Raw genomic sequence first — 57,671 nt, 5'->3', positions numbered from 1 at the left:
TACGACCCGCGCCACGCGCGCCTGCGCAAGCTGACCGAGGCCGAGTACTTCGCGCACGATCACGTCATCGTCTCGTACAACGGGGACCTGCGCGGCTTCGTGGAGGACGCGTTCGGCAAGACGCGGAGGATCCGGTGCTCCGTCGCGAGCTTCTCCAACCTGGGCGCGCTGATCGACGGCACCGCGATGCTGGCGACCGTGCCCGAGATCGTCGCCGCCGACATCCGCGCCGTCAGGCCGCACCTCCGCACCAAGCCCCTGCCGTTCGAGATCCCGCCCGGGTACATGGAGCTGCTCTGGCCCGCCGCCACGGACGACGACGATGCGTGCAGGTTCGCGCGGGAGAAGATCGTTCATATCGCGCGGCCGCTGAGCAAGGGCTGACCGGCCTGCCGGCCCTCCAAACCCGGGTTGGAGCCATGACAACGGCTATGCGCGCGCGAAGTAGGCACCGTGCTCGAGGCCGGCGAGCAGGCCGGGCTGCTCGGGCTTCCAGCCGAGCCGCGCCTGCGTGAGCGCGCTCGTCGCGGGGGTGTCGAGCGCGAAGAACCCGCCGAGCCAGCCGAAGTTCTCCCTCGGGACCGACTCGACCGGCAGGCCGAGCTTGCGGCCGATCACGCCGGCGATGTCGCGGGTCGGGATCCCCTCCTCGCCGATCGCGTGGAGCCGCGCGCCGGCCGGCGCCTTCTCGAGCGCGAGGACGAACAGCCGCGCGGCGTCGAGCCGATGCACCGCGGGCCACCGGTTTTTGCCGTCACCGATGTACCCGGAGCGCCCGGTCTTGCGCGCGATCTCGATCAGCATCGGGACGAACCCGTGGTCGCCATCCCCGTGGACCGATGGCGGCAGCCGCAGCGAGGACACGCGCACGCCGCGGCTCGCGAACGAGAGGGCGAGCCGCTCGGAGGCGGCCCGCAGGCCGCCGGTCGACTCGTCGGGCGTCTCGTCCTCGGTGACGACGCGGCCCGGCGTGAGGCGCGCAATGCCGCTGGCGATGACGAGCGGGCGATCGGAGCCCGCGAGCGCGCCGCCGAGCGCCTCGATCGCGCCGCGGTCCTTCGCGCAGTTGTTGGCGTAATCGTTGAAGTCGTCGTGGGAGAACGCGCAGTGGATCACCCCGTCGCAGGCCGCGGCGCCGCGGCGCAGGCCATCGAGATCCGTGAGATCGCCGCGGTGCACGTCGACGCCGGCGGCGGCGAGCTTCGCGGCGGACGCGTCCGAGCGCGCGAGGCCGAGCACGCGGTGGCCGGCGCGGACGAGCTCGGGGATGATGGCAGAGCCGATGAAGCCGCTGGCTCCCGTGAGGAAGATACGCATACAGACCTCCTTGGTTCGCGATCCACCATGGCACCTGCGCGGCGCGCGCGAAATACACGGCCGTCTCCAGTTCTTGCCCGATCGTCTACGCGGGGCTAGGCTGCCCTTGTGATCCCCGCGCGCGAACAGCTGAAGGACCTCATCGCACGGTGGTGCCCCGACGACGGCGTGCACGCCTCGCCGGTGCCCGGAATTTCTTGCATCAAAGTCTCGCGCCCGCAGCAGCGCGCGAAGCGGCACTGGCGCGCGTCGATCTGCATCGTCCCGCAGGGCACGAAGGAGATCCTGCTCGAGGGGCAGGTCTATCGCGAGCGCGAGCCGCACTACGTCGTCAGTCCGATCGACCTGCCGGTGACGAGCCGGGTCGTGGGCGCGTCGCCGGCGCAGCCGCTCTTGTGCCTGAAGCTGGACTTCGATGCGGTCGCGCTGCGCGAGGTCGCGGCGCAGCTCGACCGCGCGCGGCCGGACGACGTCGAGCGCCCGGGGCGCGCGATCTTCATCGGCAAGGCGAGCGACCGTATCCTCGACGCCGCGATCCGGCTGGGCGCGCTGCTCGTGACGCCCGACGACGCGGCCGTGCTCGCGCCGCTCGTGACGAAGGAGCTGATGTTCCACCTGCTGAAGGGCCCCGACGGCCCGGCGATCCGCCAGCTCGTGCGCGCGGGCAGCCAGGCGCACCGCATCGCCGAGGCGGTCCATCGACTGCAGTCATCGCTCGACGAGGACGTCGATATCGACGCGCTCGCGCGCGCCGCGGGGATGAGCCGGGCGGCGTTCTTCAAGCGGTTCAAGGAGGCCACCGCGATGAGCCCGCTGCAGTACCAGAAGCGCCTGCGCCTGCTCGAGGCGCGCCGCCTGATGGTCGAAGAGGGCATGGGCGCCGAGGTCTCGGCGTACCGCGTCGGCTACACGAGCGCCTCGCAGTTCAGCCGCGAGTATTCGCGCATGTTCGGCAACGCGCCGCTGCGCGACAGCCGCGCGCTGAAGCGGTCGTCGGCGGTCGTCCAGGATATGTAGCTCGACCGCGTCGAGCTCCGCACGTCAGCAATCCCTGACGGGACTGCTCCGCGGTACCGAACCGTCGCAATCCGGCGACTCGGCGCCTCGCCTGGCATTAGGGCGTGGCCGCGATGCCGCGTCGCGCGCTTGTGATCGCCCGTCCTGGTCGGTATGTCGGTGGCGATGCGTCTCCGCGCTTGTCTGCTCGTCGCCGCGCTCGCTGGGTGCGGCGGGTCCGTGACCACTGTCCCGGAGGCTGGCAGCTCCGAGGGCTCCGGGGGCAGCGGTGGCTCGGGCAGCAGCTCGAGCGGCGCGGGCGCTGCCCAAGACGCAGGGCCCGGCGACGCAGGGCCCAGCCGGATGGTTCCACCCGGCCAGACCTTCTCGCAGACGAGCTGCGGAGGGGGCGGGCTGGTGCTCTTCGTCGAGATCTGGCCGGACGCCGTCTCGGCCTGCACGCCGTCACCCGGACTGAACCTGGAGGACGTCCTCGTCGTGGGGATCGGGGGATGGGACGGCCAACCGGGCACCTTCACCGTCGGCGTCGAGACGCCTCAGGGCACCGCGCGCGCGAAGATCGGGCTCGATGAGGTCGAGGGCACGATCACGGTCGAGCCATTCGTCGGCACCCCCTCGGGCCTCTCGTGGGATCTCTCCGTCGGCTCCGGCAGCACGGACCTCGCCGCGTGCGGGCACTTCGAGGTCACCTCGTGCGTTCCCGCCGGCTGAGGTCGGCCTCGCGGAACGAGAGCAGGCGGGGGAGGGGGGCGCGCGCCGGCGCGAGGAGCTCTTCGATAAGCCGCTGAACCAGCGTCACTTTTCGGGGAGGATGCGGATCGCGTAAGGTTCTCTTGGTCAACCAGCGCGTGCAGCGTGGCTATAGGCCGTATGCCCCTCGCGACGGGCCCGCGCGCCGAAGCCTCGCGTGAGCTCCGGCAGGCGTCCCTGGTCTCCCTGGCCACCGCCATGCACGGCGCAAGATCCCATCGTTGCTGGAGCGCTGCTCAGCTGGTTGCGCTTATTGAGCCGGTCGCGCCGATTCAACCGGTTGCACGGGGTGCGCTTCACCTGGTTGCACCGGTCTCTCGTTCACGACCAGCTCGACATACCAGCTGGGCACCTCGCCTGACGGTTCCTCGGAAGGCGGATCCTCGGCAGGAGGAGGGGCGCCGGGGGTGATGCCGATCCCGATCCGGGTCGCCCCGGGAGAAAGGAGAGCATACCTCGACGAAGGGTTCCGAAGCATCACGGCCACGTGCTCGGAGATGAACTCAGCGCTCCCCGTAGATTGCCAGGTTTTCTCTGGCAATACCCCGTTCGCCTTCAGCTGTGCAGCGAGGGTATCGTCTGGCGGCAACACCTCGTCCGCGCGCGCGGTCGACTCGCTCCGCCTCGCCGCGATCGCCCCCACCGCCGGGTCCAGAGCGAGCGGCGCGAGGCCGAACCGACGCCGCTCCGCGTTGTACGCGGCCACGATCGCATCCGCCCAGGTCGCGCGGTCCGGCGGATTGGGCGATGGGTTCAGGATGAAGCTGTCGGGCGCCGCCGGCTCGGCGACCCCGACATAGACGGGAAACAGCAAGACTGCCCGGTGCCAGAGCTCGTCGGGAGCCACGTCGGGTCTCGTGACCTGAACCGCGTTCAGCTCGACGAAGTAGCGTCCGGGCTTCATGGGCAGCTTGTGACGCAACGTGAGCTTCCCGTCCGGCCCGGGCTGGACGCTCTGTCTTATCACCTTGCCCCCTTCCGCGTCGATGTAGAACGCGGGATCGACCAGGCTGGGAGGGGCGCGCAGGTCGAGGGCCAGGGTGTCTCCGGGGGAGAAGCGCTTCGGCGTCGGGGCCAACACGACCCCGCCGCTGTCGAGCACGACGCCCTGGATTGCCCATTGCCCCCGGGTCCGCCGCGCGACACCGTAGGCGCTAGCCGCTGGATGCAGCGCCCATAACCGGCGCGCGAACGCGGCGAGTCGTCGATCGAGGCGCCCGCTCTTGTCGCGCCCGCGCGCTGCATCGACCCGCCATGTGAGCACGGCGGAGGCCACGCCGCACTTCCAGGCGAGCCACTGCCTCAGCGATTTGACCGGTCCTCGGTTCGCCTCGATATACACCTCGGCCGTGGCGCCAGCGAGGCAGTCGAGCGCCAGGTCATGCCGCAGTCTGGCGTGCGCCGCAGGGGGCACCGCGCCCTCGAGGATCTGGCCAAGCTCGTCGTCGCCCGAAAAACCTTGCATCTGCGCGGGCGACGGCTGGTAGGTGCCCGGCGCAGCGCGAAGGAGATCGGCTGCATTCTCCGGCAGTACGCGCCCTGGGATCACGGCTGCGCCGGCCCCGCAGCCGGCAACCCAGATGAGGCCGAGCAGGACGTGCCCCGCGGTTCCATGTACGGAGCGCGGCTGCATCGCTCGCGCAGCGCGCTCGAAGACCCCCAGGCTCTTCATTGGTGCTGAGTTTAATCGACCCTTCGTTCCTGGGTCAATCGTTCCGGTGCCCGTCTCCTCTCGCGCGGTTCGGGCGGATCCAGCGATGCCCCGCGCCGCGCGTGGCGCTTGCGCTGGCTCACGTCTCCGTCGAGGTAGTTCGCGGCGGCGAGGTCGGGCCTGCCGTCGCCGTTCACGTCCGCCGCCGCGACCGACTGGGAGTAGACGGCCGCAGGGTAGTTGAGTCGTCCACGAGGCCATCGGCCGGCTGCTCGATGTACCGTCGGCCACGAAGAAACGTGCAGGCTAGCGCTCGTACTCGAGCCTGCGCCATCACGACCGCCATTGCCTGATGGCGGCTCACCGCGCCCGCGGATGCCGCGGCGGTCGCGCTGGGCAGCGGCGCCGCCGCAGTCGGCGGGGCGGTGTCGACAGGCGAAGGGTCGGGCGCGTTGCGGCTTGGCTCCTCCTTCTTCTTTCCTTCTGGAGGCCGGCGAGGTGGTCCTCGCGCTCTGCGCGCAGCTCGGCGTCCTCCTGGGCATACGAGAGAAACACGCCCGCGGGGCTCTTTGCCGCGCAGTCATTCGGTGTACCCGTGCCGGGCTGGCCGCTCGTGGCGTCCTCGGAGCGCCGAGCAGCGCGCGGAGAGCTTTGGCGTCGGCGGGTCGCTCATCGCGCGCTTCCGCGGGGAATGCCGAGGCGGTCTTCGTAGGCGTTCAGGACTTTCACGAACGCGGGCCGCTCTTCGCAGCGACGGCGATAGTTTTCGACGTTCGGATACTTGGCGAGGATCTCCGTCTTACGAAGCTCGCGCAATACGCACGTGAGAATGATGTCGGCAACCGTGAAGTCAGCCCCCGTGATGAACGGCTGAGCCTGCAGCATTTGGTCGATCGTCGGCAAGAAGCGACCGAGTATCTCGACATGCCAAGGGCGCAACGCCTGTAAATGGGGATTTGAGTCGCCTTGAAGATCGGCAAATAGAATCGGCAGAGAAAAAGGCTCGATGTTGTTCAATGACGTGATTGTCCAGCGATAGACCTGCGCGCGCCCCTTCAGATCAGAAGGAATCAATTTTTCGGATTTCTCCGCAATATAAAGCAGAATCGCGCCCGACTCCGTCAAGATGTACCCGTCGTCGTCGATCGTCGGAACTTGTTTGAATGGCGAGACCGTTCCGAAATCGACCTCGTCCTGAAGACCGTTCGGCCCGCAATCGAGCCCGACTGCCTCGTAGGCGATCCCACACTCTTCCAGCGCCCACATCGCACGGATGTCGCGCGTGTAACCCCAAAGAAACGGCGGCAACGATTTGAAAACGTATACTTTCATGAAGCTGACCTCATCCCATCGTCGAGTGAATGCGCTGGTTCAGAAATAGCACGGGGTGAGATGAAGTTGAATCTCATCCAGCGCGTGCAGCGTGGCCGTACGGTGGGACCGGTGATGCCACGAACCCTTACCCGCGGGCGATACGGCGGCGCAGGGCGTCCCGTTGGGCCACACCGGAGCCACCCTCGGGGGCGAAGCAGGCGAGACTATCAAGATTGCTGCTGTTTCCGTCAACCGCTCGCCATCGACCGGTTTTTCTGGCGGGATTTCTGACACGCGGAGCTAGCCGGTGACGCCGGACCCCGCGGTCGGTTCCTCACACGCGCGCGAGCCACGCATCGAAGCGGAGGGCTCCGAGCCGCGGGGCCGGGCCGGGGGTGAGCGAGCGGTCGTCGAGCTGCGCCCCGAAATACCCGGCTGCGGCGTCCGTGACGACCTTGCGCGGGTCCTTCTTCGCCGCGAGCCACCGGCGGCCGAGCTCGTCGAGGCCGATCGCCTCGGGGCCGGCGATCTCGATCATGCCGTTCCTGGGCGTCTCCTCCGCGACGGCTGCGAGCGCAGCCGCCACGTCGTCGGCCGCGATCGGCTGGAGGAGGGCAGGCGTCAGCGTGGCCGTGTCGCCCTTCGTCGCGGCGTCGACGATCGCGTTGACGAACTCGAAGAACTGGGTCGCGCGCACGATCGTGTACGGCACCCCTGCCGCGCGGATCGCCGCCTCCTGCGCCACCTTCGCGCGCATGTAACCGCTCGTCGGCAGGCGGTCGGCCCCCACGACGGAGAGCGCGACGTGATGGCGGACGCCCGCGGCGGCCTCGGCGGGCAGGATCACGCCGGCCGCCCTCTGGAAGAAGCTCATCACCGCATCGGCCTCGAACGAGGGCGCGTTGACCACGTCCACGACGACCTCGGCGCCGCGGACCGCCTCGGCGACGCCGGCGCCGCTCACGATGTCGACGCCCGTGGAGGGCGATGCCGGTGTAACCTCGTGGCCCTTCGCGCGAAGGATCCCGACCAGCTTCTTCCCGATGAGCCCGCTACCCCCGAACACGACGACCTTCATGACGATTCTCCTGGTTCGCGCATCCCGACCGGATGCTCCGTTGCGGGGAGGACCGGACAGCCCGCCGCCTTGTGACAGGTCGGAGCAAGAAAAGTGACGGCGCCCCGCGTCCCCGAAGGCCCGCAGCCTGCCGCCGACCCGTTCTTCGCGCTGCGGCCCCGGCTCCTCGGCATCGCGTATCGGATCCTCGGCAGCCGGGCCGAGGCGGATGACGTCGTGCAGGACACCTGGGTCCGCTGGCAGGCGACCGACCGGGCGACCGTGCACGAGCCGACGGGGTTCCTGGTGACCGCCACCACGCGCCTGGCGATCAACGTGGCCCAGTCCGCGCGTGTCCGCCGCGAGGCGTACGTCGGGCCCTGGCTTCCCGAGCCGATCGACACGAGCCCCGGCGCGGAGCTCGGCGCCGAGACGCAGGAAGGCCTCGCCCTGGCCGTGCTCGTGCTCCTCGAGAAGCTCTCGCCCACGGAGCGCGCGGTGTACGTGCTCCGCGAGGTGTTCGACTACCCGTACGAGGAGATCGCCGGGATCCTCGATCTCGGCGAGGCGAACGTGCGCCAGCTGTTCGCCCGCGCGCGGAAGCACCTCGCTGGCGAGCGTCGCGCCCCGGTCGACGTCGAGCAGCAGCGGCGCCTCCTCGAGAGCTTCGTCGCCGCCGCGCAGAAGGGGGATCTCTCGGCGCTCGAGCGCCTCTTCGCGGCCGACGTCGCGTCGACCACGGACAGCAACGGGCGCGTGCGGATGGCGGCCCGCGTCCCGGTGCACGGCCGCGAGCGCGTCGCGAAGCTCATCGCTGGATTCGCGACCCGTTTCTGGCCGGGCACCACCGTCACGTGGCTGGAGACGAACGGCCAGCCGTCCGTCCTCATCCGTCGGGACGGCATCGCGCTGGCGCTCGCGTCCATCGACGCGTCCGCCGAGGGCATCGAGCGCATCTACTGGATGATGAGCCCCGAAAAGCTCGCGACCTTGGTGGCTTCGCGATGACTCCAGGGGTGATGGGGCGCGTACGCCGCCGGAGACTCGGCCTCGTAGCGGCGCCGAAGCCCGGCTTGTCGCTCTAGCGCCGCCTGCCGGCGCGCCGGCGCTCACCGCTGCTGCCCGGCGACGCCGCGGCGCCGCCTCGGCCGGCGGCAGGCGCTGGAGCGCCCTTGCGCGCCCGCGGCGCCGAGGCAGCCGCCTGCGGCGGAGACGAGGGCGTCCGGAGCCCCGCGAGGAAGGTCGCCAGGAGGCGCTGCGCGCGCGCCGGGCCCTCGGGCGGCTGCTGCGCGGCGAGCGCGATCGCCGTCACAAGGCTCACGATGTCGTCCAGGTCGATGTCGCGCCGTATCTCTCCTGCTGCCTGGGCGAGCGAGAGCAGGTGGGAAGCCGCCTCGGAAGCCGCGCAGCACGCCGGCGAGCCGCTGTGGAACGCGACGCCGAGCGAGGTCGCCAGGCCGCGGTAGGTGCTCGCGTGCGCGACGAACGCCGCGATGAACTCCGCCAGCGCGTCGCCCGGCGACGCCGACCCCGCGAGCGCCTGCGTCTTCCGCGCGAGCGCGTGCAGCTGATCCTCGACGGTCGCGGCGAGCAGCGCCTCGCGCGTGGGGAAATGCCGGTAGAGCGTGCCGATCCCGACGTTGGCGCGACGGGCGATGTCCTCCAGCGACGCGTCGGCGCCGCGCTCCGTGAACACCTCGTCGGCCGCGACGAGGAGCCGCTCGCGGTTGCGCCGCGCGTCCGCGCGGAGCGGGCGCTGCGGCTCGCTCGCGCCGGCAGAAGACGGCTCGCTCGCGCCGGCGGACGGGGGGGTCGAGGTCGATCGCGCGGAGGGCATTGCAAACCGGAGGATCCCTCCGTATCTTAACCGGAGCAACCCTCCGGTTATAGCGGAGCGGCCCTCCGGTTCGGCCGGAGCGGGCCATCGAGGAGAGACCATGAGCGGAATCCGAGGATCGAAGAAGATTCGCGTGGGCGTCGTCGGGGCGAGCCCGGACCGGGGCTGGGCGGTGGCGACGCACCTGCCGGCGCTCGCGGCGCTCGGCGACGCGTACGAGCTCGCGGCGGTGAGCACCACGAGGCAGGCGAGCGCCGACGAGGCCGCGCGCCGCTTCGGGGCGCGCCACGCGTTCGACCGCGCCGAGCCGCTGATCGAGCACCCCGACGTCGATCTCGTCGTCGTCTCGGTCCGCGCGCCCGAGCACGCGCGGCCCGTCCGCGCCGCCGTCGCCGCGAAGAAGGACATCTTGTGCGAGTGGCCGCTCGGCGTCTCGCTCGCCGAGGCCGCCGAGCTCGCCGGGGCCGCCGAGGCCGCCGGCGTCCGCACGGCGATCGGGCTCCAGCGGCGCCTCGCGCCGAGCGTGCGTCACCTGCGCGAGCTGATCGCCGAGGGCTACGTGGGCCGGCTGCGCTCGGTGACGATGCACGTCGCGCTGCCGATGGGCGGCGCGCGGCGGCCGCGCGCCGAGGCGTATGTGGCCGACGCGAAGAACGGCGTCCACGTGCTCACGATCGTCGCCGCGCACTTCCTCGACACGGTGCTCTCCGCGGTCGGCGAGCTCGAGAGCCTGTCCAGCCTCGTCGCCCGCCAGTTCGACGAGACCACGGTGATCGAGACGGGCGAGGTCGTGCCGGTGACGGCGCCGGACCAGACGCTCCTCTCAGGGACGCTCGTGGGCGGAGCGGTCGTCTCGGCCCACTTCGAGACCGCGAAGCGCAATGGTCCCATCCTCAACTGCACCTTCACGGGCACCGAGGGCGATCTCGTCCTGTCCCACGATCTGAGCCTCTCGGGCGCCCGCGGCGACGGGCAGCCGCTCCAGCCGATCCCGACGCCGGAGCGCCTGTCCTGGATCCCCCGGGCCGGGCTGTCCGACGACGCGTACCAGATCGCGCAGCTGTATGCGGCCTTCGCGAAGGATCTCGCGGAGGGCACCTCGGTCGCGCCGACGTTCCGCGACGCGCTGAAGCTCCACCGGCTGGTCGACACGATCGCCGAGGCCTCCGCCGCGGGGAAGCGCGTCGCCTGGAAGGGCTGAGCGCGCCTCGACGGAGCGGCGGTCGACGGGGGATCGCGGCCTCAACGGCGCCAGGTGTACGGCGGCGCGACCGTCACCTCGGTCACCGTCGATTCTCCTCGCCAGTCGTCGGGGACGAACCCGTAGAACGTGTCGCTCGACTTCGACGCGGCGACGAACTCGACATCTCCGAGCAGCCGCGCCGTCCCGGAGACGGACTGGCCGCTGACGAACCAGCCGAGCGGATAGAACGTGGTCTGGACCGTCGCCGAGCCGCTCACGTCGAACCCGCGCGCCTGGATGCCCGGGCCGCCTTGCCCGACAAGGCTGAGCGCGCCGACCCGGCCGCCGGAGATCTTGCCGCGCACGATGGTCGCATGATCCTCGACGCGGACGTCGCCGGTCACCTCGCCGCCGAGGATCGCGGCGTGAGGACCGACGTAGACGCTCGACGGCGTGCCCGCGGGCGCGCACCCGCCGCCGTTCGCGTGCCGCGCCGTGCCCTGCGGGCACGCCTCGAGCTGGCCGTCCTGGAACCCGGCCAGCCACGCCCCGTCGAGCTGCACCATGTACGGATAGCGATGGATCGACGGGTACGCGGGGCCGTCCGAGGGGTTCGTCCAGACGATCTTCTTGTATTCGGTCGGCGTCGCGACCACGATCAGATAGACGTTCTCGCCCGCGTCGACGCAGAAATCGAGCTCGCCGTCGCTCCCTCGCCGCAGCGGGCTGTAGCGCGGCGTGGAGAGCTCCGGGTCCGTCGCCACGAGGCCCCAGCGCCAGCCGGAGTCGGCGCCGGGCTGCGTCACGCCCCGGAACGCGACGCGCACGCTCGTCGCGCCGGGCTGCGGGTGCAGGCGCACGACGCGTTGTAGCCCCAGCGCTGCGGCGCCCAGTGGTACGGCGAGACGAAGCGGCGATGCTGCGCCCAGTCCGCGTCGAGCCCCTCGAGGCGCGTGAGCCGCAGCCGCCGATCGGTGCGGCCGCCGGCGGCGCCCGAGGTCGCCTCCGCGCCGCCGCCGGCGGACGACGCGGCCGGCGCGCGCTCCTCGGCCGCCTGGCCGCACGCCGCGAGGAGCGCGGCGACGGCGAGCGCCATCCCCTACGCGCGCCGCCGCCCGAGCGGCGCGCGCGCCGCGGGGCCGCCGCCCGCGCTCGCGCGGGGCGCGGACGGGGAGCGACGACGGTCGGCGCGGCCGCAGCTCGCCGGTGACCCTCAAGCCTGGTCGAGCATGCCGTATTCTCGTTCGGGCCGCGCTCGTCAGGCGACCCCCGGGACCGTCGTCGACGCGGCGCGCGACGACGCACGAAAACTCTGGCATTGAACGTGTGCCATGACCGCCGCTCGCGTCCCTGCGCGCATCCCCACGACGAACGCGCCGCTGCGCGCCGTCGCACGGCAAACCTTCAGTCGGGTCGCTGGCGCGCCGCTCATCGGCGGCAACAGGGTCGATCTGCTGATCGACGGGCGAGCGAACTTCGACGCATGGCTCGCCGCGATACGGGCCGCGCGCACCTCGATCCTGTTCGAGAACTACCTCTTCGACGACGACGCGCTGGCGCGCGAGTTCCGCGACGCGCTCGCCGAGCGCGCCGCGGCTGGCGTCCACGTCAGCGTGATCCGCGACTGGTTCGGGTGCCTGTGCGCGTCGACGGACCACTTCTGGAGCCCGCTGCGCGCGGCGTGCGGGGAGGTCCGCACCTACAACCCGTTCAGCTTCACCAGCCCGTTCGGGTGGGTGACGCGCGATCATCGCAAGCTGCTCGTCGTCGACGCCGAGGTCGGCTTCGTCTCCGGCGTCTGCGTCAGCGGCAGGTGGCTCGGCGACGCGGCGCGGGGCGTGCCGCCGTGGCGCGACACCGGCATCGCCGTGCGGGGGCCGGCGGTGCGCGCGCTCGCCGAGGCGTTCGCCGACAACTGGGCGACCCTCGGTGAGAGCCTGCCCGCCGATCTGCCCGCCCTCACCGAGGTTCCGCCGGCGGTCGGCCCCGTGGACCTGCGCGTCGTGGCGAAGCTGCCGAGCACCACCGGGCTCTACCGGCTCGAGCAGATGGTCGCCGCGCTGGCGCAGCGGACGCTCTGGCTGACGGACGCGTACTTCGTCGGCATCGCGCCGTACGTCCAGGCGCTGACCGCTGCGGCGCGCGACGGCGTGGACGTGCGCCTGCTCGTCCCGGGCACGAGCGACGTCCCGGTCATCGGCAGGCTGTCGCGGGCCGGCTATCGCCCGCTGCTCGAGGCCGGCGTGCGCGTCTACGAGTGGAACGGCTCGATGCTCCACGCGAAGACCGCGGTGGCCGATGGCCGCTGGGCGCGCGTGGGGTCGAGCAACCTCAATATCGCGAGCTGGCTGGAGAACTGCGAGATCGACGTGGCGATCGAGGATGAGGAGTTCGCCGGGCGCATGCAGGCGCAGTACGAGGAAGATCTCCGCGGCGCGACCGAGATCGTGCTCCACGCGCGGCGCCGCGCGGTCCACGACAGGAGGCGCCGCCCGCAGGGGGCCGGGACCGGGCGCTCCGCCGCGGGCGCCTTGCGCCTCGCGAACACCGTGGGCGCGGCGATGGCGAACCGCCGCGTCCTCGGCGCGGCCGAGGGCGCGATCCTGCTCGGCGGGGCGCTCTTGCTCCTCGGCGGCGCGGCGGTCGCCGTGTGCTTTCCGCGCCTGCTCGCCTGGCCGCTCGCCCTGCTCGCGCTCTGGTCCGCGATCAGCCTGCTCCTCCGGTACGTCACCCTCGCCCGCAGGGCCCAGGCGCCGGAGTCATCGCCGCGCGCGCCGTGACGCGCTCGCGCCCGCCTCGCCCGCCGCCGGCTCAGGATCGGCCATCGAGCTGCCCGGCCGCGCGGCGGAGCGCCTGCGGCGGCTGCCCGAAGGCCCGGACGAACGAGCGCCGCATGCGCTCGCGGTTGCCGAAGCCGTTCTCGCGCGCGACCTCGTCGATCGAGAACCGGCCGGACTCCATCATGATCCGCGCGGCCTCGACGCGCAGCCGCTCCACGGCCTTGGCCGGCGACTGTCCGGTCTCTTCGCGGAACACGCGGCTGAACTGGCGGGGGCTCAGGTGCGCGGCGCGCGCCAGCTGCTCGACGGACAGGTCCGCGCTCAGGTGCTCCCGCGCGTAGGTCAGCGCGGTCTGGACGCGGTCCGATCTCGCGTCGAGGTCCAGCAAGGCCGAGAACTGCGACTGCCCGCCGGCGCGCCGGTGATAGACGACGAGCTTCCTCGCCACCATCCGGGCGACCTCGACGCCGAGGTCCGCCTCCACCAGCGCCAGCGCGAGGTCGATCCCGGCGCTCATGCCGGCCGACGTCCAGATCGGGCCGTCGACGATGAAGATGCGATCGTCGTCGACCGCGACGCTCGGGTGCTTCCGCTGCAAGCCGGGCGCGAAGTACCAGTGCGTGGTCGCGCGCCGGCCGTCCAGCAGCCCGGCCTCGGCCAGGACGAAGGCGCCGGTGCACACGCCGGCGATCCTGCGCGTGCGCCGGGCGGCGGCGCGAAGATAGCGCGCCACGCCCGGCGGGCCCGGCGAGCCGTCGGTGTCGCCGCCGACGAGCAGCGTGTCGAACGCGCGGCGCCCGAAGGGCACCGTCTGGATCTCGTACCCGATCGAGGTCGCCACCGGCCCGCCCCGCTCCGACAGCAGCGTGAGCTTGTACTCCGGCGTCCCCACGTGAAGGTTGGCTGTCTCGAACACGGCCGTCACCGCGAGGCTCATCGCGGAGAAGCCGGGATAAACGATCAGCCCGATGGTCCTCATGGCTCACCTGTCCGGGATGATGCGAATGTCCTGAAACGTTGCATCTTTGACATGTCGGACATGCAGGCCCCAGGTTAGGTTCTTCTCCGTGGGCCGGCAACACCGCCGGTCGTCGTGGAGCGCCGACCCGAGCGGCGTATCGAACGAGGGGAACTGGAGACCACCATGCGACTGAAGGGAAAGACGGCATTCATCACCGGCGGCAACAGCGGCATCGGGCTGGCGACGGCGCGCGCGTTCATCGCCGAGGGGGCGAAGGTGGCGATCACTGGCCGCAACCAGGAGACGCTCGACGCCGCGGCGGCCGAGCTGGGCGAGGGCGTCCTGGCGATCCGGGCCGATGTGCAGGACGTCCCGTCGATCGAGCGAGCGGCCGCGCGGGCGGCGGAGGCGTTCGGCAAGCTCGATATCGTGTTCGCCAACGCCGGTATCAGCGGCGCGACCCCGCTCGGCGGGACGAGCGTCGATGCGTTCGAGAGCATCGTCAGGACGAACCTTACGGGCGCGTTCTTCACCGTCCAGGCGGCCGCGCCGCACCTGAGGGAGAGGGCGTCGATCATCCTGAACGGCTCGGTGCACGCGCCCGTGCACGGCGGCCCCCGCTGACGCCGCGCGGCGCATCGCCCGCGTGATCGTACGGCTGCGCGAGATCGAGGGCGGCGAGCGCGGGGATGACGAGCTCCCGGAGATGGCGCGCCCTGCGTCACGCGCCTCCGTACCGTCGCTGTCCGTGGACCACCACGGCTCGCGCCTCGCGCTCGGCGTCTTGCGCCTTGATGGTCTCGCGCTTGTCGTAGGTCTTCTTCCCCCTCGCCAGCGCGATCTCGACCTTGGCCCGACCGCCCTTGAAGTAGAGCCGGGTAGCGATGGCGGTCATCCCCTCGCGGGCGATCGAGTGGTCGATGCGCTCGATCTCGCGCCGATGGAGGAGGAGCTTGCGCGCGCCCTTCGGCAGGTGGCCGAAGGCGGCGGCGGCCATCGCGGCGATGCTCACGCCTTGCAAGAACGCCTCGCCCCTGTGGACCGTGCAGAACGAGTCGGTCAAGTCGGCCTTGCCGGCGCGGAGCATCTTCACCTCGCTCCCCTTGAGGACGATCCCCGCCTCGAACCGATCGCCGAGGTCGTAATCGAAGCCCGCGCGCTTGTTGCGCGCGATGAGCGTCTCGCCCGGCCTGGCCTTTTCCTTCGGCACGAGGGGGATCGTAGCACGGCGCCCCCGCGCCCCCGCGTTCCGCACGTGGGTCGCCTGTCGCTCGATCCTTCTTCATCGGAATAGTCGAACGGCGCGCGAATCAAGGCTTGAGCATGGATTCGAACAGCACGGATCGCGCGCCTGGTTCAGCGCGTTCTTCTGGCGCCGCCCAAACACGCTTCGGTTATCCTTCGGCCATGGCGAGCTTGCAGAGAACGGCGGGGACATGGGCGAGCGCACTCCTCCTGGTGACCTGGGGATGCGACGGAAGGACGATCCTGGAGCACGATGGCTCGGCGGCGGCCGGGCCTGACGATCCGTCGAGCTCGGGAACGCCGGCGGGCTCGGCCGGCCAGGGCGGCGGGCCGAACGCCCCCTCCGGCGCGTGCTCGGCCGGCGAAGCGCGCTGTAACGGGAGCTTCCGCCGCGAAACATGCGCGGAGGATGGCGCCTGGATCGAGACGGACTTCGTGTGCGCACGAACGGTGGCCGTGGACGACGACCTCGGAAGCTACTGCGTCACCAAGGCGAACGGCGCGTATCGCTGCTGGGGATCGTCGGAATCAGGCGACGCCGTCGATGCTCCGCCGCTGCCCGACGGGATCTACCGGCGCGTCCAGCTCACGCGGTCCGGGCTCATCGGGCTCACCGAGGATGGCCGCTTGCGTGCGGCCGAATTCACGATTCCGGAGAGCCCTTCGCAGGTCGTCGCTTTTCGTCAGACGAACATGTGGGGCGACGTCGGGGTTTGCTCGCTCCAGTCCGACGGCGCGTTCGGGATGTTCCTCTACGATCCGCGCGAGCCGGACGGCCCCTCCACGCGCGCCCAACCCGTGGAAGGCGGGCCATTTTCGCGCGTGTACTGCGCGTGGGAAGGTATGTACGCCGCCGTTCGAGCGGACGGCACCGTCATGTCGAATTATGCCACGGCGCCGCCCGGCAACGATTTCGCGGAGCTCGCGCTGAGCATCGGCATCTTCTGCGGCCTCCGGACGGACGGCACCATCTCCTGTCACAGGCCACCCGCCGATGGAGTCAGCATCCTGACCGTGGGGCCGGACCTGCCCGCGTTTCCACCGGGACGCTATCGGTCGATCACCGCGACGGCCGGCGCCGTGTGTGCCATCGACGAGCAGGATGCCCTCGTCTGCAAGCGGTACGACGGTCGGGATATGCCAATCCCTCCCGCGCGGTACGTGTTCGCAGAAGGCGGCTATAACGTGCTGTGCGCCGTGCGCGCCGACGGATCGACCGCTTGCTTCCGGCACGGCGGCGCGGGCAGTCTCGATCTCGAGAACGTGAGCGACTTCGCTCCGGTCGAGCCGCCGCTGGATCCCGGCTGGTGAGCTGACGCCGGAAGATGTCGCACCGGCCGCTGTCGCATTCGACGAACGTCTCGCACGCCGCGCCGTCGGGCCCGGCGGCGGCGGTAGCGGCGGCCCGGCGATCAGCGGTACATGCGGTCGATCCGCGCCTCGGGGGCGCGCGGGTCGAGCAGCAGGAGCGCGAGGTAGAACGCCCATTCCACGGGCTTCATCGCGAGGTAGACGAGATCGGCGGCCCAGGCGGCGCGGATGTACCGGCTCACGGGCAGGCCCAGCCGGTCGTAGAGCCGGCGCGCCGCGCGGCCGAAGCGCGGCCAGCGCTCGTGCAGGAGATCCTCGAAGGCATTGGCGATCGCGAGCTGGCGATTGACGAGGATCGGCGTGCCGCCCCGCCGTCCGAGCCGGACGGGGCGCACCAGCCAGGCGTGGCCGCGCGCCGCGACGGTGCACAGGTAATGGCAGTCGCCGGGGAGCTCGACGATCGGGAGCTGAGAGAGGGTGTATCCGCAGGTGCGGGTGAAGACCTGGAGCGCGGCCGAGGGATGTCCCAGCCAGGCGGCATGGACGACGGCGTGGATCCCGAGGAGGACCGGGGAGGCGGCGAGGGCGCGCCACAGGGTCGGCCGGTGGATGGCGGGGGGCGGCGGGAGGGGAACCTGGGGCGGTCCGACGCGGTAGGCGGCGTCCGCGGCGGCGAGCGGGGCGGGCGCGCTGGCCTCGACGCCGCGCCGCACGAGGCGGGCGCGCAGCTCGACGGCATAGAGGATGACGGTGAGGAGCGGAGCGATGCAGGGGAGGAAGAGCGGCGGCACGAGCAGGCCGGCGACGAGCCAGGGGCCGAAGTGCACGGCGAGGAGGGTGTGGAGGGCGAGGCCGAGGAGCAGGGCTGCATGGATGGCGAGCTCGGCGGGGCCGGGGAGCGCTGCGGGTCGGCGGCGCGAGATGGCGTAAGCGAGGGCGGTGAGCGCGTGCAGGGCGAGCAGGCCGTAGACCTCGGGCTCGGCGAGGGGGCGGAACGCGGTGGTGTTGGCGTCGCACGCCTGGACGGCGCACGTGTCGGGGGCCCCGTGGCTATACGCCATGCCCCAGGCGGGCAGGAGGAGGAGCGCGAGCACCTCGGAGGCGATCTGGAAGGGGCGGCGGCCGCGGCGGCGGATGGCGCGGTAGGTCCACACGGTGAGGCCGAGCCACCCCGCGAGGCCGAGCGCCACGGCGAGGAAGGAGGCGCCGCCGAGTCGTGCCAGCACGGTCGCGCCGAAGAGCAGCGCCGCGAGCGGGGGCACGCCGTAGCCGGTGGCCACGAGGGCGGCGATGGCGCCGTCCACGAGAGAGAAAGGCGGCTTCGGCGGGGACGGCGGCTGCTGCTGCGCTTCGGACGGCGGCGGCTGCTGCGGCATGCGTCGGCCATGATAACGGCTGCGGTCGGGGGAGATCCATCGATGGATCCGAGGCGCGTCGGGTTGCTGCGGGTCTCCGCGGGGCGCTCCGCCGCATCGCATGGCTGGGCCATGCGTTGAGGGCAGCCGCGGGATGCATCGCCTGCTCGCAGACCGTGATCGTCGAGGCCGTCGCCGACACCTTGGTGTGACGATGTGGCAAAATGTGACTCCAGCCACCCCGGCCGGCGGCAAACGGATCGGCATCCAGGGAGAACCGTTCCTTTCCGCCATTCACCACGAAATCCTCGCACAAAGCGCTGCTCTCCAGCGCTCGGATCTCGGTTGACGCCGTGTGCCAGGCGCAACTAGCGTCCCTGCATGGTGCGTCGTGACGAGATCAATCTTTATCCCCGTCCGCGGGGCGAGAGAGCGATCTCAAGCTGCACATCTCTAGCGGGTGCGAGTCCCGTCCGGGTAAGCGCCGGAGCGCCCGGTAGCAGGCCCCAGGTTTGCGGGGGAGACCCCGCGGCCCGAGCGGGGCGTCGAATGCCTTTACGGAGGGAGCAAGAACGCGGGCCGCAACATCAAGTGAAGCCTGCCGCCTCGACAGACAAACAACGAGGGAGCCGAGCCGCGCATGCAACGGCGAAGGCCACATCCGTCGCGCCGCAGTCCGGAGCAGAACGCGCGTCGGGTCCCTCCGGGGTAGAGGGCGCAGCACGCGTTCAAGGAGAGGTGCGGAACACGGGAGACCCGTCTGCGTTGCTGTCGTCACGGCAAGGTGGCTCGTATAAGCCGAAGGTGAAATCGAGCGCTGCGCAGCGGGAGTCCGAGGGGGCCGTAGTACCGTTGATGGCCGCGACGAACAACGCGGTCGGAGGGAGAGGCCCCTGCGGTGGTCGCGTCGGTCGAGGAGGTAAGCGCGAGGGCATGGCCGGCAGGACCGGCTCCAACCACCCCCGTGGGCGCGAGCCCATGGACAAAGTGCGACAACTCCAACGCCGGCTGTGGGTCGCGGCCAAGCGGCATCCGGGGCGCCGGTTCCACGCGTTGTACGACCGCATCGCGAGGGGTGACGTCCTCGCGGAAGCGTGGAAGCGGGTGAAGCGGAACCGAGGTGCGGCGGGTGTCGATGCTCAGACGCTCGCTGATATCGAGCAGCACGGCGTGGAGCGCTTCCTCGAAGAGCTCGGCGTCACGCTGCGAGCAGGTACGTACCGGCCGACAGCGGTGTTGCGCCGGTACATCCCGAAGGCCGATGGGAAGAGGCGGCCGCTAGGCATTCCGACGATCCGGGACCGGGTGGTGCAGATGGCGGCGAAGCTGGTGCTGGAGCCGATCTTCGAGGCGGACTTCCGCCCGAGCTCGTACGGCTTCCGGCCTCGCCGCAGCGCGACGCAGGCGCTGGAGACCCTCCGCAAGCTGGGAGCTCGCAGAGGTAACCACGTCCTGGACGCGGACATCCGCGACTACTTCGGGAGCATCGACCACGACAAGCTGATGAAGCTGGTCGAGCGACGCGTCTCGGATCGGCGGGTGCTCAAGCTGCTGCGGCAGTGGCTCCGGTGCGGGGTGATGGAAGAAGGGCGGGAGATAGCGACGCTCTCGGGGACACCGCAGGGCGGCGTGATCTCTCCACTGCTCTCGAACATCTTCCTGCACGTGCTCGATGTGGCGTGGGAGCGCCATGGTGCCCATCTGGGCACGATGGTGCGCTACGCGGACGACTTCGTGGTCATGTGCACCACGAGGTCGGCGTGCGAGCAGGCCGAGAGGCGCGTACGCGAGGTGCTCGCGCGGCTCGGGCTGGAGCTACACCCGGATAAGACGAGGCGGGTGGATCTCTCCTTGGGCAAGGAGGGCTTCGACTTCCTCGGCTGCCACCTGCGCAAGCGCATGAGCGGGCCGATCTGGGAGCAGTCACGCCGGCGCGTGTACTTCCTCCAGCGCTGGCCCTCTCAGCGCAGCATGAAGCGGGTGCGGCAGCGCGTGAAGGAGCTGACCGGTCGAGCCAGGAACGGGGTGAAGGACGTGCGGGTGCTGATCCGCGCTCTGAACCCGGTGCTGCGCGGCTGGGGCAACTACTTCCGCACCGGGAACGCGAAGAGCAAGTTCAACCAGATCGACCGCTACGTGTGGCGGCGGCTCCGCGACTTCCTCAGGAAGCGCAAGGGGCGCAACCTGCGCGCGGGTGAGGTCGAGGGTTGGACATGCGACTTCTTCGTCGAAGGTCACGGGCTCCACCGCCTGCGCGGGACCGTTCAGTACCCGGAGGCTGCATAATGCAGCGACCCGAGAGGCCACCGGTAAGCCGTGTGCGGGAAATCCGCACGCACGGTTTGAAAGGGGGTCTTGCCCTTCATCGCCCAGTTTCACGGCCGGGCAGGAGAAAGTAGGATCTACCAATGCGTTGCGGTAGGCCGCTGCTCTTCATTTTTCTAGCGCTTGGCGCCTCAACGGGCTTGGTCAGCGCGGCCGACGCGGAGGGACAGCATTCGACCCCCGCACCAGCCGCTGGTCCGGCGGTGAAAGACCTTGTTGGCCGTGCTCGGAAGGCGCGGAAGCTAGGGAAGTGGAACGAGGCCTACGACGCCTACAAAGCGGCCTTCGACGCCGCAGAGGCGGTGCCCAGCGCGATCGGAGAGCGCGCGGAGCTCGCCGGCGAGCTGGGCCTCTGTGAGCTCGCGCTCCGCAAGTACCGTGAGGCGGCGGAGCACCTGACCTGGAGCCTCGAGCAGGGCCATGCGCTCACGGACGACGTCCGGATACGATTCGAAGTCGGACAGGCGAAGGCAGCGTTTTACCTCCTTCGAGTCCTGCTGTCCGTCGATCCGCCGGATGCCGAGGTGTTCATCAACGGCAAAGCCATCGGCCGGACCGCACGGACTTACAAGCTGTTCCTCGATCCCGGACGACACATGCTGCGGGCCCGGGCGCCTGGCCGTGAGGAGGCGCTGCATGTCGTCAGCGCCAGCGCGGGCTCGGAGATCGAGATCGCGATGCAGCTGCCGCGCCTTTCGGTGAGCAGCATCAGGGAAGCGCCGGCGGCGCCGGAGGCCGCGAGCGCTTCGCCCGCTGCGCGCCCGCAGGCCTCGAGCCCGTGGGCATCCTGGCCGGGAGCGTTGCGCATCACCGGCATCGGCTTGACCGTCGCAACAGGATCGCTCGGCGCGGCTTTCATGGTCCGCGCGAGCGCTGCGGATGGAGACCTCGACGAGCGGAACAAGAGGCTCGACGCGGCGGGGGTCTCGCCGGGGGTGTGTCGGGAACCGCCCAAGCCCGCGACGTGCTCCGAGCTGACGCGCCTCCGACGAGAGCGCGACCTCTTTGCCGGCCTCGGCACGGCGATGGTGGTGACGAGCGGCCTCGCCGGCGCCGCGACGCTGGCTTCGTTCTTCGCGGACTCCTCTTTTCTGCGGACTGAGCCCACGAAAGCTCGGCTCGCGCTGATGCCGACGGTGACGCCGGCACGGCTTGGCCTCGTGGCATACGGCGCGTGGTGATCAGGGAGCAAGCACATGTCTCTTCCCGAATTGCGACGAATGCGGCTGCTGCTCGCCGTGGGGATCCTCTTCACGGGCGGCGCGGGGGGCCTCTCCGGGTGCGTTTACGACGACAGCTGCTACGACGAACGCGTCTGCCTCTCCCTTCCGAAGTCTCCCTGTGAGGGTGACCCAGCGACGGCGCCGGCGCTGGATGAATGCGGGGTGTTCGTCAGCGAGCAGGGCGACGACGAGAGCCCGGGCACAAGGAGCGCGCCGGTGAGGACGATGCAACACGCGATCGGGCTCGCCGCGAGCGGCCGAGGCGACGCCGAGGCGCCGACCTGGCGCGTGTACGCTTGCGGTGGGGCGTTCGCGGAGGAGATCACGCTGCCTGCCGGGGTCGACCTCTGGGGCAGCCGTCGCTGTGATGGCGGCGATGATTGGTCGTATGGGGGGTCGTTCGCCGGGCCGAATGCGTCGACGATCATCGGGCCGCCCGACGGGATCCCGGTGCGGGTCCTCGGCGGGGGCGAGGCGGTCGTCGCGGGGAACGATGCGACGTCCGTGATCTTCGGCGTGCGCGCCGTGGCGGCGGACGCCTCGGCGCGCGATGGCAAGTCGTCGATCGCGATGATCTTGAGCCGGGGAGCGCGGGCGATCGTGCGGGACAGCGTCATCGTCGCGGGCGGGGGCAGCGAGGGGGAGCCGGGAGAGGACGCGCCCAGCGAGCCGGCGACAGACGGCGAGCAGGGAAGCGACGGCGCGCACGCGTGTACAGCGGACGTCGTGACGGGCGCTCGCCCGGTCGTGACGAGGTGCGACGATGGCACCGAGTCCGTCGGCGGATACGGCGGCGACGGTGGGCTCGATGTCGGCGGCGATGGCGCTTCGGGACAGCCAGCGTCCGAGGAGAATCAAGAGGCTACGGGTCGCGGAGGCTCCGGCGCGGACACCATGAGGTGCACCAAGGGGAGCAAGGGCGCCGCCGGTGCTGACGCCGGTCGTGCGGCCGGCGCATCGGGTCCTGGGTTCCTGGACATCGACGGATGGGTCGGCGTGCGAGGTGAAGACGGGAAGAACGGTGGCGTTGGCCATGGCGGGGGCGGCGGCGGCGGCAGCAAGGGGCGAGGCGAGCTGGACTCGTGCCGAGATCGACCCCCAGGGGGGGCGGCGGGCGGCTCGGGCGGCAGCGGCGGCTGCGGCGGCCTGGGAGGCAAGGGCGGCGGCTACGGCGGGGCGAGCATCGGCATCATCGCGCTGGAGGGCGCCGAGCTGACGGTCGAGGCCAGCGACGTGTTCACTGGCGACGGCGGCCGCGGAGGCGTTGGCGGAACCGGGCAATGGGGAGGCCGAGGCGCTGGAGGTGGCCGCGGCGGGAGCCATCCGTTTACCGAGCTGTGGCCCGCCTGTCCTGGCGGCAGGGGTGGCAACGGCGGCCGCGGGGGCGATGCCGGCGGCGGCTCCGGTGGGCATTCGCTCGGCGTTGCCTCGGTGGGCGCAACGGTCACCCTTGCCCAGGATGCGAGCGTTCACCACGGAGACGGCGGAAGCGGTGGTCCCGCAGGGAACGCAGCCCCGGACGAGGACGAGGGCAAGGGAGATCCGGGACTCGCCTACTTTTGGTATCGGTTCGATGCTCCCGCCCCGGCGCCACCTCGATGAACCGCTCTCGTGCAGGCGATTCACGGCAGGAGACTCCCATGAGCAATACGGCCGCCACTGTCTTCTCCATCATCCTATCGTCATGGGCCATCGGTTGCGGCACTACGACGAACGTAGCCGAGGATGGCGGCACACCGTGCTCCGCCTCATCCTGCCAGGACGAGGCGCCGCCGGAGTCGGTCTGCCGCGAGCACGTGGCCGCCGATATCCTCGACGATGGCTGCGGTGTGTTCGTCGCCGGGATCGCGGCGGGCGGCGACGACGCCAACCCTGGCACGAAGGCCAAGCCGGTCTTCTCCGTTCAATACGCCATCGATCTCGCGCGTCGAGGGCGAGGTCGCGTGTTCCTCTGCAGCGACGGGTTCTTGGGCAACGTGAGGCTCCCCGCCGGCGTGGACCTCCTCGGGGGCTTCAACTGCTGGCGTTGGGGGCGCGCCGATGCTGATCCGCTGTCCACCCTTCAGGAGATCAGGGACTCCGACCCCATCGTGACCGTCGAGCCGGCGAGCGCGAGCGACACCGGCGCGGCCGACGGGGTGTCGACGATCGCCAACATCCTTGCGCGGTCGGAGGGGCCGATTTCGGTGCTCGTTCAGTCCAACACCGTGGTGGAGATCCTCCGAAGCGAGATCCGGACCTCCTACGGATGGGGAGGCCGCGACGGCGAGAAATGGCCCTGGCCGAACCAGGCGGCGGATGGGCCCGACGGGCAGTACGGGGGACACGCGTGCTCGGCGGCCACGGTCCCTGGCGGAGCGGCGCCGGAGAACCGGTGCGAAGGAGGAATGCCGAGCTTCGGCGGCAAAGGCGGCGACGGGATGCCCGACGGCGCTGAGGACGGGGGCACCGGCTCGCCCGCGGCGTTGAACCCCACGAGCTCAGGACGCGGTGGACGTGGGGAGCGGGAAAACTTCGCCTGTGAGCGGGGGGATCCCGGGAGCGATGGGAACCCGGGGAAGGTGGGCGCGATCGGCGAGGGCATCGGGCGAATCACGGAGACAGGCTGGGAAGGGGGCAAGGCGGGCGACGGCGAGAGGGGCACGCCGGGCCAGGGCGGCGGCGGAGCGGGCGGTCAGCGAGGCGGATTCGCGCTGTGCGGCGTGACCACCAAGGGAGGCGCCGGCGGCGGCTCCGGAGGCGCTGGCGGCTGCGGCGGCAGGGGCGGCCGAGGGGGCGAGAACGGGCACCCGACCATCGGCATCGTCGCGCTTCACGCCAAGGTGACGGTGCGCGACACCCATATCATCACCCTCGACGCGGGCCCAGGCGGCGACGGCGGGCCGCCCGAGGACGGCGGCGAGGGCGGCCGAGGCGCGCCGGGCGGCTCCTTCGGCGACGGCAGCATGTGGTCCTGCCACGGGGCCAACGGCGGCAACGGCGGCCCCGGCGGCTACGGCGGTCCCGGGCGCGGCGGCGACTCGATCGGGATCGCCTACCTCGACGAGGACCAGCTCGAGATCGAGGGGGTCACGTACGAGTTCGGACCACCGGGCAAGGGCGGCACGAGCTGGGAGTTGTTTGAAGAGGAAGGGATGGTCACGGGGCAGGACGGCAACAAGGTCGAGACGCTGCGTTTCCCTGAATAGGGTCGGCGAATAGGATCGGCGAGCGGGCTGGACAGGCCAGCAGGGGCGACGTCCGAGGTCCTGGGCAGCGGCGCGGCTCGTGTACGAAACGCTGACCATGTGGACGAGCTCGGGGCCGTCGAGGTCTTCGAGCGCGGCCGGCGTCGAGGCGCTGCGGCGTGAGCGAGGCGCTGCGGCGGTGTGTACGTGAGCATGGGCGAGCTCGGGGCCGGACATCAGCAGCACCTCGCGCGGTGCGAGCTTCGATGGGGCCGCCGCCTTTCAGCGGCGGAGAGGTCAAGGCCGAGGACATTATCCGTATCTACGAGAAGCTTCAATGGGGCCGCCGCCTTTCAGCGGCGGAGAGCGTTGCGTGAGCACGCGCCAAAGCGCGTTTAGCTCGTGCTTCAATGGGGCCGCCGCCTTTCAGCGGCGGAGAGGCAAGATCGAGCTGCAACGCCAGGCAGGAAAGCTGCTCGCTTCAATGGGGCCGCCGTCTTTCAGCGGCGGAGAGCTCGGCACGCTCATCCTCTACGACCGCCTCTGGCAGCTTCAATGGGGCCGCCGCCTTTCAGCGGCGGAGAGTCGCCAGGAATGTTCCGAAGGGGACCGGCCACGGCGTGCTTCAATGGGGCCGCCGCCTTTCAGCGGCGGAGCGCATCGCGAGAGCCTACGAGTCGCTCTTCGACGAGGTGCTTCAATGGGGCCGCCGCCTTTCAGCGGCGGAGAGGGATGAGCTTCTCGACGCCCGACAGGGAGTCGAGGCCGCTTCAATGGGGCCGCCGCCTTTCAGCGGCGGAGAGCCCACGGGCGCGCGCGAAGCGGCCGAGGGGTACGACGCGCTTCAATGGGGCCGCCGCCTTTCAGCGGCGGAGAGAGCTCCCGCCGCTGGCGCTCGAATTCCGAGCTGATGAGCTTCAATGGGGCCGCCGCCTTTCAGCGGCGGAGAGGTTCGCGAAATACGGCCCGATGGCGCTCGACATGTACCTGCTTCAATGGGGCCGCCGCCTTTCAGCGGCGGAGAGAGAGACCTGGCCTGAGATCGCGCGGCGCACGGGCACGCTTCAATGGGGCCGCCGCCTTTCAGCGGCGGAGAGCGATGAGGGTGACTCCCGCGGTTGCGCGGCGCTGGCTGCTTCAATGGGGCCGCCGCCTTTCAGCGGCGGAGAGCATTGAGGACGTGGGCAGGAATGTGGCAGGAAGAATCGGCTTCAATGGGGCCGCCGCCTTTCAGCGGCGGAGAGCTGCTGCGGCCAGGAAGTTGGGCAGGTTCGCGTCGAGTTGCTTCAATGGGGCCGCCGCCTTTCAGCGGCGGAGAGCGCCAATGGCCGTCAACTACGATCCGAAGATCTTCTAGCTTCAATGGGGCCGCCGCCTTTCAGCGGCGGAGAGAAGGACTTCAACGCGGTCGCTCCGCTCGATCACACAGCTTCAATGGGGCCGCCGCCTTTCAGCGGCGGAGAGGCGACCTACATGGGCAAGGCCGAGTTCTTCCTGCTCGTGCTTCAATGGGGCCGCCGCCTTTCAGCGGCGGAGAGGACGCTGGAGGTCAACCCGTTCTGCGTGTCGAACGAGCTTCAATGGGGCCGCCGCCTTTCAGCGGCGGAGAGAGATCGACACGCTGAAGAAGATCAAGGTCGAACTCGAGCTTCAATGGGGCCGCCGCCTTTCAGCGGCGGAGAGGATGAAGGGTCGATAGAGGGATTCTTCGACTTCGTGAAGCTTCAATGGGGCCGCCGCCTTTCAGCGGCGGAGAGACGAGGGCCAGGGGAAGAAGCCCTCGCCGAAGTTCAAGTTGCTTCAATGGGGCCGCCGCCTTTCAGCGGCGGAGAGCACGGCTATCCGGAGAGCCGACACCAGATCGACGACTCGCTTCAATGGGGCCGCCGCCTTTCAGCGGCGGAGAGAATCGGGGGCGCAGCCGAGCGCTTGCGCCACGACTGGCTTCAATGGGGCCGCCGCCTTTCAGCGGCGGAGAGGCGGGGCAGCGTACGCGCGAGGATGTCTTCCGGATGTGTGGGCTTCAATGGGGCCGCCGCCTTTCAGCGGCGGAGAGGTGCCCGACTCCTCTGCCGCGACACGTTCCTCGACCCGGCTTCAATGGGGCCGCCGCCTTTCAGCGGCGGAGAGCATGCGCTGGTAGCGCTCGATCCCGAGGCGCGTGGCGCTTCAATGGGGCCGCCGCCTTTCAGCGGCGGAGAGTTCACCGTCGTTGACCAGAGCCCTTGCCGCAGGTGCGAGCTTCAATGGGGCCGCCGCCTTTCAGCGGCGGAGAGGGGAGGAGGAGTTGCCATGAGAGACGCTATTCCTGAGCTGCTTCAATGGGGCCGCCGCCTTTCAGCGGCGGAGAGATCCCTCGACTACCGCACGGATCTACGTGCATCCCAAGCGTGCTTCAATGGGGCCGCCGCCTTTCAGCGGCGGAGAGGCCTGCGATGCGCCTGCAACCGGGCGCTACTGCTACACGCAGCTTCAATGGGGCCGCCGCCTTTCAGCGGCGGAGAGGCGCAGGCGCGATAGCCCAGGCAAGCGCGACACGTAGCTTCAATGGGGCCGCCGCCTTTCAGCGGCGGAGAGGCCCGTGATCATCGCGAACGACGCGGGCGCACTGATCCGGCTTCAATGGGGCCGCCGCCTTTCAGCGGCGGAGAGGATGCTGGGCATCAACACGCAGTTTTCAAAGGCCCAAGAGCTTCAATGGGGCCGCCGCCTTTCAGCGGCGGAGAGTAAGCGCAGTCCGCGAGGCCTGTCGGTCTTCGCGCGGCTTCAATGGGGCCGCCGCCTTTCAGCGGCGGAGAGCGCTGGCGGAGCGCGGACGATTGATATGCAGACCCGGGCTTCAATGGGGCCGCCGCCTTTCAGCGGCGGAGAGCCACCGTCCAGATTGACCGCGCACGACTAACCGGTAGCTTCAATGGGGCCGCCGCCTTTCAGCGGCGGAGAGTACGTCCAGTCCCCGTCGGTGGGACGGGAAGTCACGCTTCAATGGGGCCGCCGCCTTTCAGCGGCGGAGAGCAGGGTGGAACGCATGTCATTTATCGGAAACGCTCGGCTTCAATGGGGCCGCCGCCTTTCAGCGGCGGAGAGATCCGCGAAGTGCTGGGGCGACGCACGGCCGGAACGCTTCAATGGGGCCGCCGCCTTTCAGCGGCGGAGAGAGCGTCGCTAAGCCCGCCGCTCGCGTGCGTCTGTAGCAGGCTTCAATGGGGCCGCCGCCTTTCAGCGGCGGAGAGCAGGGAGGGGCGGCGGTCCTCAACATGCGGATCGCGGTGCTTCAATGGGGCCGCCGCCTTTCAGCGGCGGAGAGCAGCTCGAGATCGCGCAGGCCATCGTGTCGAACATCCAGCTTCAATGGGGCCGCCGCCTTTCAGCGGCGGAGAGATCGCGCGGCTCTGGGCGTTCGTGCGGAACAGCACGCAGCTTCAATGGGGCCGCCGCCTTTCAGCGGCGGAGAGGGCTCGACGAGGTGCGCCCCGTCTCGAGCAGCTCCTCGCTTCAATGGGGCCGCCGCCTTTCAGCGGCGGAGAGACGGCCCGTTGAACGCAGGCCCCGCGACGTCCCCCGGCGGCTTCAATGGGGCCGCCGCCTTTCAGCGGCGGAGAGATGATCGCTCCGTTGGTGCAGACCTGCCTCCAGTCGTAGCTTCAATGGGGCCGCCGCCTTTCAGCGGCGGAGAGTGCGTTTCGCTCCGAGCAAGAGCACGCGCTAGTCACTCTGCTTCAATGGGGCCGCCGCCTTTCAGCGGCGGAGAGTCCGCGAACGACCCGTAGACCTTGCGAGGCACGTAGACGGGCTTCAATGGGGCCGCCGCCTTTCAGCGGCGGAGAGGTCCGCACCGATTCCGGAGCGGTTCAAGGCGTTCGGGCCGCTTCAATGGGGCCGCCGCCTTTCAGCGGCGGAGAGCGGAAGATGTGCGGCCGATTGATGTCTCCTGGCATCGCTTCAATGGGGCCGCCGCCTTTCAGCGGCGGAGAGGTCGTGGAGCCCTGCCTACGCGGTGCGCGTGTACGCGCTTCAATGGGGCCGCCGCCTTTCAGCGGCGGAGAGCATTTCCAGGTAACGCGCGACCGTCGCCCGATCCTCGCTTCAATGGGGCCGCCGCCTTTCAGCGGCGGAGAGGGCCCGGAGACCTGGCGGCACGAGGCCTTCCCGGGCTAGCTTCAATGGGGCCGCCGCCTTTCAGCGGCGGAGAGAGGCCTCCCAGGCCTACCTGAAATTTCGCGCACTTACAACCCGGTTTGCGAGAGGTCCCCGCCGCCCCCCTCGCACCGGCCGTCCGGGGGCGCCCCGCGCGCCCCCGGTCATCCAAAAATCCATCGTCTTTTCAAACACCTGCCGGCCTTGCGAGCGCCCCCCGGCTTTTTCGCATCACTCCACCGCTCGCAGCCGATGCTCCCGCCCTCTTCATACCACGCCCCCTCCTCGCCTCGCCCAGCCCTTCCGTTCTCCCCGGCCGCTTTGCCGCTCTCTGCCCCACCTCCCCCGCTCGCCTCCCCGCCTCCTGCGCTGCCGCCCCCGTCTCGCAGCGCTCGTCCCCCGCCTCGCTCCACCTCGTCCCCGCCTCGTTCCACCTCGTCCCCCATCTCGCCGGACTCATCCCCCGGCTCGTCCGAGTCACCCCCCGCTTCGCCCAGCTCATCCCCCGCGGGGCGCTCGCTTTCCGAGCCGGGGGCGGTCCCCGCCGCCCCGGGGGATCCGCCGCCGTCCCCCGGCGACCCGCCGCCCGTGCCGGGGTCTCCGCGCCACGACGGCCGGCGCTCTTCCCCAGGACCCCGGCGCGACCTCCCGGAGCGCGGTCCTCCGCCCGCCGCGCGCGGGGCTCCCTCGGGCGCGCCGGATCCCGGCGGCTGCGCCGGCGCACCGGCCTGCCACCCGCCGCCACACCGACCTGCCACCCGCCGGCTCAGCGGCTCCCGGGACCGAACCGCGCCGCGGGGGTCGGTCCGGCGGCGGGACCGCACGAGACCGCGAGCAGCGCGAGCGTGAGGGGCGAGAGCCGCGGAGCGACCATGCAGCGAGAGCCTCCTGCTCCACGTCTATCAGGCCTCCCGGCCCGCTCGCCAGGTGGGGCGCGCTATCACGGGCGTGAGGCGCAGCGCGCAGGGATGATGAGGGGGCCGCCGCCGCTCGCTGCCTGGCTCCTCGACGCGCTGCCTGTGAGGCGCGAAGCGGTCACCCGCCATGGCGCCGCCACCCGCCCGACGGCACACCTCCCCCCGGAATCCCTCGCATTCAGCCACCTGAGTCCCTGGTATGCGATCTGCCATGGGCGCCGCGCATGGGAGATGCCGACATCACGCTGCGCCACCTCGCCCGACGGCGGCCCGAGGACTTGGTGTGCGCTCTCGTCCCCGAGAATCGCCCCATCGAGGTCCTCGGATGGGTCGACAGCCAGGTCACCAACATCGAGCGCCGCCTCGACAAGGCCCTGCGCCTCCGGGTCTCGGGCGAGCCGCGGGTGTTGCACGTCGAGTTCTGCTTCGCGCTCCGCGACGACGTGCCAGATCGCATCTTCGAATACCTCGGCTTTCTCTTCGCCGCGCTCCGCCTCGAATCCCCTGGCGCGCCGGTGCCGCCCATCGAGAGCGTCGCCGTGGTCCTGTCGGGCCGCAGGCGGCGCTTGCCTGCTACCGGGAAGAGCCGCATCGCGTGGCCGGGGCGGCCGTTCAGCGGCGCGCGCTTCCGTATCGACGCCGTCTACCAGCGCACGGTCTCCGAGCTGCGAGCGCGCGGCAGCGTGCTCTGGCTGGTATTTGCGCCGCTTGCACGTAACGCGACCGAGGCGGCGCTGCGGGAGGTGGTCGCGGAGATCCACGCGGGGGCGAAAGGCGCGGAGGAGCGGGCCGAGCTTTATACGGCGCTCCTGGTGATGGCGACCATCGATCCCTGGGGGCATAATCTGCTGAAGGAGCTCATCATCATGGTGGAGGACAAGGAAGAGGGGCTGCTCCGGCGCACGCCGATCATCGGGGAGATGATCATCGAGGCCGAGCAACGCGGAGAGCAACGGGGAGAGGAGCGCGGGGAGCAGAAGGCGATCGCGGAGCTGCTCGGTCGTCTCTTCGCGCGGCGGATCGGGCGACGACCGACGGCCGAGGAAGAGCGCTCGATCGTGGAGCGAGCCCGCGCGATCGGTCCGGGCGAGGTCGAGGATGCCTTGCTCGATCTCGAGGGCGAGGCGCTGGTTCGCTGGCTCGCGGAGCCGATGCGCCCATCGTGAGCCCCCGCCGGGGCACAGACCCCGGCTGCGCCGGTCGTCGAGGCCGCTGCGCCGGTCGTCGAGGCCGCTGCGCCGGCCGTCGGAGGCGCGGCGCGCGGGCGCTACTCGCTCCTGAGCCAGCCCTGCTGAAGGGCGTAGCGCACCGTGTCCGCGCGGCTCGTGAGGCCGAGCTTCTCCATCGCCCGGACCTTGTAGGTCTCGACCGTGCGCGCGCTCAGGTCGAGGCGGGCCGCGATCTCCTTGATGGCGTGCCCCTCGGCGATGAGCCGGATCACCTCGGCCTCGCGCTCGCTCAGCTCCGAGGCCGAGCCGTGGTCGCCGAAGGTGCGGCCGACGACGCTCGACACGACGTGGGCCGTCATGGACGGGTCGAGGTACACGCCCCCGGCGGCGACGGCGTGGATCGCCCGGACCAGCTCCGCGCTCCGCGCGCCCTTGAGCACGTACCCCGACGCCCCGGCCTTCAGGAGCGGCTGGACGTTGGCCTTGTCCTCGTAGCCCGTCAGGGCCACCACCTGGACCTCCGGGCGCGCCTGCTTGATCCGCTCGGTCGCCTGCGCGCCGCCGAGCTTGGGCATGGTGACGTCCATCAGGACGATGTCCGGCCCGAGCTCCGTGACGGCCTCGACCGCGCTGAGCCCGTCCGCCGCCTCGCCGACGACCGTCATGTCCGGTTGCGCGTTGATCAACGCCTTCAGCCCGTCGCGCACGATCGGGTGATCGTCGACCACGAAGACGCCGAGCTTCGTCATGCCGCTGTCTCCATCAAGATCGGGGGTGGCCGGTCCTCCAGTCGCTCGAGCCGCCGGGGCGGCTCGTGGGGGGCGTGAGGGGGGCGCGTCGGTGTCGGTGGCCACGGAGTCAGACCCTAGCACGGGCTCGCCGAAGGCCTGAGGGGACGGTCCGAATTTTCCCGAGACGCACGGCGCTCCGGGGCCCGTTGGCAGCCGGCGCGCCACGCTGGGACGTGCGTCGAGCCGGCGCGCGAGGGGCGGGGAGGGTAGGAAAAATGAACAATTCTGATGGGTTACCGCCTTCATGGGGCGGTCTCCGGGCGGACGCGACCACGATGCGTTGCCGCGTTCCGCCGGTGCCGCGTTGGGACCACCACGGGCGGCGCTGCGCCCGCGCCGCCGGTCCAGCTCCAGGTGGATTCGCCGTCTGGTCGACCCTCCCGCGGCGCAGCCGTTCCCCGAACAGAACCTCGGCGTGTGGCAGCACGACGGCCAGAACGGCTGGCAGCGTCTACTGGGCACGTGATGGAGCCCTCCGATTCTGCTCGCGCAACTCTTCGCGCCGCGCCCGCGGCGATGCGGGCTGCACGCGTCGACGATCGCGCAATCTAGCGAAATCCTTGGACCCGCAGGGCTTTCCACATGGATTGAAAGCGAGGGGATCGACGCGAAAAGAAAAATGGCGCGTGCGATCGACCTCATTCACGATAACGCGTGACAAGCGCCATCGTATCGTCGAGAATCGAACGACGAGTACGTTAGGGGGGAGGTCCTGCACATGGGGCCTCCAAACGGGAGGGTGGACATGTGCATATCGCGAGCGGCCGAGGCCAAGAGCAACGCGCCTGTGATGCCCAGAGCAGCGCGCCTGTGATGCTGAAAGTTCCCTGCGGCGAGCCGGCGATCCCGCGCGCGCTCGCGAAGCCAGTCCTCGTGCCGGAGCCCTGGTGCGACACCTCGCTGGCGTGCGTGCTCGACCAGGGCCCGCTGCCGGTCGGGGTCGCGCTGCGCCTGGGCGCCGCGCTTGCGCGCAGCCTGGGCGAGGTGCACCGGCGCGGCCTGCTGCACCGCGATATCAAGCCGCACAACGTGCTGGTCGACGCCGAGCGGACGCGCACCTGCCTGCTCGACTTCGGGCTCGCGACCAGGGGGACGCCCAAGCTCGCCGCGCAGATGCCGCTGGAGGCGGTCTCCGGGACGCTGGCGTACATGGCGCCCGAGCAGACGGGCCGGATGAACCGAGCGCCGGACGCCCGGGCAGACCTGTATGCGCTGGGCGCCACGCTGTACCAGATGCTGACCGGCGCGCTGCCCTTCGACGCGACCGACACGCTCGAGCTGATCCACGCGCACATCGCCCAGACGCCCGTGCCCCCCCACGAGCGCGCGCCCGAGCGAGACATCCCCGAGGCCGCGAGCGCGATCGTGCTCAAGCTGCTGGCCAAGAGCCCCGAGGATCGCTACCAGACGGCGAGCGGCGCGGTCTGGGATCTGGAGCGGGCGGCGCGGGCCTGGGTCGAGACCGGAACAGTGGCGCCGTTTCCGCTGGCGAAGCGCGACTGGGACGATCGGGTCCGAGCGCCCTCGCGCCTGTTTGGCCGGGAGCGCGAGAGCGCCGCGCTCGCGGCGCTGTGCGACCAGGCGTGCGGCGGCGCGACGGTGCTGGCGCTGGTGACGGGGCCGTCGGGTGTGGGCAAGTCGGCGCTGGTGCAGGCGCTGCAGGGCCAGGTGCGCGCGCAGCGGGGGATCTTCGCCGCCGGCAAGTTCGACCAGCTGCAGCGCAGCACACCGTACGCAGCGCTGGCGCAGGCGCTGCGATCGGTGGTGCGGCGGCGGCTGGCGGATCCGGCCGAGGTGCTGGACCGATGGAGGCAGGCCTTTCAGGAGGCCGCGGGGCCGAACGGGCAGATCCTCGTCGAGCTCATGCCCGAGCTTGCGCACATCCTGGGCGATCCGAAGCCGCTGGTCGAGCTGGGGCCGATGGAGGCCAAGCGCCGCTTCCAGACGACGGTGCTGCGCTTCGTGCGGACGCTGGCCACGGCCGAGCACCCGCTTTTGCTGTTCATCGATGACCTGCAGTGGGCGGATGCGGCGTCGCTGGCGCTCCTGGGCGAGTTGCTGAAGGAGCCTGCGGGCCAGCACCTGCTGGTGGTGGGCGCCTACCGGGACGAGGCGGTGAGCCCAGAGCACCCGTTGAACGCGCTGCTTTCGAGCTCCACGGCGCCGGGCGCCGTGACCGGACGGATCGCGCTTTCGCCGCTGGGCGCGGAGGCGGTCGCGGCGATGGTGGCGGACATGCTCGATCGGCCCAAGGCCGAGGTGGAGGCGCTGTCGCGGCTGATCAAGGAGAAGACCGACGGCAGCCCGTTCTTCGTCGGGCAGTTCCTGCAGCTCTTGCACGAGCGCAAGCTGCTTGTGCGCGATGCGGAGACGGGGCGGTGGCAATGGCAGCGAGAGGCGATCGAGCGGGCGGGGATCACCGACAACGTCGTCGCGCTGCTGACCCGAAGGCTGCAGCGGCTGTCGCCCGAGCTGCAACGCGCGCTGCAGACGGCGGCGTGCGTCGGCGACCGGTTCGACGCGGAGCTCTTGGCGCACCTGCTCGGGCAGCAGGCAGAGGCGACCAGCGCCCTCCTGGCGGAGGCGGTGCGCGAGGGCCTCTTGGTGCGCGAGGGCGAGCAGGTGGAGGAGGGGTACGCCTTCGTGCACGACCGGGTGCAGCAGGCCGCGTACGAGGCGCTTACGGCCGAGGAGCGGCTGTCGCTGCACCTCGGGATCGGCCGAGCGCTGCGGGCCCGCTACGGCGTCGCGTGCGCCGACGGGGAGCTCTTCGCGACGCTCTACCACCGCAACCGGGCCACGGAGCGGCTGACCGAGGCCGAGGAAAGGCGTGATCTTTCGGAGCAGAACCTGCGCGCCGGGCAGCGGGCCAACGCCAGCGCGGCCTACGCGCAGGCTGTGGCGTTCCTCGGGACGGCCGCGTCGCTGCTGGGCGAGGAGGGGTGGACCGAGGCCCCGGAGACGACCTTCGAGGTGCACCTGGTCATGGCCGAGGCGCACTGGCTCGCGGCGCAGGTCGACGAAGCGGAGCGGCTCTTTCTGCGCTGCCTCGAGCGAGCGCAGGACCCGCTCGAGCGCGCGCGCGTGGCCAGCGTCTTGATCGTGTTTCTTCATGTCACCGGCCGCTTCGCGCAGGGTATCGAGCTCGGCCTCTCGGCGCTGGCGTGGCTCGGGCGCCCGCTGCCAAGGACCCCGGAGGAGCAGCAGGCGCTGTTCGACGCGCTCATCACCGAGATCGAGCCCACCCTGCAGCAGATGACCGTCGAGGACTGGAAGGCGCTGCCGATGAGCACCGACCGCGCCCACGCGCTGCGGTGCAGGATCCTGGAGGTGCTGGGGCCCTGCGCCGCCTTCTGGATGCCCTCGCTGAGCCGGTGCTGCTGGCCGATGCTCGTGCTGGAGACGCTGCGGTACGGGCTGACGAAGAGCTCGTTCGCGGGCTGCGTGTGCACGGCCTTGCTCCTGGCATACCTCCTGGGGAAGCTGCCTTTGGGGCGCCGGCTGAACGAGCCCATGCTGGCGCTCGTCGATCAGTACGACGTCGCGCGCGCCGCCGCGCGCTTCAACTCCACGGTGGCCGCCATGTACTGGACGCCGCCTCCGAAGATGAGGGAGCTGTACGCGCGCGCGGCGCGCACCGCCGCCGAGGAGCGCGACCCTGTCGCCGAGGCATTCAGCGAGATCCACGGGGCGATGTTCCAGCTGATCGCCGGAGATGACCTCGATCGCGTCACGCGCGACCTCGACCGCATGGCCTACCGCGACCCGATGGCCGTGGACTTCCGGAACATCATTGCCCGCTCGGTCGCCGCGCTCTCGCAGGCTCCGACCGCGCACGCCGTCGAGCAGACGCTCGCGGAGATCGCGCGACCCGCGCGAGACGCGAAAACGATGGCGCTCCTGACCGCCACGATGGCCATGGCGGGGTGGACCGGGGTCCATTTCGGCGCTGACGCGTGGGCGGTCGAGGCGGTCCTCGCCGTCGAGTCGGAGTGGCAGGTCTCGTGGGGCACTCCCATGCTCATCGCCCTGACGTTCGCGCTCTGTGTCGCCGGAGCGCATGCCCTCCCCACCGCCACCGTCGAGCGGCGCGCGCTGCTCGAGGATCGGCTGGCCTTTCACGGCGCGCGCCTCGCCCTCTGGGCCCAGGGCTGCCCCGAGAGCTTCGAGGCCGTGCGCCTGCTGATGGAGGCGGGCCGCGCTCGCGCCCGGGAAGAGCACGAGGAGGCCGGGCGGCTGTACGACCAGGCCATCGAGCAGGCCCGCGACCATGATCTGGTCAACACGGAGGCGCTCGGCTTGCGCTTGGCCGGCGAGCACCGCCTCGCCCGCGGGCACCGAGCCCTGGCCCGCGCCTATCTCTCGGCCGCGCACGACGCCTACCTGCGCTGGGGGGCACGCGCGGCCGCCGCGCGGCTCGCCCAGCGGTACCCGGACAGCATCGCGGCCTCGGGCCGCCCGGCGCTCGCGGCGGACGAGCCGCCGGATGGAGCGCCCGTGCCGACGAGCACGACCATCACCGACCGCACGCTCCACGCGTACCTGGACATCGCCCCCGCGCTGCGCGCCGCGCAGGCGCTCTCCGGCGAGCGCAACCTCGGCTCGCTCGTCGGCCACATGCTCCGCCTGCTCGCCGAGCACTCCGGCGCCGAGCGCGCCGTGCTCGCCCTCGTGCAGGGCGGCGAGCTCGTCATCGCCGCGCTGCTCACCGTCAATCCTCAGCAGGTCGAGCTGGCGCTCAACGAGCCCGTCGCCGGCTCGACGCGGCTGCCGGCGACGCTCGTGCAGTACGTCGCGCGCGGCAAGGAGCCGGTGGTGCTCGGGCAGGCGGCGTGCGACAGCCGCTTCGACGAGGATCCCTACCTGCTCGCCCACCGGCCCAGTTCGGTGCTGGCCGTGCCGCTGATGCACCAGGGCCGCCTCTCCGGAGTGATGTACCTGGAGCACCCGCACGTGCAGGACGCCTTCCCCCGAGCACGCGTCGAGCTGGTGACGCTGCTCGGGGCGCTGGCGGCCACGGCGGTGGAGAACGCCACGTTCTACGCCGAGCTGTCCGCGTACAGCGAGCGGCTGGCGCGCGAGGTGGCGCAGAGGACCACCGAGCTGGAAGCCGCGAAGGAGGCGGCCGACCGCGCCAGCCGCGCCAAGAGCGAGTTCCTGTCGAGCATGAGCCACGAGCTGCGCACGCCGCTCAACAGCGTCCTCGGCTATGCGCAGCTGCTCGGCCGGCTGCCCGACCTGCCCGCCAAAGCCGCCGACTCTGCCCGCATCATCCACACCGCCGGCACGCACCTGCTCAGCCTCATCAATGACGTGCTCGATCTGGCCAAGATCGAGGCCGGCAAGCTGGACCTCCACCCGACCGCGGCCGACCTGCCCACGCTCCTCCGGACCGTGGCCAATCTCTGCCGGGTGCGCGCCGTGGAGAAGGGTCTCTCGTTCGCTTACGAGCGTGTCGGTCCCGAGCGGCTGGGGGTGCGCGCCGACGAGAAGCGTCTGATGCAGGTGCTGCTCAACCTGCTGGGCAATGCTATCAAGTTCACCGAGCACGGCGGGGTGACGTTGCGCGTCGAGGTGCTGGAGCCGCCGGAGGACCAATGGCGCACGGTGCGCTTCCAGATCAAGGACACCGGCCCCGGCATCGCCCCCGAGCACCTCGGGCGCATCTTTGAGGCCTTCGAGCAGGTCGGCGACGAGAAGCGGCACGCCGAGGGCACCGGGCTCGGGCTGACGATCACGAAGAAGCTCATCGAGCGGCTGGGCGGCAGCATCGAGGTCGATAGCCAGCTCGGCCAAGGCACGGTCTTCACGGCGACGCTCCGGCTGCTCGAGGCGACCGCGGCCCAGGGGAGCGCGGGGCTGTCGTGGGAGGCGATCATTGGGTACGAGGGCGAGCGCCGCACGATCCTCGTGGTGGACGACAACGCCGAGAACCGTGCGCTGCTGCGCGACTTGCTCCAGCCGCTCGGCTTCGAGCTGCTGGAGGCCGACAGCGGCGAGCGGGCGCTTGCGCTGGCCCTCGACCGAACGCCGGACGTCATCTTGATGGACATGGCCATGCCGGGCATGGACGGGTACGAGGCGACACGGCGCTTGCGGCAAAGGCCCGAGCTCGCCAGAACCGCGATCATCGCCTCGTCCGCCAGCATCTCGGAGGCCGATCGGCACAAGAGCCTCAGCGCGGGATGCGACGACTTTCTGCCCAAGCCGGTGCAGGCCGGCGCCCTTCTGGAGCTGCTCCGAGGCACGCTCCAGCTCGAGTGGCGGCGCCGAGCGGGGCAGGGCGCGGCCGTGACCATGCCCCTCATGGCCGATGCGGAGCTCTGCACGCTCACCCTCCCACCGGCCCACGAGCTGGCGCGGCTCGTCGAGCTGGCCGACAGAGGGTTCGTCTCCCAGGTGCTGAACGAGCTCGATCGGCTCGAGGAGGCCGACCCGCAGCTCGGAGCGTGGATCGGGCAGGTGCGCGCGGTGGCGCGAAGCTTCCAGATCAAGCGGCTCCGCGGTCTGCTAAAGGCGCAGCTCCGATACATCACGGCAGCTCCCCTGATCGCGCAGCCCGACCAACAGCAATGGCGAGCGCGCCCAGGCGAAACCTAGTGGGTGGATGTGTGAAAAGGTTGTCGCGACCGGTTCACGCTGGCGCTACTTTGCCATCGTCTCCGATGAACAGAACCTCAGACCCTGGTGTCCCGTCGTATACCATCCTGATGGTCGACGATGTGCCGGAAAGCATGGCCGCGACAGCCGCTCAACTTGAAGAGCGAGGCTTTCGGGTGGCAATCGCTCAAGATGGTGAAGATGCGTTGGAGCGGGCCGAGCTTCTTTCTCCTGATTTGATCCTGCTCGATGTGTTGATGCCGGGGATGGACGGCTTCGAGACGTGCCGGCGCCTGAAAGCGTCTGAAAGCACCAAAGGCATCCCGGTGGTCTTCATGACCGCTCTGGGAGAGACGGCCCAAAAGGTGGCCGGGTTTGAAGCCGGCGGCGTCGATTACGTCATCAAGCCGTTGGAGATCGACGAGGTTTTGGCGCGAATCAAGACACACCTGGCCTTGTCCGCGATGCGCGCGGAGCTCGAGGCGCAGAACGTGCAGTTGCGGCAGGAAATCGAGAAGTGCAAGCGATTGGAGGCCGAGCTGCGATGTGCCCACGATATGCTGGAGCGGAGAGTGGCGGAGCGCACGTCCGAGCTCGCCGCGGCCAATGATCTCCTGAAACAGGAGATCGGCGAGCGTAAGCGGGCCGAGGAGACCTTGCGCGAAAGCCAAGGCCTGCTGCAGGCCATCGTCGACAATTCGACGGCCATGGTCTACGTCAAGGACCTGCAGGGCCGATACCTGCTGAGCAACCGCCGTTTCAGGCAGCTGTGCCACGCGACCGTGGAGTCGATCGTCGGCAGGACCGACCGCGAGCTCTTCCCCCCAGAGCAGGCCGAGAACTTCCGCTCGTTTGACAGGCGGGTGCTGGAGGCCCAGGAGCCCCTGGAGGCCGAGGAGGTGGTGCCGCAGGACGACGGGATGCACACCTATATCTCGGTCAAGTGCCCCCTGTTCGACGCGGAAGGCAAGCCCTATGCTGTGTGCGCTATCTCCACGGACATCACCGAACGCAAGCGGGCGGAGGAAGAGCGGGAGAGGCTGTTGGCCAGCGAGCAGGCGGCGCGTTCCAAGGCCGAGCTCGCCGACCGACTGAAGGACGAGTTCCTCTGCACGCTCAGCCATGAGCTGCGAACGCCGTTGACTTCTATCCTCGGCTGGGCGCATATTCTCCTCCGTACGGCCAAGTCGGACGCAGCCACGGTGGAGCGCGGCCTCAGGGTTATCGAGCGCAACGGCATGGCCGAGCTGGGGCTCGTCGAGGCGCTGCTCGACGTCTCCGCTATCCTCTGCGGCAAGGTGGACCTGAAGCGGCAGTCGGTCAGCCTGGCCGAGGTCATCCAGGCGGTCCTCGACACTGTAACTCCAGCCGCGGAAGCGAAGGGCGTCTGCATTTCGCTGTCGCTCAGCTCAAAGACCAGCAGGGTCTGGGGTGATCGCGGCCGCCTGGAGCAGATCGTGAATAATTTGCTGAGCAACGCCATCAATTTTACGCCCTCTGGCGGGCGCGTGGATGTGTCGCTAGAGGAGGTGGGAGCGATGTCTCAGCTCCGTATCAGCGATACGGGCGAGGGGATAAGCGCAGATTTTCTTCCCCATGTGTTCGAGAGGTTTCGCCAGGCAAACAGCTCGACCACGCGCTGGCGCCGCGGACTTGGCCTCGGGCTCTCAATCGTGCGGGATTTGGTGATAATGCACGGCGGAGAGGTTCGCGCCGAGAGCGCCGGTGAGGGTCGGGGCGCGGTGTTCATCGTCGACTTGCCTCTGATGCCGGTGGTCGAGGAGACCGCTGCTCCGCGTTCGATCGATGCAGGGGAAGCGCGCTCGGTCTAGCGCGGGTGACGTGCCAGCCCGCCTCAGGAGATCAGCGACGCCGAGCTCTCCCGCGGCGGGCTGACGGCGACCCGTTCTCCGCTCGGCCTCTGCGTCGCCACGAAGAGCGCCAGCCCGGCGGCGATCGTGCCCGCGACCCCGATCACCGGGAAGTACTCCATCCACGCCGACTCGCCGGCCCGCCGCGGCCACGCGATGTTGGCGATCAGCGCGACCCCCCACGCGACGGCCGCGGCGTTCAGCGCGAGCCCGGCCCGCCCGAGGGAGAACACGCCGGCCGGGGCCCCGGAGCTGCCCGGCCACCCGCGCAGCCGGCGGAGGAGCATCCCCGCCGTCACGAGCAGGTACGAGAGGTTCACGAGCAGCACGGCCGTCTCCGTGATGAGCACGAACAGCTGCGCCTCGCCGTAGTTCACGACGAGCATGCCGCACGCGAGCGCGCCGACCGCGATCGCCGGGAGGACGGGCGTCTTCGTGCGCGGCGACACGCGCGCGAGCGCCGGCGCGCACGGCAGCGCCCCGTCCCGCGCCATCGAGAACGCGAGGCGCGAGGCGCCGGTCTGGATCGCCAGCGTGCAGACGCACACCGCCAGCGCCACGTCGACCAGGAACACCTTGCCCAGCGTCGGGCCGAGGGCGCTCACGACCACGTAGGCCAGGCCCTCGGTCGCGAGGCGGCCGTCGGTCAGGCTCGGCGCCGCCATCAGCGCCGCGAGCAGGAGCAGCGCGCCGCCCACCCCGGAGGCCACGATGGCCTTCAGGATCGCCCGCGGGATGATCCGCCGCGGGCTCTGCGTCTCCTCGGCCAGCGACCCGGCCGAGTCGAAGCCGTAGAGCACGTACGCCGGCATGAGCGCGGCCGCGAGCAGGCCCGCCGCCCCCGCGCCCAGGGGCGGCGACGGCCCGTAGATCGGCTCGAGCACCACCGCCGGACCCCGCACCGCGTGCAGGAACAGCGCGCCGATCAGCAGCACGACGCCGCCGAGCTCCGCCATCACGCCGACGTCGTTGACCCAGGCCATCGCCCGCACCCCGGCCATGTTGATCGCCGTCGTCAGCGCGACGAGCCCCGCGCCGAGCAGCACGGCGTTCGCCGCGCCGTCGCGCGACGTGAGCGACGGGTCGCCGCCGAGGAGCTGGAACCCGCCCCAGACGCTCGGCAAGATCGCCTGCAGCGCGATGGCCGCCGCCGCGACGCTCACGACGTCGCCGACGAGCTTCAGCCAGCCCGCGAGCCACCCCGGCGCGCCGGGCGACACGCGGCGCCCCCACTGGTAGACCGAGCCGGCCACCGGGTAGTGCGAGCCGACCTCGGCGAGGTTGAGCGCGACCGCGAGCTGGCCGAGGAAGACCACCGGCCACGTCCAGAAGAACCGCGTCCCGCCGAAGGCGTACCCGATCACGAAGAGCTGGAAGACGGTCGTGAGGATCGAGACGTACGAGAAGCCCGCCGCGAAGGCCGACAGGCTCCCCAGGTCGCGCCGCAGCTCCTGGCGGTAGCCCAGGCGCGCGAGGTCGTCGGCGTCGCTGCTGCCTTGCGCCGCGGAGCCCGCGCCGAGCGCGCCGTGCGCCGCGGAGCCCGCGCCGAGCGCGCCGTGCGCGGCGGAGCCCGCGCCGGCCGCGCCGCGGCGGTCCGGCGCCGCTGTCGAGATCGGATCACGCATCGGCCGACACCCCCACGAGCGGCTGGCCCGCGCTGACCATCTGGCCCGGGCGGCAGCCGATCCAGTCGACCGCGCCGGCCACGTCGGCCACCACGGCGAACTCCATCTTCATCGCCTCGAGCACGGCCACGCGCTGGCCCGCCTCGACGCGCTGCCCCGGCGCCACGTCCACCTTCCACACGCACGCGGTGAGCGGCGCCGTCACCGGCAGCATCCCGGTCGGCAGCGCGTCCTCGGCGGCGGACGAGGCGCCCTCGAGCCGGGCGCCCGCGCGGCGCACGCGGTCGAACTCGCCGTCCGCCTCCCAGCGGCCGCGCTCGGCGTCGAACGCCGCCCGCTGCCGCGCCCGGGCCGCGCGGATGCTCTCGGCGTTGTCGTCGAGGAAGCGGTGGTGCTCGCCCAGGTCGAACGTCGTCTCCTCGATGCGCACCTCGCCGCGCCCGGCCACCATGTCGGCGCGGAGCTCGAGCAGCTCCTCCGGCGACACGAGGTGGAACCGGAGCTGGTCGAAGAACCGCAGGAGCCACGGCCGCTCGCGCGTGGTCTGCCGGAACGGCCGGTGGCGGCTCCAGACCGGCACCGTGCGGCCGAGGAACTGGTACCCGCCCGGCCCCTCCATGCCGTAGATGCACAGGTACGCGCCGCCGATGCCGACGGCGTTCTCGGGTGTCCACGTGCGCGCCGGGTTGTACTTGGTCGTGACCATCCGGTGCCGCGGGTCGATCGGCGTCGCGACCGGCGCGCCGAGGTACACGTCGCCGAGGCCGAGCACGAGGTAGCTCGCCGCGAGGAAGATCTCCTGGACCGCCGCGATGTCCGGCAGCCCGTTGACCCGGCGGATGAACTCGAGGTTGCTCGGGCACCACGGCGCGTCGTCGCGGACCGTGCGCATGTAGCGCTCGATCGCCTCGCGGGTCGCCGGGTCGTCCCAGCTGAGCGGCATGTGGACGACGCGGCTCGGGATGCGGACCTCCTCCGGCGCGGGCAGGTCGGCCTCGGCCTCGCGGAGCAGGTCGAGGGCCTTGGCCACGGTGAGCCGCGCGCCGTCGACGTGCACCTGGAGCGAGCGGATCCCGGGCGTCAGGTCGACCACGCCCGGCACGCGCATCTCCTCGAGCCGCGTCATGAGCAGGTGCGCGCGCACGCGCAGGTCGATGTCGAGCACCGGCGGCCCGAACTCGACGAGCACGTAACGGTCGCCGCTCTGCCGGAAGACCACCGCGGGCCGGCCGTCGCGCGCCGGGACGCGGCCCAGCACCGGATCGCCGCGCCGGCGCCGCGCGCCGCTCGATGCCGCGGCGGGCGCGCCGTTGGCCGCGCGCGCCGCCGCGCCGTCGGCGGCGTGCGCCGTCGCGCCGTTGGCCGCGCGCGCCGCGGCGCCGTTGGCCGCGCGCGCCGTCGCGCCGTTCGTCGCGGCCCCGCGCCGCGCCACGAGCGCGTCGCTCCGCTGCGCCAGCGCGTCGGCTTCCGCCGGCAGGATCGACCGGAACCGCACCTTGTCCCCGGCGCTCAGCTGGCCGAGCTTCCACCGCTCGGCCGCAGCGATGGTGAGCGGGCACACGAATCCGCCCAGGCTCGGGCCGTCGGGGCCGAGGATGACGGGCATGTCCCCGGTGAGGTCGACCGCGCCGATCGCGTACGCGTTGTCGTGCAGGTTCGAGGGGTGCAGCCCCGCCTCGCCGCCGTCGGTGCGCGCCCACGCCGGCGCGGGCCCGACGAGGCGGACGCCGGTGCGGGCAGAGTGGTAGTGCACCTCCCACTCGGCCGCGTAGAGCTGCTCGATCCCCTCGTCCGTGAGGAAGTCCGGCGCCCCGTGCGGCCCGTCGAGCACGGCGAGCTCCCAGGACCTGCCGATCTCCGGCCGGGCCTCGGCCGGCAGCGCGCCGGGGGCGAGGGCCGGGTCGACCTCCTCGCCGAGGCGCAGCACGTCGCCGGGGCGGAGCGGCCTGCCCGCGTGGCCGCCGAAGCCGCCGAGGGTGAACGTGGCGCGGCTGCCGAGGTGCGCCGGCACGTCGATGCCGCCGCGGATGAGCAGGTAGGCGCGCGCGCCCGGCCCCCGCACCGGCCCGCACGCCACGGTGGCGCCCGGCGCGACCTCGACCGGCGTCCACGGCGCCACCTCGGCCCCGTCGACCAGCACGCGCATGGCGGCGCCCGCGACGCACAGGACCGCGCGCCGGTGGAACACGAGCGTGGGCCCGTGCACCTCGCACTCGAGCCCCGCGGCGCCCGCCGGGTTGCCCACGACGCGGTTGCCGAGGCGGAACGACAGGTCGTCCATCGGCCCGCTCGGCGGCACGCCGACCGACCACAGGCCGAGCCGCCCGGGCCAGTCCTGCACGGTCACCGCGCCCGGCGCCGCCGTCACCTCGACCGCCTCCGGGCGGAACGGCAGCGACGCGAACGTGCCGGTGTGGTGCCGGACCCCGCGGAAGTCGGGGTGATCGAGCGCGGCCGCGACCCACTCGCGGTTCGTCTCGATCCCGCCGAGCCGGGTCTCCCCGACGGCGGCGCGCAGCGCCGCGACCGCCGCGGCCCGGTCCGCGCCGCGCACGAGGAGCTTGGTCAGCAGCGGATCGTAGAGCGCCGAGACCTCGGTGCCCGTCTCGACCCACCCGTCGACCCGCACGCCCGCGCCCTCCGGATAGCGCACCTCGGTGAGCAGCCCCGCGCTCGGCAAGAACCCCCGCGCCGGGTCCTCGGCGTAGAGCCGGGCCTCGATCGCGTGGCCGGAGAGCGGCGGATCGCCGCCCTCGAAGAACGCCGTGTCGCCCGCGGCGATGCGCAGCATCCACTCCACGAGGTCGACGCCGGCGCAGAGCTCGGTCACGCCGTGCTCGACCTGGAGGCGCGTGTTGACCTCGAGGAAGTAGTGCTCCGCGCGGGCGGGATCGACGAGGAACTCGACGGTGCCCACGTTCCGGTAGGCGACCTTCGCGGCGAGCGCGCGGGCCGACTCCGCGAGCGCCGAGCGCAGCCGGGGCGGCAGGTCGGGCGCGGGCGCCTCCTCGAGGACCTTCTGGTTTCGGCGCTGCACCGAGCAGTCGCGGTCGCCGAGGACGAGGACGTCGCCGCGGCCGTCGCCGGCGATCTGGACCTCCACGTGGCGGGGCGCGGTGAGGAAGCGCTCGAGGAACACGTCGCCCGAGCCGAAGTTCGCGCGGGCGAGGCGCTGCACCCGCTCGAACGCCGCGGGGAGCTCCGCCGGCGCGTCGCACCGGGCCATGCCGATGCCGCCGCCGCCCGCGCTCGCCTTGAGCAGCACGGGGTAGCCGATGGCCGCGGCCTCGGCGGCGGCGTGGTCCGCGTCCCGGAGCACGCCGGTGCCCGGCAGGAGCGGCACGCCCGCCTCGACGGCGAGCTCCCGCGCCCGGTGCTTGCTCCCGAACGCCTCCATCTGGGCCGGCGTCGGCCCGATGAAGACGAGGCCCGCGGCCTCCACCGCGCGGGCGAAGCCCTCGGATTCGCTGAGGAATCCGTAACCCGGGTGGATCGCGTCGGCGCCGGCGCGGCGGGCGGCGTCGACGACGGCGTCGATGCGCAGGTAGCTCTCGGCGGGCGTCTGGCCGCCGAGGCGGACGGCGTGGTCGGCGAGGCGCACGTGGAGCGCGGCGCGGTCGGCGTCGGAGAAGACGGCGACCGAGGCGATCCCGAGGCGCCGGAGGGTGCGGAGGATGCGGCACGCGATCTCGCCGCGGTTGGCGACGAGGACGCGGCGGAAGGGCGGGGGGGCGCTCATGGCCGCACCACCGCCATGCGGATCGGGGTCGGGTTGAAGGCGTTGCAGGGGTTGTTGATCTGCGGGCAGTTCGAGACGAGGAGCAGCAGGTCGAGCTCGGCGCGGAGGTCGACGTGCTTGCCGGGCGCGGACAGGCCGTCGACGATGCCGAGGGTGCCGTCGGCCTCGACGGGGACGTTCATGAACCAGTTGATGTTGCCGACGAGGTCGCGCTTGCCGAGGCCGTAGGGCGCGGCGGCCATGAGGAAGTTCTCGACGCAGGCGTGCTGGTGCTTTGTGTGGTGGCCGTAGCGGACGGTGTTCGACTCGCACGAGCAGGCGCCGCCGGAGGTGTCGTGCCGGCCGCAGCTGTCGTCGGTGATGGTCATCATCACGCGGCCGCGGTTCGAGCGGAGCTTCGCGCCGGTGGTGAGGAAGATGTTGCGCTGGGCGACGATGGTGTCGGCGGCGCTGTAGCGCTCGGCGGTGTCGGCGAGGACGTAGGCGAGGAAGTCGACGGCCTGGTTGCCCTCGAGGTCGATGACGCGGAGGATCTCGCCGGCGCGGACGATCTTGGCCCACGGCGCGCGGGCCGGGACGATCTCGTCGGAGACGAGGGCGCCGGGCAGGCCGGCGAGGGCGGGGTCGCGCAGGGCGGCGACCGGCTTTCCGGGGGCGGCGGGGCTCATCGCGCGCCTCCTGCCCGGAGGGCGACCGCGAGCTCCTCGGCGGTGTTCTCGAAGGCGCGGCGCGCCTCGGGCGTGGCGTTGCGCGCGGGGTCGTCGTCCGGGGCGGGGCGGCCGCGCCAGGCGGTGAGGCGGACCTTGCCGGCGCGGTAGGCCGGGCGCGGGTCGAGGCGGTGCGGCGCGGCGGCGACGCTGACGAGGACGTCCTGCTCGGCGCGGAGGAGCACGTGGGCGCCCGGCCGGGACGAGTCGGGGAGGAGGGTGATGGCGCCGTCGGCCTCGATGCGGACGCCCTTGAAGAGGTTGATGGGCGTGGGGAGGTCGCGCTCGGTGAGGCCGTGCTTGGCGAGGGCGAGGAGGAGCCGCTCGCGGCCGGAGCGGAGGGCGCCGCCGTGGGCGTCGCTGCCGTAGCGGGAGGCGATCTCGCCCGGGAGCGAGGTGCCGCAGAAGGTGTCGTGGCGGCCGGCGGTGTCCTCGAGGAGGGAGGCGAGGACGCGCCCCATGTCGGAGAGGAGCAGGTAGCCGGGGCCGGGATAGGCCTGCCACTGGAGCTTCACGGTGTCGGCGAGGCAGAGCCGCTCGATGGGGCGGTCCGCGCGGTGGAGCATGAGGGCGACGCAGGTGTCGCCCTCGACGTCGACGATCCGGAGCCGGCTGCCGACGGGGAGGGTGCGCGCCGCGTAGCCGCCGGCGCCGAGGGTCTCGTCCCAGAGGACGTCGCGCGCTTCCACGCCCGGGGGCGGGTCGCCGATCGACGTGCTCGGCACGGTGGGTTGCGTCTCGACGACGCTGCCTTCCTGGGCGCGCGCGTGCGCGCGCGCGGCGTACGTTGTGGCCGTTTCAGACATCGCCCGCCTCACTTTCGATAGATAATCGAAACTACGGGTCGACTATCCGGGGGCGGGGTTTCCGGCCTGTTTCGCGGGGGTAAAATGCAGGGCGCGGGCGATTTTTCCCGGTGGCGGCGCGGCGGGGATCCCGCGGTCCCAACCTGGGTGAGGCGGGCCGTCCCAACCTGGGTGAGGCGGGCCCAACCTGGGTGAGGTGGGCCGTCCCAACCCGGGTGAGGCGGGCCCAACCTGGGTGAGGTGGGCCGTCCCAACCTGGGTGAGGCGGGCCGCCCCAACCCGGGTGAGGCGGGCCGCCCCAACCTGGGTGAGACGGGCCGCCCCAACCCGGGTGAGGCGGGCCGCCCCAACCCGGGTGAGGCGGGCGTCGAAGCAAGCCTGAAAATTCTCCCCTCGGCGTCCTTGGCGCCCTGGCGGTTTGTATTCTTCCCGTGTTGACGTGCGACCACCGCGCTGGAAGAGCGGATGGCACAGGGACGCGAGCGCGGATCGATGAGCGCGATGGCGCGACGGCCACCCCGGGAGATGATGAAGACGGAGATTCCCCCTGCTCAAAGCGCCGAAGGCAGTCAGAGCGCCGAAGGCGGTCAGAAGGCCGAAGGGAGCCCGCGCCGGATGGGCCGGCCGCGCAAGGCGCCGCAGCGCAGCGAGCTCGCGCCGCGCGAGCAGATCCTGGAGGTGGCGGGCCGGCTGTTCGCCGAGCGCGGGGTCGTCGACGTGTCGATGCTCGAGATCGCGCAGGCGGCCGGGCTCCGGCAGTCGTCGCTGTACTACTGGTTCCGGCGCAAGGAGCTGATCGTCGCGGAGATCCTGCAGCAGGTGAACCGCCTGCCGCTCTCGTACGCGCGCAGGCTCGAGGCGAGCGGCGGCGCCGCCGACGTGCAGCTCTGGCGCTTCGTGCGGTTCGACGTGGAGACGGTGTGCGGCTTCCCGCTGGAGATCACGGAGATCCACCGCTTCAGCGAGCGGGATCCGGAGGCGTTCGCGACCTACTGGGCCGAGCGGCGCGCGCTGACCGAGGCCGTGGCGGCGATGATCGGGCGCGGGGTGGGGGAGGGGACGTTCCGCGAGGTGGACGCCTACCTGTGCGCGCTGACGGTGCTGGCGCAGGACGAGAGCGTGCAGAACTGGTACCGCCCCGGGGGGGCCGGGCGCATCCATCCGCTCGCCGCCAGCGACGCTGCGGCGCTCGGGTACCGGCCGGAGCAGATCGCGGAGCTGGTCGCGGACCAGACGGTCGGGGGGCTCCTGGCGCGGCCGTCGCGGCTCGCGGCGCTGCGGCAGATGGCGGTCGCGGCGGACGGGGAGGGGATAGCGGGATAGCCCTCCTTCCCGCCCTCACCTCGACTGCCCGAGGTGAGCGGGTTCAGGTACACGCGGGCCGATCTGGCCGGATCCGGCGATGTGATGCGCGCACTCGGAGCCTGGCGTGCCATCTGACCGGGCCAGCAACGTGTCTTCGTCGGCACGAAAGAGAACCCCTACCTGGGCCACAACGGGGCGGAGCGCTTCATAGCGCATCCTCGACGCGCGGGGATCGATCGGTCGGAGTCGTTCAAGGTCGCGGAGCCCGGGTTGCTCGACCTCGCCCGCTGGCGCCACGAGCACCCCGAGCCCCACCGCGAGCCCGGAAGGGACCCCGAGCACCGGGAAGTGCTCCATCCACGCCCCACGCCGGCTCGCCGGCCAACGACGGGAATCGCCCGGCGAGCCCGACAATCCTGGAGGATCGCCTCTCGACGAGCCAACTCGTCTCTCGTGGACGGGATCACTCGGGACAGCGTCGCGGGCGAAGAAACCGCCTTGCGTTGGCCGGCTCGTTGACTATCACCCTACACGATGCAAGGCCTAGAGGCGAACGATGCCGCGGCGCGCTATATCGCGGAGCGGTTCGGGCTCGGGGGTCGCCCGGAGCGCATGGTCCCCGTGGGCGGCGGCGAAATGGGCCGCGTCTATCGCCTCGACGCCGCCGGCGCCGCGTGGGCCGTCAAAGAGCTATTTCGAAGGACCGACGAGGACAGGGTGGCCCGCCAAGTCGCGTTCCAAGACGCCGCCGCCCGATGCGGGATCCGGGCCCCTGCCAACCTGAGCACCGTCGACGGCCGGCATCTGTGCTCGCTCCCGGCCGAGCTCGGGGGGGCGACGGTTCGACTCTGCAGCTGGATCGACGGTCATCCTGTCCAGACGGCGGACCCCGGGCTGTCCGAGTGGGTAGGCAGCGCGATCGGCCGGATCCATGGCTTGAGTTACCCTGCTGACGGCGCTGACCACGACCCTTGGTATGACGCGTGCCCCACGCCGAAGCGCTGGGAGGAGCTCATCGCCGCCGGCGACGCCGGAGGCGCCGATTGGGTGAGCGCGATACGCAGCCGGCTAGGGTCGCTGCTCTCCCTCGCCGACCTGGTCACCCCAGCAGAGCCTACGGCGATGATCTGCTGGCACCTCGATCTGCAACCCGATAACGTCACGCGCGAGCGCGCTTCCGATGAGTATGTGCTGCTCGACTGGGACGACTCCGGCCCGGAGATGCCGGACAGGGTGCTGGCGATGGCTCTTTGGGACTGGCACGTTCACGGAGACGAGATCGATATCAAGGGGATCCAAGGCACGCTGGCGGCTTACCGCCGGGCCGGCGGCCACGCCGAGCTCACCGGTATCGAGTCATTCACGGCGATCGTCGCCAGTTATCTCAACTACGTCTTCGTCCAGGCCGAGCGGACCCTTCACGCGCAGCTCTCCCTCAACAGGCGCCGTCGCGCTGCCGCCGAGCTACAGAGCTCCCTAGCCAATCCACCCGATCCGGCTCGCCTAATGAGCGTCCTGAACGTGGCGCGAGCGCAGATATAGTGGTGCGAGGCCAAATGTAGCTGGACGTCGCTGGACGCGGCTGCGATACTCGCACGTTCATGGGGGTTGAGTCACCAGCGGGGCACATGGGCATCGGGGCCGCAGCCAAGCGCGCACCACCGCCACGGACGATTGCGTTTTCGTTCGCAGAACAATCAATGCCGATCACGATCGGCCACGATGTGCACGACGCGTGCATCGACCACTGCATCGAGCGCGGCGCCGATCGCGCCTTCATGGTCGTGGATCGACGGGTCTGGGAGCTCTATGGTCGCGAGCTTCAGAGGCGCTACGGCGCGCGCATCCCGATCGCATGGGGCACCGTCGAGCCACAGGAGTCCCTGAAGACGCTCGCCAGCGTGAATCTGCTGCTCGATCAAGCGATCAGCGCCGGGCTGACCCGTCGCAGCCTCGTCCTCGCGATCGGCGGCGGTCTCACCGGAAACGTCGCCGGGATGGTCGCGGCGCTCCTCTACCGCGGCGTCCCGCTGATCCACATCCCGACGACGCTGCTGGCGATGTCCGACTCGATATTGTCGCTCAAGCAGGCGGTGAACGGGCCGAGGGGGAAGAACCTGTTTGGCCTCTATTACCTTCCGACGGCGAGCTTCATCAGCCTGAAGTTCCTGGAGACGCTCCACTGCCGAGAGCTGGCGTCGGGCGTCAACGAGCTGATCAAGAACTGCCTGGTCTTCGACGCCCGGCGGACGAGCGACCTCCTCGAGCTCGCCGCGCGGGCGGACCACGCCGATCATTGGCTCGAGCTCGTGGTGACCGGGATCGAGGCGAAGCAGATGTTGCTGAGGAGCGATCCGTACGAGAAGCACATAGGCATATGCCTCGAGTACGGCCACACCGTCGGGCATGCCCTCGAATGTCAGTCCTACGGCCTGTCGCACGGCTTCGCGGTCGGCCTCGGCATGCTCGTCTCGGCCGCGATCTCCGCGCAGCGCGGCATGCTGACCGACGAGGAGTATTGGCTCCATTTTCGCCTGCTCGGCGCCGTCAACGACACGCTCCTGTTTCCTGACGACCTTGATATCGAGACGACCATCGACGTCGTCCGCCGCGACAACAAGCACGGCTATCTGCCCGCGCCGCCGGGCTACCATCCGTTCGTGCTCCTCGAGTCTGTGGGGCGCGTCGCGACGACACATGGACACCCGCTCGTGCTGGTTGAAGAGGACGAGATCCGCTCCGCCATCGCTCGGGCGCGCCGCGACGCGGCGGGCTGGGCGAATTCGCCACGCCGCAGGGAGATCGTCCCCAGATGAAGCAGAGCCCGCGAACAAGCTTGCGGCCCTGGGAGGACGACTTCTTCGAGCCCGAGCTCCTCGACGCCGGCGCCGGCGACGCGGATATCCGGGAGACGGTGCATTTCTACCGCAGCGCCGTCGGCGACGACGTGACGCGCGTCCTCGACATCGGGTGCGGAACCGGGCGGCTCTCGCTGCCGCTGGCCGGAGACGGCCACGAAGTGCACGCGATCGACCGCTCGCCGCGCGTGCTCACCTTCTTCCGCAACAAGCTCAAGCGCGCCGAGCGCGGCGTGCGCCGGCAGGTGAAGCTCTCGCGGCTCGATATCGCGCTGCGCCCATACCCCGAGCGGCTCGACGCGGCGCTTGCGGTCGACGATTTCCTCACGCTCTTCCTCGATGAGGCCTCGCTGCGCGCTGTCCTCGCTCACGTGCGGCAAAGCCTCTCGAGAGGGGGGCGCTTCTGCACCGACATGCGGGCCAGGAGCGACGACCGGCTCAGCACGATCGCAGCGCCGCTCCCGAGGCCTATGCTGTTCTTCGGCATCGTCCAGGGCGTCGCGACGCCGCGCGGGGCGCGCTCCGTCGCGATGCGATCGATCGAGACGTATGACGAGAGCGCCAGGGTCCTCACGAGCGAGCAGCTCTTCGAGTACATCAAACCTACGGGATTGGTGGAGCGATCGATCTACCGCACGCTGCGGCAGCGCGTGTGGCACCCCGGCGAGATCGCCGCCGCCGCAGAGGCGGAGGGTTTCCGCGTTGCCGCCCTCCACGCGCGCTTCGATCCGCGCGCGCAGGCCGGCGTCGCGAGCGGCGCCAGCTTCGATCTCCGCGTCCGCTGAGCTATCAGCGCTCCTCGGGGCCGCGCTCGATGAGGCGGGTCGAGGAGCGGTCGGCGACGAGCGGCACCACTTCGACCTGTCCGCCCCAGCCGCGCACCTCGCGCGCGCCGACGATCGTCGCCTCGCTGTAATCGCCGCCCTTGACCAGCACATCGGGGCGACACGCGAGGATGGCCTCGCGCGGGGTGTCCTCGTCGAAGATGGTGACGAAGTCCACGCACGAGAACCCCGAGAGCAGGGCCGCGCGCTCGGCGGCAGGATGGACCGGCCGCGACGCGCCCTTGAGCCGCCGCACCGACGCGTCGCTGTTGATGCCCACCAGCAGCAGATCGCCCATGCGACGGGCGTGCTCCAGCAGCGTGAGGTGGCCCACGTGCAGCACGTCGAAACAGCCGTTGGTGAAGACCAGCCGCTGGCCGTTTGCGGTGGCGCTCCGGCGCAGCCCCTCGAGCAGCCGTCGCTCGATGAGCTTGGCGCCGCACGCCCCCTGGGCCAACGCCGCCAGGAGCTCCGACAGGAAGACCGGCACCGCGCCAATCTTGCCGACCTTGATGCCGGCAGCGATATTGGCGACGTGGAGGCGCTCGGCCCACGACAGGCCGCTCACCCACGACACCGCCAGCGCGGCGAGCGCCGTGTCGCCTGCGCCGGTCACGTCGAAGACGCGGCGAGCGTGCGCCGGCGCATCGAGGAGCCTCCGGTCGGAGGTCGCGGGCGGCTCGGCTGCACCGCCGGCCGAGCGTCGAGCCGCCTCCGGTGGCAGCAGCAACGACATGCCGCGGGGGCCGCGGGTGATCAGGACGGCGGCGCCCGGCACGAGCGCCGATAACCTCTCGGCGGCCGCGAGCAACGACGCATCATCGCGTACGCTGATGCCGGCGGCGAGCGCCGCCTCGTGCTCGTTCGGGGTGACGAGGTCGGCCCCGCGATATTTGCTGTAGTCGCGGGCCTTGGGGTCGACGGCGATCGGCACGGCGGGCAGCAGGCGACGCAGCCGCTCTATCAGCTCGGAGGTGACCACCCCTTTGGCGTAATCGGAGAGGAGAACGAAATCCGGCTGAGGCAGGTCGCGGGCCAGACCGTCCAGGAGCGCGTCGAGCATGCCTGATCCGGGCGGCTCCGGGCGTTCATGGTCAATGCGAACGAGCTGCTGCGCGCCCGCCAATACGCGCAGCTTGACGGTGGTGACCGCCGAGGGATCCTCGGCGAGCCCCGACGCGAGGACCCCCGCCCGCGCCAGCAACGCGCGCAGCCGTTCCGCCGGCTCGTCCGCGCCGACGCGACCTGCCAGCGCCACGCGACCCCCGAGGGCGAGGATGTTCTGCGCGACGTTCCCGGCCCCCCCCAGCTTGTCCTCGATGCGATCGAGCAGCATCACCGGCACCGGCGCTTCGGGGGACACCCGATCGACGGAGCCCATGTAATAGCGATCCAGCATGACGTCGCCGATCACCCAGAAGCGCGGGGAGTCGCCCCGCGAGAGCCGTCCGCGCAAGCGTTCGATCATGGGATCACTCCAGGCGTGCGGCCGCCTCGTGAGATGGATACTTGAGGGAGCAAATGCTGGATCGCCGCGAGCAGCGACGGACGCGAATCCGGGGCGCCGAGCTGTAGAGCGCGCGGCGCCGGGATCCCAGCCGCCAGCGCCGCCTCGACGTCACGCGAGCTGTCACCGACGGCCAGGCTCCCTGCCAGGTCGATATCGAGGTCCAGGGCCGCGCGCAGGAGCAGGCCCGGTCGCGGCTTGCGGCAGGGGCAGCCCTCCTCGGGGCCGTGGGGGCAGACGTAGACCGCGGCGATCCGCGCCTCAGGCTCGACGGCCGCGAGCAGATCCATCATCCGCTGATTGACGGCAGCGACGCCGGCCGCGCCATACAGCCCGCGGGCCACGCCCGACTGGTTGCTGACGACGACCACCGCATATCCGGAGCGGCGCAGCAGCGCGACCGCCGCGGCCGTGCCGTCGAGCAGCGCGACGCCCGCCGGGTCCGCCAGGTAGCCTGGATCGTGGATCATCGTGCCGTCACGGTCGAGAAATGCGGCCCGGATCATGGCTCAAATGGATTCCAGGACGCTCCGCAGTCGATCGCATATATATTCGACGTCCCCAGCGGTCAGGCTCGGGTAGATCGGCATGCTGATCTCGCTCTCGTACGTGCGGAACGTGTTCGGGATCGACGCTCGCAGGTGTGCGAAGTCCAGATAGGCTGGGTGCGACAGCACGGGTATGAAATGGACGTTCGTGCTGATCCCGAGCTCGGCCATCTTCTGGATGATCGAGTTCCGCGTCCCCTCATCGCGGCCGCGCACCCTGATCGGATACAGGTGGCAGGACCCAGTCTTCCGGCGATCCGTGAACGGCGGGAGCTCGATCCTCGCCTCATGCGCCAGCGCCTCCGAGTAAGCGTCGAAGATCGCCTGGCGCTTGGGGAGGAGCTCGCCGTCGTAGCGGGCCAGCTGGGCGCGCCCCAGCGCGGCTGCGATGTCTGTCATGTTGTACTTATAACCAGGCACCTCGATGGTGTAAAACCAGCCGCCCATCCGGAATTTTTCCATCGCATCCTTGCTCTGCCCGTGCATCGCGAGCAGCATGAGCTCGCGGCGGACGCGCTGGCAAGACAGCTCGCCGGCGCCGCTGAAGACGACGGCCCCGCCTTCGGCGGTGGTCAGGTTCTTCACGGCGTGGAACGAGAACACCGTGAAATCGGCCAGCGAACCGACCTTCTTCCCCTTGTACGTCGCGCCGAACGAGTGTGCGGCGTCGGACAACAACACAACGCGGTCAAAGGACTCCTGGAGCGTGCCGGGCGCCGGACGGTACAGGGAGGCTCGCGACGTCAATACGTCCTTCAGCTCGTCGTAATCGCAGGGCCACCCCGCGAAATCGACAGGTATGACCACCTTCGTCTTCTCGGTCAGCGCCCTCTCCACCTGAGTAGGACAGAGATGAAACTCACCCTCCTTGATGTCGACGAACACCGGGGACGCTCCGGTGTGGCGAATCACATTGCATGTCGCCGCGAAGGTATAGGCCGTCGTGATCACCTCATCCCCCGGGCCAACCCCCAGGAGCCGGAGCACGAGCTCCAAACCAGCCGTCGCCGAGCTCAGGCAGACGGCCGCCTCGGCGCCGCAGTAGGCCGCGATCTCCCTCTCGAACGCTCTGGTGACCGGTCCGGTCGTGAGCCATCCAGACCTCAAGACCTCGACGACGGCGTCGATCTCCCGCTGGGAGATGTCCGGCGGCGAGAACGCGATGATGCGAGGCTCGCTCATGACGAGCTTCCGGCAACATAGTCCGGCACGTACCGCGAGATGAGCCTCCTGAGCTCGTCGGGCGAGAGCGCGTCCGCGGCGACCTTTATCTGTTCGATCATCCGCGACACCTCGCCCCTACTCATCAGCACCTCATCGTTGCGGGCCACGAACAGCCTCTTGAACTCCGACGGCTCCAGCGTCTCTCGATCCGTGAACGTTCGCTCGTTCAGCTTCTCGCCTCGCCGGACGCCGGTGAAGACGATGTTCACGGCGTTAGGGGTGCGTCCGTAGAGCTGGATCAAGTTGCGAGCGAGGTCCAGGATCTTGATTGGTTGTCCCATGTCCAGGACAAAGACGCTCCCGCTCTGCGCCGAGCTCGACTTGATGACGAGGCGGGCCGCCTCTCGAATCGACATGAAGTAGCGAGTCATCTCCGGGTGCGTCACGGTGACCGGGCCGCCGGCCTCGATCTGCCGCTTGAACAGCGGCAAGACGCTACCGCGCGATCCGAGCACGTTGCCGAACCGCGTCACGGAGAAGCGGGTCCCTGCTCCCCACGAGGCCATCGAGAGGACGATCGACTCGGCGAGCCGCTTTGTCGCGCCCATCACCGAGGTCGGCGCCACGGCCTTGTCCGTGGACACGAGCACGAACCTCTGCACGCCCGCCTCCAGCGCGATATTCGCGCAGTTGAAGGTGCCGATGACGTTGTTCTTGAGGGCCTCGTCGGGGTGATCTTCCATGAACGATACATGCTTATGCGCGGCGGCATGGAACACGATATGCGGTGCGCACCTCCTGAGCTCACGATCGATCTTGGTGTAATCTCGAACGTCGCCGATGATATACTCGACCCTCTGGTCGACCCCCAGGCCTTGAATCAGCTCGTACACCGAGCTCTCGCCGCGCCCGAGCGCGATCACCTTCTTGACGGGCAGCTCGAGGAGCTGCCTGCAGATCTCCGCGCCGATCGAGCCGCCGGCCCCCGTCACGAACACCACTTTGTCGTGGAAGCAGGGGGATATCTGCTCCTTATCGAAGCCGATCTCTTCGCGCCCGAGCAGATCGACCACGTCAAAATCGCGGATCTGGCGCAACGTGAAGTGACCCTCGACAATCTCATAGAGACCCGGCACGATCTTCACGCTGACCGGCGAGTCGCTCAGCGAGGACAGGATTCGGTCGATGACCTTCCGGTCGGACGAAGGTATCGCGATGAGCACCTCGTCGATGTCGTTCCGGGCCACGAGGTCGCCTAGATCCTTGATGCCGCCGATGACCGGGATCCCCCGGATCGCGCGCTTCTGGAAGTCATCCACGAGGCCCGCGATCGTATACTTCGCGCGCATCGTGGCGCTGGCCAGGAATTCGTGGACGATCACCCGACCGGCCTCGCCGGCGCCGACGATCAAGAGCCTTCTCACGAGCGACCTCAGCCCCCATCTCGCTGTGCAGCCGGCGCGGGCCGAGGTCTGACGAACGCCTGATCGAGCAGGTTACAGATGATATGACCCACAGTCACGTGCAGCTCCTGGATGCGGTCGGTGGTGCGCCCGGGGACGCAAATCGTGATATCGGCGAGCGTGCCGAGCTCGCCCGCCGTTGGCCCGCTCATGGCCAGCACCCATAGCCCCTGAGCGCGCGCCTGCTCGGCGGCGCGGAGCACGTTCGGGGAGCTACCGGAGGTCGAGACGGCCCAGAGCACATCGCCCTCCTTGCCGAGCGCCTCGACTTGACGCGCGAATACCTGTGCGAAGCCAAAGTCGTTGGCGATCGCGGTCAACGCCGATGTGTCCGTCGTCAGCGCCAGCGCGGGTAGGGCGCGGCGCGGCGTGCTGCCGAAGCGGCCGGTCAGCTCGGCGGCGATGTGCTGGCAGTCCGCGGCGCTCCCGCCGTTGCCGCAGAGGAGCAGCTTGTTGCCGCGCTCGATCGCGCCGCGGAGATAGGCAGCGGCGGCCGCGATTTGCTCGGTCTGCTCCTCGAGCAGCTGCCAGCGCAGCGCGATGCCATCACGCAGCGCGGCACGGACCAGGTCGACCGCATTGCAATCCGGGTTGCCCGCCGAAGCGCGAGGGAAGGAGCCGCTCATGACTCCACCCGGACTCCGCGCGGAAGCGCGCGCAGGGCTGCGGCGCCCGCCTGGACCTTGGCGAGCGCCTCGGCGATGGCGTTGATGTGATGCTCGCTCCCGAGCAAGACGGAATGATGAAAGAGGAGGGTCCGCGACGCCTGTCGATGCGCCTCCGGGAGCGGGAATCGGCGCGGATCTGCCCGTTCGCGCAGGGCGGCTGGGAGCCCGGCGTACCGCTCCGGGCGATAGAGCGGATGCGCGTCCAGGGGACGGTACGGAGGGTGCACCCAGGTACCAAGCTCAGCCTCGAGCGCAGCGCAGATCTGCTCGACAGAACAGCCAGCGAACTCTTCCGCCTCGAATCGGACGGCGTAATGGTAATATGCGCGGCGGGTGTTCTGCGGATGCGGGCGGATCGGCTCTACGCCTCTGAGCTCGCCGAGCCGCCGCGCGAGCAGATCGGCCATCGCCGCGCGCTGCTCGGTCTCTTCTTCGAGGCGCTCGAGGGCGTCGAGGAGCAGCGCGGATTGAAACTCGGA

Annotated in this window: 40 protein-coding genes, 1 pseudogene and 1 CRISPR repeat array (2 of these 42 only partly in view); of the genes and pseudogenes, 19 read left to right on the top strand and 22 right to left on the bottom strand. The window is 70.7% G+C overall.

Annotated elements, in window-relative coordinates; all coding sequences use genetic code 11:
- A protein-coding gene (locus NQZ70_RS31120) for a LysR family transcriptional regulator (protein WP_129577463.1) crosses the window boundary here: on the top strand, window positions 1-384 show its 3' portion. Its footprint begins 528 nt before the window's first position; only the last 384 of its 912 coding nucleotides appear in the window; the start codon falls outside the window, past its left edge; the stop codon is at window positions 382-384.
- Window positions 385-429: 45 nt separating this feature from the next.
- Here NQZ70_RS31120 and NQZ70_RS31115 read toward each other — a convergent pair whose 3' ends face one another.
- On the bottom strand, window positions 430-1,317 hold the full coding sequence (locus NQZ70_RS31115; protein ID WP_129577462.1) for an SDR family oxidoreductase: 888 nt from the start codon (window positions 1,315-1,317) through the stop codon (window positions 430-432).
- A gap of 108 nt (window positions 1,318-1,425) precedes the next feature.
- Here NQZ70_RS31115 and NQZ70_RS31110 point away from each other — a divergent pair, with 108 nt between their 5' ends.
- Both NQZ70_RS31110 and NQZ70_RS31105 read left to right on the top strand, forming a co-directional pair.
- The gene (locus tag NQZ70_RS31110; RefSeq protein ID WP_129577461.1) at window positions 1,426-2,334 is read left to right on the top strand and encodes an AraC family transcriptional regulator; all 909 of its coding nucleotides are present in this window, start codon (window positions 1,426-1,428) and stop codon (window positions 2,332-2,334) included.
- A gap of 219 nt (window positions 2,335-2,553) precedes the next feature.
- Complete coding sequence (locus tag NQZ70_RS31105; RefSeq protein ID WP_237244205.1) at window positions 2,554-3,045, top strand: hypothetical protein; 492 nt, start codon at window positions 2,554-2,556, stop codon at window positions 3,043-3,045.
- 289 nt (window positions 3,046-3,334) lie between these two features.
- Here NQZ70_RS31105 and NQZ70_RS31100 read toward each other — a convergent pair whose 3' ends face one another.
- The 4 genes from NQZ70_RS31100 to NQZ70_RS31090 form a co-directional block, all read right to left on the bottom strand.
- Window positions 3,335-4,756 (bottom strand): CAP domain-containing protein, encoded by a 1,422-nt coding sequence (locus tag NQZ70_RS31100; RefSeq protein WP_129577460.1) that lies wholly within the window; start codon window positions 4,754-4,756, stop codon window positions 3,335-3,337.
- Between the two features lie 11 nt (window positions 4,757-4,767).
- A complete protein-coding gene (locus NQZ70_RS53510; protein WP_408022401.1) occupies window positions 4,768-5,277 on the bottom strand; it encodes an FG-GAP repeat protein in 510 nt (169 codons plus the stop codon).
- 127 nt (window positions 5,278-5,404) lie between these two features.
- Entirely contained in the window at window positions 5,405-6,067 is a 663-nt protein-coding gene (locus tag NQZ70_RS31095) for a glutathione S-transferase family protein (protein WP_129577458.1), read from the bottom strand.
- Window positions 6,068-6,383: 316 nt separating this feature from the next.
- The gene (locus NQZ70_RS31090) at window positions 6,384-7,127 is read right to left on the bottom strand and encodes an SDR family oxidoreductase (RefSeq protein WP_129577457.1); all 744 of its coding nucleotides are present in this window, start codon (window positions 7,125-7,127) and stop codon (window positions 6,384-6,386) included.
- A 93-nt stretch (window positions 7,128-7,220) separates the two neighbouring features.
- Between NQZ70_RS31090 and sigJ the strand changes: the two genes are divergently transcribed.
- Window positions 7,221-8,114 (top strand): RNA polymerase sigma factor SigJ, encoded by an 894-nt coding sequence (gene sigJ / locus NQZ70_RS31085; RefSeq protein WP_129577456.1) that lies wholly within the window; start codon window positions 7,221-7,223, stop codon window positions 8,112-8,114.
- A 73-nt stretch (window positions 8,115-8,187) separates the two neighbouring features.
- Here the strand turns inward: sigJ and NQZ70_RS31080 are convergent, their stop codons facing one another.
- On the bottom strand, window positions 8,188-8,943 hold the full coding sequence (locus NQZ70_RS31080; protein ID WP_129577455.1) for a TetR/AcrR family transcriptional regulator: 756 nt from the start codon (window positions 8,941-8,943) through the stop codon (window positions 8,188-8,190).
- Window positions 8,944-9,043: 100 nt separating this feature from the next.
- Here NQZ70_RS31080 and NQZ70_RS31075 point away from each other — a divergent pair, with 100 nt between their 5' ends.
- Window positions 9,044-10,144, top strand: a complete 1,101-nt coding sequence (locus tag NQZ70_RS31075) for a Gfo/Idh/MocA family protein (RefSeq protein ID WP_129577454.1) — start codon at window positions 9,044-9,046, stop codon at window positions 10,142-10,144.
- A 41-nt stretch (window positions 10,145-10,185) separates the two neighbouring features.
- Here NQZ70_RS31075 and NQZ70_RS31070 read toward each other — a convergent pair whose 3' ends face one another.
- On the bottom strand, window positions 10,186-10,986 hold the full coding sequence (locus NQZ70_RS31070; RefSeq protein ID WP_207217529.1) for a DUF6055 domain-containing protein: 801 nt from the start codon (window positions 10,984-10,986) through the stop codon (window positions 10,186-10,188).
- On the bottom strand, window positions 10,929-11,222 hold the full coding sequence (locus tag NQZ70_RS31065) for a hypothetical protein (protein ID WP_207217528.1): 294 nt from the start codon (window positions 11,220-11,222) through the stop codon (window positions 10,929-10,931). Before NQZ70_RS31065 ends, NQZ70_RS31070 begins: the two co-directional genes overlap by 58 nt.
- Before the next feature lie 235 nt (window positions 11,223-11,457).
- Here NQZ70_RS31065 and NQZ70_RS31060 point away from each other — a divergent pair, with 235 nt between their 5' ends.
- Entirely contained in the window at window positions 11,458-12,906 is a 1,449-nt protein-coding gene (locus NQZ70_RS31060; RefSeq protein WP_129577453.1) for a phosphatidylserine/phosphatidylglycerophosphate/cardiolipin synthase family protein, read from the top strand.
- 31 nt (window positions 12,907-12,937) lie between these two features.
- Here the strand turns inward: NQZ70_RS31060 and NQZ70_RS31055 are convergent, their stop codons facing one another.
- Entirely contained in the window at window positions 12,938-13,885 is a 948-nt protein-coding gene (locus NQZ70_RS31055; protein ID WP_129577452.1) for a GlxA family transcriptional regulator, read from the bottom strand.
- A 165-nt stretch (window positions 13,886-14,050) separates the two neighbouring features.
- Here NQZ70_RS31055 and NQZ70_RS31050 point away from each other — a divergent pair.
- Window positions 14,051-14,461: pseudogene (locus NQZ70_RS31050) on the top strand (SDR family NAD(P)-dependent oxidoreductase); the annotation flags it as partial.
- 127 nt (window positions 14,462-14,588) lie between these two features.
- Here NQZ70_RS31050 and smpB read toward each other — a convergent pair.
- Window positions 14,589-15,077: an SsrA-binding protein SmpB gene (gene smpB / locus NQZ70_RS31045; RefSeq protein ID WP_129577451.1), complete on the bottom strand. Its 489-nt coding sequence runs from the start codon at window positions 15,075-15,077 to the stop codon at window positions 14,589-14,591.
- Between the two features lie 197 nt (window positions 15,078-15,274).
- Between smpB and NQZ70_RS31040 the strand changes: the two genes are divergently transcribed.
- Window positions 15,275-16,423 carry a hypothetical protein gene (locus NQZ70_RS31040; protein ID WP_129577450.1) on the top strand — a complete coding sequence of 383 codons (1,149 nt, stop codon included), beginning with the start codon at window positions 15,275-15,277 and terminating at the stop codon, window positions 16,421-16,423.
- Window positions 16,424-16,524: 101 nt separating this feature from the next.
- On the opposite strand, the gene NQZ70_RS31035 is transcribed toward NQZ70_RS31040, so the two are convergent.
- Window positions 16,525-17,799 (bottom strand): DUF6688 family protein, encoded by a 1,275-nt coding sequence (locus NQZ70_RS31035; protein WP_129577449.1) that lies wholly within the window; start codon window positions 17,797-17,799, stop codon window positions 16,525-16,527.
- 957 nt (window positions 17,800-18,756) lie between these two features.
- On the opposite strand from NQZ70_RS31035, the gene ltrA reads away from it, so the two are divergent.
- The 5 genes from ltrA (at window position 18,757) to NQZ70_RS31010 (ending at window position 30,713) form a co-directional block, all read left to right on the top strand.
- Entirely contained in the window at window positions 18,757-20,064 is a 1,308-nt protein-coding gene (gene ltrA / locus NQZ70_RS31030) for a group II intron reverse transcriptase/maturase (RefSeq protein WP_207217527.1), read from the top strand.
- A gap of 179 nt (window positions 20,065-20,243) precedes the next feature.
- A complete protein-coding gene (locus NQZ70_RS31025; protein WP_324293030.1) occupies window positions 20,244-21,284 on the top strand; it encodes a PEGA domain-containing protein in 1,041 nt (346 codons plus the stop codon).
- A gap of 15 nt (window positions 21,285-21,299) precedes the next feature.
- Window positions 21,300-22,928: a hypothetical protein gene (locus tag NQZ70_RS31020; protein ID WP_129577448.1), complete on the top strand. Its 1,629-nt coding sequence runs from the start codon at window positions 21,300-21,302 to the stop codon at window positions 22,926-22,928.
- A gap of 38 nt (window positions 22,929-22,966) precedes the next feature.
- Complete coding sequence (locus tag NQZ70_RS31015) at window positions 22,967-24,514, top strand: hypothetical protein (RefSeq protein ID WP_129577447.1); 1,548 nt, start codon at window positions 22,967-22,969, stop codon at window positions 24,512-24,514.
- Between the two features lie 239 nt (window positions 24,515-24,753).
- Window positions 24,754-28,686: direct repeats of the CRISPR family, unit length 36 nt; unit sequence GCTTCAATGGGGCCGCCGCCTTTCAGCGGCGGAGAG.
- Between the two features lie 1,085 nt (window positions 28,687-29,771).
- Complete coding sequence (locus tag NQZ70_RS31010; protein WP_129577446.1) at window positions 29,772-30,713, top strand: hypothetical protein; 942 nt, start codon at window positions 29,772-29,774, stop codon at window positions 30,711-30,713.
- 101 nt (window positions 30,714-30,814) lie between these two features.
- Here NQZ70_RS31010 and NQZ70_RS31005 read toward each other — a convergent pair whose 3' ends face one another.
- Window positions 30,815-31,465 (bottom strand): response regulator transcription factor, encoded by a 651-nt coding sequence (locus NQZ70_RS31005; RefSeq protein ID WP_129577445.1) that lies wholly within the window; start codon window positions 31,463-31,465, stop codon window positions 30,815-30,817.
- Window positions 31,466-32,320: 855 nt separating this feature from the next.
- On the opposite strand from NQZ70_RS31005, the gene NQZ70_RS31000 reads away from it, so the two are divergent.
- The gene (locus tag NQZ70_RS31000; RefSeq protein WP_129577444.1) at window positions 32,321-38,107 is read left to right on the top strand and encodes an AAA family ATPase; all 5,787 of its coding nucleotides are present in this window, start codon (window positions 32,321-32,323) and stop codon (window positions 38,105-38,107) included.
- A gap of 110 nt (window positions 38,108-38,217) precedes the next feature.
- The gene (locus NQZ70_RS30995; protein ID WP_129577443.1) at window positions 38,218-39,939 is read left to right on the top strand and encodes an ATP-binding protein; all 1,722 of its coding nucleotides are present in this window, start codon (window positions 38,218-38,220) and stop codon (window positions 39,937-39,939) included.
- A 23-nt stretch (window positions 39,940-39,962) separates the two neighbouring features.
- On the opposite strand, the gene NQZ70_RS30990 is transcribed toward NQZ70_RS30995, so the two are convergent.
- Genes NQZ70_RS30990 through NQZ70_RS30975 form a run of 4 tightly spaced genes read right to left on the bottom strand, consistent with a single transcriptional unit; the run spans window position 39,963 to window position 46,855 of the window.
- Complete coding sequence (locus NQZ70_RS30990) at window positions 39,963-41,603, bottom strand: amino acid permease (protein ID WP_129577442.1); 1,641 nt, start codon at window positions 41,601-41,603, stop codon at window positions 39,963-39,965.
- Window positions 41,596-45,342, bottom strand: coding sequence for an urea carboxylase (gene uca / locus NQZ70_RS30985; protein WP_129577441.1), 3,747 nt, complete (start codon window positions 45,340-45,342; stop codon window positions 41,596-41,598). Before uca ends, NQZ70_RS30990 begins: the two co-directional genes overlap by 8 nt.
- A complete protein-coding gene (locus NQZ70_RS30980) occupies window positions 45,339-46,010 on the bottom strand; it encodes an urea amidolyase associated protein UAAP2 (RefSeq protein WP_129577440.1) in 672 nt (223 codons plus the stop codon). Before NQZ70_RS30980 ends, uca begins: the two co-directional genes overlap by 4 nt.
- A complete protein-coding gene (locus NQZ70_RS30975) occupies window positions 46,007-46,855 on the bottom strand; it encodes an urea amidolyase associated protein UAAP1 (protein ID WP_129577439.1) in 849 nt (282 codons plus the stop codon). Before NQZ70_RS30975 ends, NQZ70_RS30980 begins: the two co-directional genes overlap by 4 nt.
- Before the next feature lie 615 nt (window positions 46,856-47,470).
- On the opposite strand from NQZ70_RS30975, the gene NQZ70_RS30970 reads away from it, so the two are divergent.
- The 4 genes from NQZ70_RS30970 to NQZ70_RS30955 all read left to right on the top strand — a co-directional run bounded on the left by NQZ70_RS30970 (window position 47,471) and on the right by NQZ70_RS30955 (window position 51,803).
- Complete coding sequence (locus NQZ70_RS30970) at window positions 47,471-48,178, top strand: TetR/AcrR family transcriptional regulator (protein ID WP_129577438.1); 708 nt, start codon at window positions 47,471-47,473, stop codon at window positions 48,176-48,178.
- Between the two features lie 516 nt (window positions 48,179-48,694).
- Window positions 48,695-49,702 carry a phosphotransferase enzyme family protein gene (locus NQZ70_RS30965; RefSeq protein WP_129577437.1) on the top strand — a complete coding sequence of 336 codons (1,008 nt, stop codon included), beginning with the start codon at window positions 48,695-48,697 and terminating at the stop codon, window positions 49,700-49,702.
- A 158-nt stretch (window positions 49,703-49,860) separates the two neighbouring features.
- Entirely contained in the window at window positions 49,861-50,976 is a 1,116-nt protein-coding gene (locus tag NQZ70_RS30960; protein WP_165374258.1) for an iron-containing alcohol dehydrogenase, read from the top strand.
- On the top strand, window positions 50,973-51,803 hold the full coding sequence (locus tag NQZ70_RS30955) for a class I SAM-dependent methyltransferase (RefSeq protein WP_129577435.1): 831 nt from the start codon (window positions 50,973-50,975) through the stop codon (window positions 51,801-51,803). Before NQZ70_RS30960 ends, NQZ70_RS30955 begins: the two co-directional genes overlap by 4 nt.
- Before the next feature lie 4 nt (window positions 51,804-51,807).
- Here the strand turns inward: NQZ70_RS30955 and rfaE2 are convergent, their stop codons facing one another.
- The 6 genes in view from rfaE2 to NQZ70_RS30925 are tightly spaced (at most 8 nt apart) and all read right to left on the bottom strand, a layout consistent with a single transcriptional unit that may run on beyond the window.
- Window positions 51,808-53,310 (bottom strand): D-glycero-beta-D-manno-heptose 1-phosphate adenylyltransferase, encoded by a 1,503-nt coding sequence (rfaE2, locus tag NQZ70_RS30950; protein WP_129577434.1) that lies wholly within the window; start codon window positions 53,308-53,310, stop codon window positions 51,808-51,810.
- Window positions 53,307-53,855, bottom strand: coding sequence for an HAD-IIIA family hydrolase (locus tag NQZ70_RS30945; RefSeq protein ID WP_129577433.1), 549 nt, complete (start codon window positions 53,853-53,855; stop codon window positions 53,307-53,309). Before NQZ70_RS30945 ends, rfaE2 begins: the two co-directional genes overlap by 4 nt.
- A 3-nt stretch (window positions 53,856-53,858) precedes the next feature.
- Window positions 53,859-55,079: a DegT/DnrJ/EryC1/StrS aminotransferase family protein gene (locus NQZ70_RS30940; RefSeq protein ID WP_129577432.1), complete on the bottom strand. Its 1,221-nt coding sequence runs from the start codon at window positions 55,077-55,079 to the stop codon at window positions 53,859-53,861.
- The gene (locus NQZ70_RS30935) at window positions 55,076-56,485 is read right to left on the bottom strand and encodes a nucleoside-diphosphate sugar epimerase/dehydratase (protein WP_129577431.1); all 1,410 of its coding nucleotides are present in this window, start codon (window positions 56,483-56,485) and stop codon (window positions 55,076-55,078) included. The genes NQZ70_RS30940 and NQZ70_RS30935 overlap by 4 nt, the downstream gene beginning before the upstream one ends.
- An 8-nt stretch (window positions 56,486-56,493) precedes the next feature.
- Window positions 56,494-57,150: an SIS domain-containing protein gene (locus tag NQZ70_RS30930; protein ID WP_129577430.1), complete on the bottom strand. Its 657-nt coding sequence runs from the start codon at window positions 57,148-57,150 to the stop codon at window positions 56,494-56,496.
- Window positions 57,147-57,671: the 3' portion of a DegT/DnrJ/EryC1/StrS aminotransferase family protein gene (locus NQZ70_RS30925; RefSeq protein ID WP_129577429.1), read on the bottom strand. It continues 792 nt past the right edge of the window; the window shows 525 of its 1,317 coding nt (coding positions 793-1,317); its start codon lies beyond the right edge, outside the window — the gene reads right to left on this strand; the stop codon is at window positions 57,147-57,149. Before NQZ70_RS30925 ends, NQZ70_RS30930 begins: the two co-directional genes overlap by 4 nt.

The sequence above is a fragment of the Sorangium sp. So ce836 genome (genome assembly GCF_028553905.1).
GTDB classification, from domain to species: Bacteria; Myxococcota_A; Polyangia; order Polyangiales; family Polyangiaceae; genus Sorangium; species Sorangium cellulosum_D.
The sequence above is the reverse complement of the archived record's forward strand: the minus strand, read 5'-3'. Positions and strand labels throughout refer to the sequence as shown.

Coding starts and splice junctions, on each gene's coding strand:
- NQZ70_RS31090 (WP_129577457.1), bottom strand. CDS start 7,127: ATGAAGGTCGTCGTGTTCGGGGGTAGCGGGCTCATCGGGAAGAAGCTG.
- NQZ70_RS30980 (WP_129577440.1), bottom strand. CDS start 46,010: ATGAGCCCCGCCGCCCCCGGAAAGCCGGTCGCCGCCCTGCGCGACCCC.
- NQZ70_RS31010 (WP_129577446.1), top strand. CDS start 29,772: ATGGGAGATGCCGACATCACGCTGCGCCACCTCGCCCGACGGCGGCCC.
- NQZ70_RS31015 (WP_129577447.1), top strand. CDS start 22,967: ATGAGCAATACGGCCGCCACTGTCTTCTCCATCATCCTATCGTCATGG.
- NQZ70_RS30960 (WP_165374258.1), top strand. CDS start 49,861: ATGCCGATCACGATCGGCCACGATGTGCACGACGCGTGCATCGACCAC.
- NQZ70_RS31005 (WP_129577445.1), bottom strand. CDS start 31,465: ATGACGAAGCTCGGCGTCTTCGTGGTCGACGATCACCCGATCGTGCGC.
- rfaE2 (WP_129577434.1), bottom strand. CDS start 53,310: ATGATCGAACGCTTGCGCGGACGGCTCTCGCGGGGCGACTCCCCGCGC.
- NQZ70_RS30965 (WP_129577437.1), top strand. CDS start 48,695: ATGCAAGGCCTAGAGGCGAACGATGCCGCGGCGCGCTATATCGCGGAG.
- NQZ70_RS30955 (WP_129577435.1), top strand. CDS start 50,973: ATGAAGCAGAGCCCGCGAACAAGCTTGCGGCCCTGGGAGGACGACTTC.
- NQZ70_RS31060 (WP_129577453.1), top strand. CDS start 11,458: ATGACCGCCGCTCGCGTCCCTGCGCGCATCCCCACGACGAACGCGCCG.
- NQZ70_RS31040 (WP_129577450.1), top strand. CDS start 15,275: ATGGCGAGCTTGCAGAGAACGGCGGGGACATGGGCGAGCGCACTCCTC.
- NQZ70_RS30970 (WP_129577438.1), top strand. CDS start 47,471: ATGGGCCGGCCGCGCAAGGCGCCGCAGCGCAGCGAGCTCGCGCCGCGC.
- NQZ70_RS30990 (WP_129577442.1), bottom strand. CDS start 41,603: ATGCGTGATCCGATCTCGACAGCGGCGCCGGACCGCCGCGGCGCGGCC.
- NQZ70_RS31075 (WP_129577454.1), top strand. CDS start 9,044: ATGAGCGGAATCCGAGGATCGAAGAAGATTCGCGTGGGCGTCGTCGGG.
- NQZ70_RS30930 (WP_129577430.1), bottom strand. CDS start 57,150: ATGAGCGGCTCCTTCCCTCGCGCTTCGGCGGGCAACCCGGATTGCAAT.
- NQZ70_RS31020 (WP_129577448.1), top strand. CDS start 21,300: ATGTCTCTTCCCGAATTGCGACGAATGCGGCTGCTGCTCGCCGTGGGG.
- NQZ70_RS53510 (WP_408022401.1), bottom strand. CDS start 5,277: ATGCCCAGGAGGACGCCGAGCTGCGCGCAGAGCGCGAGGACCACCTCG.
- NQZ70_RS31115 (WP_129577462.1), bottom strand. CDS start 1,317: ATGCGTATCTTCCTCACGGGAGCCAGCGGCTTCATCGGCTCTGCCATC.
- uca (WP_129577441.1), bottom strand. CDS start 45,342: ATGAGCGCCCCCCCGCCCTTCCGCCGCGTCCTCGTCGCCAACCGCGGC.
- NQZ70_RS31080 (WP_129577455.1), bottom strand. CDS start 8,943: ATGCCCTCCGCGCGATCGACCTCGACCCCCCCGTCCGCCGGCGCGAGC.
- NQZ70_RS30945 (WP_129577433.1), bottom strand. CDS start 53,855: ATGATCCGGGCCGCATTTCTCGACCGTGACGGCACGATGATCCACGAT.
- NQZ70_RS31055 (WP_129577452.1), bottom strand. CDS start 13,885: ATGAGGACCATCGGGCTGATCGTTTATCCCGGCTTCTCCGCGATGAGC.
- NQZ70_RS31065 (WP_207217528.1), bottom strand. CDS start 11,222: ATGGCGCTCGCCGTCGCCGCGCTCCTCGCGGCGTGCGGCCAGGCGGCC.
- NQZ70_RS30940 (WP_129577432.1), bottom strand. CDS start 55,079: ATGAGCGAGCCTCGCATCATCGCGTTCTCGCCGCCGGACATCTCCCAG.
- NQZ70_RS30995 (WP_129577443.1), top strand. CDS start 38,218: ATGGTCGACGATGTGCCGGAAAGCATGGCCGCGACAGCCGCTCAACTT.
- ltrA (WP_207217527.1), top strand. CDS start 18,757: ATGGACAAAGTGCGACAACTCCAACGCCGGCTGTGGGTCGCGGCCAAG.
- NQZ70_RS31100 (WP_129577460.1), bottom strand. CDS start 4,756: ATGAAGAGCCTGGGGGTCTTCGAGCGCGCTGCGCGAGCGATGCAGCCG.
- NQZ70_RS31095 (WP_129577458.1), bottom strand. CDS start 6,067: ATGAAAGTATACGTTTTCAAATCGTTGCCGCCGTTTCTTTGGGGTTAC.
- NQZ70_RS30975 (WP_129577439.1), bottom strand. CDS start 46,855: ATGTCTGAAACGGCCACAACGTACGCCGCGCGCGCGCACGCGCGCGCC.
- NQZ70_RS31035 (WP_129577449.1), bottom strand. CDS start 17,799: ATGCCGCAGCAGCCGCCGCCGTCCGAAGCGCAGCAGCAGCCGCCGTCC.
- NQZ70_RS31000 (WP_129577444.1), top strand. CDS start 32,321: ATGCTGAAAGTTCCCTGCGGCGAGCCGGCGATCCCGCGCGCGCTCGCG.